This is a genomic window from Streptomyces sp. MS06 (assembly GCF_047200655.1).
In the GTDB taxonomy this organism is placed as follows: domain Bacteria; phylum Actinomycetota; class Actinomycetes; order Streptomycetales; family Streptomycetaceae; genus Streptomyces.
On the sequence record NZ_JBJZOJ010000005.1, the window covers coordinates 1 to 57671 of the forward strand.

Consider the following 57671-nt stretch of genomic DNA (forward strand, 5'->3'; position numbering starts at 1 on the left):
GGGCGGCGACCCGGCGGGAGCGCCCGTCCGCTTCCCGGTGCAGTACGTCATCCGGCACGGCGAGGACCGGCACTACGCGGGCCGGCTGGTCTCCGGGACGCTGGGGGTGGGGGACCGGGTGATCGTCCACCCGTCGGGGCAGACCTCGCGGGTGGCCGGTCTGACGGTGCTCGGCACCGAGGCGGCCTCGGTACGCGCGCCCCAGTCGATCGGGGTGCTCCTGGCCGACGAGCGGGACGTCTCCCGCGGCGACATGATCACGACCGGGGTCGACGCGCCCGTGCTGACGCAGGACGTGCGGGCGGACGTGTGCCACCTGGCGGACCGTCCGCTGCGGATCGGCGACCGGGTGCTGCTGAAGCACACCACCCGGACGGTCCGGGCGATCGTGCGGGACCTCGACGGCGGCTCCGAACTGACCGTGAACGGGCTGGGCCGGATCGTGCTGCGCACGGCCGAGCCGCTGGCCCTGGACGACTACGCGGTCTCCCGTGACACGGGCGCGTTCATCCTGCTCGACCCCGCGGACGGGACGACCCTCACGGCCGGCATGGTCCGGCTCGGCCACCGGGAGTGAGCCCGGCTCCGGGCGCACCGGCGCGCCCGGCCGCGCTCGCTCGCCGGGCACCGCCCTGTCCGGGCGGTGCCGGTGGGGCGCACCGCCGGTCAGGCCAGGGTGGCCACCAGTACCGCCTTGATGGTGTGCAGACGGTTCTCCGCCTGGTCGAACACGACCGAGTGGGCGGACTCGAAGACCTCGTCGGTGACCTCCAGGGACTCCAGGCCGTGGGTGGCGTGGACCTCCCGTCCGACCCTGGTGCCGAGGTCGTGGAAGGCCGGCAGGCAGTGCAGGAACCTCACGTCCGGCTTGCCGGTGGCGCGCAGTACGTCCATGGTCACGGCGTACGGGGCGAGGGCGGTGATCCGCTCGTCCCAGACCTCCTTGGGCTCGCCCATGGAGACCCACACGTCGGTGGCGACGAAGTCGGCGCCCCGGACCCCGTCGGACACGGATTCGGTGAGGGTGATGCGGGCGCCGCTGCGTTCGGCGAGCCGATGGGCACGGTCGACGACCTCCCGGGCCGGCCAGTAGGACTTCGGGGCGACGATCCGCACGTCCATGCCGAGCAGGGCGCCGGTGACCAGGTAGGAGTTGCCCATGTTGAAGCGGGCGTCGCCGAGGTAGGCGAAGGCGGTCCGCTCGGGCGGCTCGGCGCCGTGCTCCACCATGGTGAGCACGTCGGCGAGCATCTGGGTGGGGTGCCAGTCGTCGGTGAGACCGTTGTAGACGGGGACGCCGGCGTGAGCGGCCAGTTCCTCGACCTTCTCCTGGCTGTCGCCGCGGTACTGGATACCGTCGAACATCCGCCCGAGGACTCGTGCCGTGTCCTTCACGGACTCCTTGTGCCCGATCTGGGATCCGGCCGGGTCGAGGTAGGTGGTGTGGGCGCCCTGATCGGCGGCGGCGACCTCGAACGCGCAACGGGTGCGCGTCGAGGTCTTCTCGAAGATCAGCGCGATGTTCCTGCCCCGCAGGTACTGCTCCTCGGTCCCGGCCTTCTTGGCGGCCTTCAGCTCGGCGGCCAGTTCGACCAGGCCGCGGAACTCCCCCTCGGTGAGGTCCAGCTCCTTGAGGAAGTGGCGGCCGGCGAGGGCGGTCGGGACAGTCGCCATGGGGGCTCTCCAGAGAACGGTGGCGGAAGGACCGTGGAAGTCTATACGATGCTTAGCATTTATATACAGCTCCCCGGTCCCGCCGCACCGCCTCCCGCCGCACCGCCTCCCGCCGCACCACCACCTCCCACCGCACCACCGCGCACCGCACCACCGCGCACCGCACCGGTTCCCGCTACACCGGCTCCCGCTCCACGGGGCAGCTCATGCAGCGCGGACCGCCCCGCCCCCGGCCCAGCTCGCTGCCCGGGATCTCGATCACCTCGATGCCCTGCTTGCGCAGATGCGTGTTGGTGGTGGCGTTGCGCTCGTAGGCGACGACGACGCCGGGCTCCACGGCCAGCACGTTGCAGCCGTCGTCCCACTGCTCGCGCTCGGCGGCGTGCACGTCCTGGGTGGCGGTCAGCACGCGGATCTCGCTGAGGCCCAGCGCGGCGGCGATCGCCCGGTGCATGTGCTCCGGCGGATGGTCGGTGACCTTCAACTCGTTGTCCGCGGCCCCCGGCTCGATGGTGTAGGAGCGCAGCATGCCGAGCCCCGCGTACTGGGTGAAGACGTCCCGGTCCACCATGGTCATCACGGTGTCGAGGTGCATCAGCGCCCGGCGCTTGGGCATGTCGAGGGCCACGATGGTCCGCGCCGATCCGGCCGCGAACAGCTTGTGCGCGAGCATCTCCACGGCCTGGGGGGTGGTGCGCTCGCTCATGCCGATGAGCACCGCGCCGTTGCCGATCACCAGCACGTCGCCGCCCTCGATGGTGGAGGGGTAGTCCTCCTGCCCCTCCGACCAGAGATGGAACGACTCCGCCCGGAACAGCGGATGATGCCGGTAGATCGCCTCAAAGTGCACGGTCTCCCGCTGCCGCGCGGGCCACCGCATGGCGTTGATGGACACGCCGTCGTAGATCCAGGCGGAGGTGTCCCGGGTGAAGAGGTGGTTGGGCAGCGGACCCAGCAGGAAGTCGTCCAGCTCCATGACGTGGAAGCGGACCGAGACGGGCTCCGCGTGGGAGTCCAGGAACTCCCGTTTGGTCATCCCGCCGACCAGGGCCTCGGCGAGTTCCCCCGCGGGCAGGGTCTCGAAGGCGGCGCGCAGGTGGTCGGTGGCGAGCGGCCCGTACTCCTTCTCGTCGAACACCCGGTCCAGGACCAGCTCCCGCGCCGCCGGGTCGTCGAGCGTCTCGGCGAGCAGGTCGCCGAAGAGGTGCACGGCGACCCCGCGGTCGCGCAGCACGTCCGCGAAGCCGTCGTGCTCGGCGCGGGCCCGACGCACCCAGAGCACGTCGTCGAAGAGGAGGGTGTCCTTGTTGCTGGGGGTGAGCCTTTTGAGCTCGAGGTCGGGCCGGTGGAGGATCACCCGGCGCAGCCGCCCGGCCTCTGAGTCGACATGGAATCCCATGCCTCCATCCTGACCACAGGCGGGCCCCTTGACCCGCGACTCGCACGTTTCCCCGGCCCCGATTTTCGTCCCATCGACGACAGCAGGGGGCTGCGTGGACCCCGTCCGGCCCGCCCCGGGGGCAGGCCGGACGGGTCCGTCACAGCCGCGGGTCCACCGGCTCCGACTCCAGCGCCAGGACACCGAAGACGGCCTCGTGGACCCGCCACAGGGGCTCCCCCTCGGCGAGCCGGTCCAGCGCCTCCAGCCCCAGGGCGTACTCGCGGATCGCCAGCGACCGCTTGTGGTTCAGGAACCGCTGCCGCAGCCGGTCGAGGCGGTCCGGCCGGGTGTACTCCGGGCCGTAGACGATCCGCAGGTACTCGCGGCCCCGGCACTTCAGGCCCGGCTGCACCAGCCGGCCCCGGGCGTCCCGGACCAGCGCACCGATCGGCTTGACCACCATCCCCTCACCGCCCCGGCCGGTCATCTCCCGCCACCAGTCGACGCCGGCCCGCACCGACTCGGGGTCGCCGGTGTCGACGTACAGGCGGCGGGTCGTCCGCAGCAGCCCCGTGGCGTCGTGCTCGACGAGGCGGTCCAGCAGCGCCAGCTGCCGGTCGTGCGCCAGCCCGGCGAGGCTCCGCCCCTGGACGGCCAGCAACTGGAACGGGGCCAGCCGCACGCCGTCCAGGCCCTCGGTGGTCCAGCAGTAGCGCCGGTAGGCGGCGGTGAACGCGGCTGCGTCCGCGGCACGGTCCCGCTGCCGGTCCAGCAGCCCGGCCACGTCCACTCCGCGCTCCGCGGCCCCCCGCAGCGCGGCGAGCGCGCCGGGGAACACCGCCCCGGACGCGGCGCCCACGGCCGCGTACTGGGTGCGCAGCAGCCCGGAGGCCTTCAGCGACCAGGGCATCAGCTCCGCGTCCAGCAGCAGCCAGTCGGTGTCCAGTTCCTCCCACAGTCCGGCAGCGTCGGCCGCCGACCGCAGCCGTCCGAGGACGTCCTCGGTCACGGCGGGGTCGTCGAAGAACGGCCGTCCGGTGCGGGTGTACAGGGACCCGGTGGGCCCGTCGCCGCCGGCGTCCCCGCCGGTCCGGGGCGCGGCCCCGCCGCCGAACCGCCGGGCGGCGACCCCGGCGTCCCGGCACACCAGCGCCACCGCCCGGGACCCCATGTGCTTCTCCTGGCACACCACCCGCTCGACGCCGTCCTCCCGGTACTGGGCGAACGCGTCCACCGGGTGCTCCAGGTAGCCCTCCGTACGGCCGGCCGGGGTCGGCGCCATGGTCGGCGGCAGGTAGGGCAGCAGGCCCGGGGCGATCGCGAAGCGGCTCATCACCTCCAGGGCGGCGGCCGCGTTCTGCTCGCGGATCGCCACCCGGCCGGCGTGCCGGGTCTCCACGCCCCGGCGGCCCTGCACGTCCGCCAGGTCGAGCGGCCGCCCGTCGTGCCCACCGGGCGCCGCGGAGGCAAGCGGTCTGGCCGGCTCGTACCACACGCGGGCGGCGGGTACGTCGACCAGCTCCCGCTCCGGCCAGCGCAGGGCGGTCAGCCTGCCGCCGAAGACGGCACCGGTGTCCAGGCAGAGGGTGTTGTTGAGCCAGGCGGCCTCCGGGACCGGGGTGTGCCCGTAGACGACGGCCGCGCGACCGCGGTAGTCCTCCGCCCACGGGTAGCGGACCGGCAGCCCGAACTCGTCGGTCTCGCCGGTGGTGTCGCCGTAGAGCGCGTGGGAGCGGACCCGGCCGGAGGTGCGGCCGTGGTACTTCTCGGGCAGGCCGGCGTGGCAGACCACGAGCCGGCCGCCGTCCAGCACGTAGTGGCTGACCAGCCCGTCGATGAACTCCCGCACCTGCCGCCTGAACTCCTCGCTCTCCTGCCCCATCTGCGCGACCGTCTCGGCCAGTCCGTGGGTCTGCGTGACCTTGCGGCCCTTGAGGTACCGGCCGAACTTGTTCTCGTGGTTGCCGGGCACGCACAACGCGTCGCCCGCCGCGACCATCGCCATCACGCGCCGCAGCACCCCGGGGCTGTCCGGCCCGCGGTCGACCAGGTCGCCGACGAAGACGGCGGTCCGGCCGTCGGGGTGGACGCCGTCCACGTAGCCCAGCTTGCCTAGCAGCGACTCCAGTTCGGCGGAGCAGCCGTGCACGTCGCCGATGATGTCGAAGGGCCCGCTGAGGTGGGTCAGGTCGTTGTACCGCTTCTCGGTCGCGACGGTGGCGCGCGCGACCTCCTCGGCACCCCGCAGGACGTGCACCTTCCGGAACCCCTCGCGTTCCAGGTGGCGCAGGGAGCGCCGGAGTTCGCGGACATGGCGCCGGACGACCCGGTTCGGCATGCCGGCCCGGTCGGCCCGGCCCGCGTTCCGCTCCGCGCACACCTCCTCCGGCACGTCGAGCACGATCGCGATGGGCAGCACGTCGTGCTGCCTCGCCAGGTCGATCAGCGGGCGCCTGGCGTCCTGCTGCACGCTGGTGGCGTCGACGACGGTGCGGCGGCCGGCCGCAAGCCGCTTCCCGGCGATGTGGTGGAGCACGTCGAAGGCGTCGGCGCTCGCGCTCTGGTCGTTCTCGTCGTCGGCGACCAGGCCGCGGCAGAAGTCGGAGGAGATCACCTCGGTGGGCTTGAAGTGGCGCCGGGCGAAAGTGGACTTGCCCGAGCCGGTGGCGCCGATCAGGACGACCAGGCTGAGGTCGGTGACGGGCAGGACGCGCCCCTGCTCCGGTGTTCCAGTCATGCCGCCTCCGCCTCCTTCTTCTTCTCCGGTGTTGCGTCGAGCTTCTTCTCAGGTGTTGCGCCGAGGCCGAACACCGCCATCTGGGTCGGTGGGCCGACCTCCGGGTCGTCGGGCCCCACCGGCCGGAACTCGACCTCGTAGCCGTACCGTTCGGCGACGGCCGCGGCCCAGGCGCGGAACTCCGCGCGGTCGAACTCGAATCGGTGGTCACGGTGCCGGAATCGGCCGGCCGGGAGGGTCTCCCAGCGGACGTTGTACTCGGCGTTGGGGGTGGTCACCAGGACGGTGCGGGGTCGCGCCGCGCCGAACACCGCGTACTCCAGGGCGGGCAGCCGGGGCAGGTCGACGTGCTCGACGACCTCGCTGAGCACCGCGGCGTCGTAGTCCCGGAGCCGGCTGTCGGTGTACGCGAGCGAGCCCTGCACCAGCCGGACCCGCGCGGACTGCCGCTCCCCGAGCCGGTCCAGCCGCAGCCGCCGGGAGGCGACGGCCAGCGCCCGCTGCGACACGTCCACACCGACGATCTCGGTGAACCGCGGGTCCCCCAGCAGTTCCTGCACCAGCTGTCCCTGCCCGCAGCCGAGGTCCAGGACGCGCGCGGCCCCGGACTCGTGCAGGGCGGCGACGATCGCCGCACGGCGCTGCACGGCCAGCGAAACCGGCCGCTGCCCACCGCCGGTCCCGGCCTCTGCTTCGGTCCCGGTCTCCGCTTCGCTCCCGGTCCCGCCGGTGGTCCCGGTCCGTCCGGCGGTCCCGGCCTCACCAACGGCGGAGGTCTCGGCCTCGACCGCGGTCCCGGGACCCCCGCCCACGGGAGTCCCGGCCCCACCGGCGACGGCGTTCCCGTCCTCACCGCCGGTGTCCGCCTCGACGGCGTTGTCGATCTCCTCGACGGCGTTGTCGATCTCCTCGACGGCGCTGTCGTCGGTCTCCGCCAGCCGCACGAGTTCGAGCCGCTCCGTGGCCTCCCGCGTCAGCGACCAGCGCCGCGCCAGGTACCGGCTGGTGATGAGCTGCCGGTCCGGGTGCCCGGGCAGCCAGCCCTCCCCGGCGCGCAGCAGCTTGTCGACCTCCTCGGACGAGACCCAGTAGTGCTTGGCGTCGTCGAGTACGGGCAGCAGGACGTACAGGTGGCGCAGCGCCTCGGCGAGGACCAGCGCCTCCGACTCCAGGACCAGGTGCACGTAGCGGGACGCGCCCCACTGGGGGAACTCGGTGTCCAGCGGTACCGGTTCGGCGGTGACCTGCCAGCCGAGCGGCGCGAACAGCCGGCGCACGAGGTCCGGTCCGCCGCGTGCGGGCAGCGCGGGCACCTCGATGCGCAGCGGCAGCGGCCGGGCGGCACGCTCCGGACGGGAGGCGCAGTGGCCCTTCATGGCGGTCGCGAAGACCCGGCTGAGCGCGACGGCCAGCAGCGAGGAGGCCGCGTAGGGCCGGTCGTTGACGTACTGGGCGAGGGCCGCGTCGGGCGCACCTCCCCGCCCCTTCCCCTTTCCCCGCCGCACCAGCGCCTCCGGGTCGACCTCCAGCAGCAGCGCCGCCGTGCAGCGCTGCTCGTCCGCCTCGGGGTAGAGGACGTGCGCGGTGCCGTAGGAGGTCGAGAAGGCCTGGGCCTTGTCGGGGTGCTTGTGCAGCAGGAACCCGAGGTCGGTGGCCGGTTGCTGGGGTGTGCCGGTGGTGGTGACGGTCAGGAACACGGTGGAAACCCTCGGAACGAGTGCCGACCCGCGTGCACGCTCCGGACCCCGATACGGGGCGCGCGTCGGCGCACCGGCGCGGACTGCGCGACGGTCGGGCGGCTGCGGGAGCGCGCCGCTGCTTCGGCGCGCCCACTCAACGTATCGCGCGCCCCCCTGCCGGCACCCGGGGTTTTCGCCGCGGCCCTGCCCGCCGGGGCCCACTGACCTGCGGTGTGCCCATGCGGGGGCTGCCGCCGTGCCCCGGGCCGGCGAACGCCCGCAACGGAACGGCTCTGCGAGCATGGTCGTATGACGGCGAGAATGGACAACGCACGCGGCCTGTACCTTGAAGGCATCCGCGACGGCAGGGCACGCGAGGCCCTCGATCGATACACCGGGGACCGGTACACGCAGCACAGCACGGGAGTGGCCGACGGCAAGGAGGGATTCCTCGCCTTCTTCGAACCCTTCCTCGCCCGCAACCCTCGACGTGACATCGAGGTGGTGCGCGCGATCGAGGACGGCCGGTACGTCTTCCTCCATGTGCAACAGACGCTGGGGGGCACGACGCACTGGGTGACCGCAGACCTGTTCGACACCGACGACGACGCCCGCATCGTCGAACACTGGGACACGATCACCCCCGGCGGACTGACCAGCCCGTCGGGTCACACCCAGACCGACGGCGCGACCGAGGTCGCCGATCTCGACCGCACGGACGAGAACAAGCAGAAGGTCGCCGGCTTCGTCTCCGCGGTCCTCCAGGACGGACGGATCGAGCGTGCTGCCGAGTTCATCTCGCGGGAATCGTACGTACAGCACAGCCCCGAGGTCGCGGACGGCATCGACGGCTTCACCGCGTACGTCGGCCGGCTCACCGCCGAGGGCGAGCGACTGACGTACACGAAGGTGCACCGGCTGATCGGCCAGGGAAACTTCGTCGTCACCCTCAGCGAGGTCGACCAGGCCGGCACTCCCATGGCCGTGTTCGACATCTTCCGGCTCCGGGACGGTCTGATCGTCGAGCACTGGGACGTGGCGGACCCCGTCCCCTCCCCCGCCGAGGCGAACAACAGCGGCAAGTTCTGAGAGCCGCCCGCCGCCGGGCCGGCCTCCGTGGTTCGGAGTGACGCTCGACCGGAGAGAGCGGGCAGGTCGGGAGCTTCGCCACGCGGGCATCTCCGCGGCCGTCCGACTGGCGGCCCGGGGCCGCGCTCCGGGCACCGGCCGAGCAGGACTGCGCTCCGGCCCGCCGGGGCTCGCATGGACGGGCGGGCCCGGACCGGAGACAGCCGACCGCCGGCAGGTGGCACCGCTGCCGGCCGGAGTCGCGCAGGCGGTCTCCGGGAACCGGGTGGTGAACCCGGGGGGAATTCTCGGCGTACCGGCGGCCGGAGGGATGCCCGGGCCTCCGGCGCTGCCTAGCATGATCCCGGCGCGCCACTCGGGTTCCGGTTCCCGGGGGTCACGGCACGCCCGTCCCCACGCACCCTTCAGGAGGCCCCGCCATGCCGTTGTCCGGCCTCGGTTCGCGGTCGGCCCGTCTGCGGGCGGGCGGAGGCCTGCTGCTCGCCCTGGTCCTCGTGGGGGCCGCGCTTGCCGCCCTCGCGCTGCGCCACCGGGCGCCGGCCGCGGCCGGCGGGCTTCCGCACACCACGGTCGAGGTGTCGCCGAGCCGTTGCGGGCGCGGCTGGACCGACCCGGTACCGGGGATGCAGGTCTTCGAGTTGCACAACACCTCCGACGGGGCGGCCGAGGTGTATCTGGAGGATCCGGCCAGCCGGGCGGTGTTCGGCGAGGTGGAGGGGATCGGCCCCGGCACCACCCGCTCCCTCACCGTCCGCCTCGGCAGGGGCACCTACGCGTTCCTGTGCGTGCCCGACGACGCCGACGCCGTCACCGGGCCCTCGGTCCGGGTGGCGACGGGGCGGCGCGGCCCGGCCGCGGCGCCCGTCAGCCGGCACGATCTGATCCCGCCGACGCTCGCCTACCAGAAGTGGGTCGGGCAGGGCCTCGGCGAGGTGGTGCGGTTGACGGCGGTGTTGCGGGACGCCGTCGAGCGGGGCGATCTGCCGGCGGCGCGCACGGCCTGGCTTCCGGCGCACCTGGAGTACGAGCGGCTCGGTGCGGCCTACGACGCCTTCGGTGCGTCCGGCGACCGGATCGACGGTACGGACGCCGGGCTGCCGGGCGGTGTGCGGGACAAGGACTTCACCGGCTTCCACCGCGTCGAGTACGGGCTGTGGCACGGCGAGTCGGCGGCCGCGCTGCGCGCCCCGACGGCCGCACTGGCCTCGGCTGTGACCGCCCTGCGCGACGAGTGGGCGCAGGCCCGGATGGACCCGGCCCAGCTCGGGCTGCGGGCCCACGAGATCCTGGAGGACACCGTGCAGTTCGAGCTGACCGGGCGCACCGACTACGGCAGCGGGAGCAGCCTGGCGACCGCCCGCGCCAACCTGGACGGCACCCGCCGAGTGCTGTCCGTACTGCACCCGCTGCTGACCGGCCGGTACGCCGGGCTTTCGGAGCTGGAGCAGCGGATGGACCGCGCGCAGGGCGTGCTGGACGGGTTCCGGCACGGCGGGCGGTGGACCCCGCTGAGCGGGCTGACCCGGGCGCAGCGGCTGCGGACGGACGCGGTCGTGGGCGATCTGCTGGAGCGGCTGGCGTCGGTGGCCACGCTGTGCGACCCGCGGAGGACGGTGTGAGCGCGACCGAGCGCACGGGCGGGAACGGCGGCGGGGTGGGCCGGCGGGGTTTCCTGCGCGGAGCGGCCCTCGCGGGGGCCGGGCTGGCGGCGGGAGGCGCCTCTCCCCCGCCGTCTGCCGGGGCCGCCGCGGCGGCGTCGGCGATGCCGCCGTTCCACGGCGTCCACCAGGGGTGCGTGACCGCCGCTCCGCGGCGGGTCACCGCGTTCGCCGCGCTGGACGTGACCGCCGCGAACCGGGCCGAGCTGGCCGAGCTGCTGCGTACCGTCACCGAGCGGGCCCGCCTGCTCACGTCGGGCGGCACGCCGTCCCCGGTGGGTATCACCGGCCCGCCCGCCGACTCCGGTCTGCTGGGCGAGCGGCTTCCGCCGGGGGCGCTGGGGGTGACCCTCGGGGTCGGCGCGGCGCTGTTCGACGACCGGTTCGGTCTCGGCCCGCGGCGGCCGCGCCGGCTGACGGCGATGCCGGTCTTCCCGGACGACGACCTGCGGCCGGACTGGTGCCACGGCGACCTGAGCCTGCAGCTGCAGGCCGAGGACTCGGACACGGTCCTGCACGCGCTGCGCGACATCGCCCGGCACACCCGGGGCGGGATGCAGGTCCGCTGGCGGCTCGACGGTTTCGCCAGCCCGCCGCGGCCCTCCGGCACCCCGCGCAACCTGCTGGGGTTCAAGGACGGCATCGCCAATCCGGACGCCGCCAGCGACCGGGAGATGAATCGCCTGGTCTGGGTGGGTGCCGGGTCGGGTGAGCCGGACTGGGCCACCGGCGGGAGCTACCAGGTCGTCCGGCTCATCCGGATGCTGGTGGAGTTCTGGGACCGGGTCTCCCTGAGCGAGCAGGAACGGATCTTCGGCCGTGGGAAGGCCTCCGGGGCGCCGCTGGACGGTGCGCAGGAGTTCGACCCGCCGCACTACACCGACGATCCCAAGGGCGACGTCATCCCGCTGGACGCGCACATCCGGCTGGCCAACCCGCGCACCCCGGACACCGCGGACCAACGCATCCTGCGCCGCGCCCACAACTACGACCGGGGTGTGGACGAGAACGGCGACCTCGACATGGGGCTGCTGTTCTGCTGCTACCAGCAGGATCCGGTGCGTCAGTTCGAGACCGTGCAGCGGCGTCTGGCGGGCGAGCCGCTCACCGACTACGTCAAGCCGTTCGGCGGGGGCTACTTCTTCGTACTGCCCGGCGTCCGGGACGGCGGGGACTGGTACGGGCGCGCCCTGCTCGGCTGACCGGGTGCGGGGCGGTCGTTCACCCCATCGGTCAAGAGCCGGTCAAGTTTGGCCCTGGCTTCCCTGACCCGGTGTTCATTCCCGCGTCATCATGACTCCGCCGCGGGGCCGCCCGGCCTGCGGAGCATCCCGGACCGTATGGCGCAAACACGCTCGTGCCCGGAGAGGAACACCATGACCAGTAGAGGACGCCGGAAGGTACTGCGGAGGCTCGGCGCGCTCGCGGGAGCCGCGGCGCTCACGGCTCTCGGGACCGCCGCACCCGCGTGGGGGGCGGCACCGGCCGGACACCACCACTCGTCCGCGACCACCACGCCGATCCAGCACCTGGTCGTGATCTTCGACGAGAACATCTCCTTCGACCACTACTTCGCGACCTACCCGAAGGCCGCCAACACGGACGGCACGCCGTTCACCGCGTCGCGGAGGACCCCGAGGGGCGTCGACACCCTGGCGCACGCCGGGCTGCTGACGAGGAACCCCAACCAGTACGCGCCCAAGCGGCTGAGCCCGTCGCAGGCCATGACCTGCGACCAGAACCACGGCTACAGCGCCGAGCAGTACGCCGCCGACGGCGGCCGTGCGGACCGGTACGTGCAGAACACCGAGGTCGACAAGTGCAGCGGCGGGCTGTTCGGCGAGCCCGGTCTGGTGATGGACTACTACGACGGCAACACGGTCACCGCGCTGTGGAACTACGCCCAGCAGTACGCGATGAGCGACCGCTCGTACAGCTCGACCTACGGCCCCTCCACGCCGGGTGCGCTCAACCTGATCTCCGGTCAGACGCACGGTGTCGTGTCCATGGACCCGTCCACCGGCACCGAGAGCCCGCGGCGGACGTCCGACCCGGACCCGTACACGGTGGTCTCCCCGGACGCGCACGGCGTCGGCACGGTCGTCCACGACCCCGACCCGGCGTTCGACGACTGCGCCGGCAAGAACCACACCAGCAGCAACGCGCTGGCCGCCATGCAGGGCAGGAACATCGGTGACCTGCTCAACGAGAAGAACGTCAGCTGGGGCTGGTTCCAGGGCGGGTTCCGGCCGACCACCGCCTGGGACGGGCAGCAGGGCCACTACGCGGCGTGCGACTCGGCGCACACCAACGTCGGCGGCGCCCGGGTCACCGACTACAGCCCGCACCACGAGCCGTTCCAGTACTACAAGTCGACGTCCAACCCGCACCACCTGCCGCCGGCGAGCGTCGCGGAGATCGGGCACGACGGCCAGGCGAACCACAACTACGACCTGACCGACTTCGACGCGGTCCTGAAGGCGGGCAAGCTGCCGTCCGTCAGCTTCCTCAAGGCGCCCATGTACCAGGACGCCCACGCCGCGTACTCCGACCCGCTGGACGAGCAGGACTTCCTGGTCAAGCAGATCAACGCCCTGCAGAGCTCGCCGCAGTGGAAGTCCACCGCGGTGGTCATCGCCTACGACGACTCGGACGGCTGGTACGACCACGCCTACGTCGTGCCGCGCAACGGTTCCCGGGACACCGCGGTCGGTTCCGACGGCAAGGCCGTCGACGGCCCGGCCTGCCGGCGGGCCCGCAAGGCGTCCGGCGGCTACGCCGACCGCTGCGGTCCGGGTACCCGCCAGCCGCTGCTGGTCGTCTCCCCGTACAGCAAGGTCAACAAGGTCGACCACACGCTGACCGACCAGGCGTCGATCCTCCGCTTCATCGAGGACAACTGGCGTACCGGCCGCGTCGGTGACCACTCCTTCGACGCCACCGCCGGCTCGCTCTCGCACATGTTCGACTTCCGGCACCCGAACAACAAGCAGGTGCTGCTGAACTCGGACGGCTCCGTCAAGTCGGTCGGTCCGATCCGCCCGGTCGCCCCGGTCACCACCCACGTCACCCCGGGCCCGGCGATGCGCAGCACCGCCGCGACCGCCGACAGCTCCTCCTTCCCCGTCCTGCCGGTGGGTGCCGGCGCGGGCGCGCTGCTGGCAGCCGGTGCCACCGGCACGTACCTGACGCTGCGGCGCAGGCGGCGCGGCACCGTCTGAGGCCGACGGCCCCGGTGAGCGGCCGGCCCGGCGTGGTCGCGTGCGACCGCGCCGGGCCGGCCGGCGCCTACGGCAGTTGCGACTGCACCTGGGAGGAGATCAGCTCCAGGTGGTCCAGGTCCGCCAGGTCGAGCACCTGGAGGTAGATCCGCTGCGACCCGATCTCCGCGTACCGGCCGATCCTGTCGACGACCTCGGCCGGGGAACCGGCCAGGCCGTTGGCCCTCAGCTCGTCCACCTCCCGGCCGATGGCGGCGGCGCGGCGGGCGATCTCCCGCTCGTCCCGGCCGACGCACACCACCAGCGCGTTGGAGTACACCAGGTCGCCGGCGGGACGGCCGGCCTCCTCGGCGGCCGCCCGGACCCGCCCGAACTGGCGCGCGCTGTCCTCGACCGAGGCGAACGGGATGTTGAACTCGTCGGCGTGGCGGGCTGCCAGCCGCGGCGTGCGGACGGCGCCGTGGCCGCCGATCAGCACCGGGATCCTCGCCTGCGCCGGCTTGGGCAGCGCGGGCGAGTCGGTGAGCTGGTAGTACGTGCCCTGGTAGTCGAAGGTCTTGCCGGGTTCGGTCTCCCACAGGCCGGTGACGATCTCCAGCTGCTCCTGGAGGCGGCCGAACTTCTCCTTGGGGAAGGGGATGCCGTACGCCTTGTGCTCGTCCTCGAACCAGCCTGCGCCCAGGCCCAGTTCGATCCGGCCGCCGGACATCTGGTCCACCTGCGCCACCTGGATGGCGAGCACACCGGGGAGGCGGAAGGTGCCGGCGGTCATCAGGGTGCCGAGCCGGATGCGCCTGGTCTCCCGGGCGAGGCCGGCGAGGGTGATCCAGGCGTCGGTGGGGCCGGGCAGGCCGTCCGAGGAGCCCATCCGGAGGTAGTGGTCGGAGCGGAAGAACGCGTCGAAGCCCAGGTCCTCGGTGGCCTTCGCGACGGTGAGCAGCGTGTCGTAGGTGGCCCCCTGCTGGGGCTCGGTGAAGATACGCAGATCCATGCCTCCCATCCTGCACACCCCGCGGGCCTTCTTCCGCCTCGGGCTGCCCCACCTCGGCGTTCCTCCCCGGTCGGGTGAAATTCGTCAACTCGGCGCTCGGGTACGGTCCGGCCCGGTGACCGGCCCGCACGGTGATCGTTGGCCGGTGCGGAGCCGGAGCGGCCGGCTCCCGCGCCGGCCGGTGGCCGCCGGTGCGTCAGCCGTGTCGGCCCTCGCCGGGGCCAGGGGCCGAGGAGGCCGTCATGTCCGAGGAAACCGTGGCGCAGCGGGGCGGGGGCACCGGCCGGCCGAAGGGGCTGCTGCAGCAGATGGAGGAGCTGATGGCGGCGCTGAACGCGGACCTGTCGGCGCTGGACGCGGATCTGCAGTCGTCCGGGAGCGGTCAGCGGGCATGCGCCGACGGGGAGGAAGAGGCGGCGGCGGACTCACCGCTCCGGTAAGGACTCCTCCCGGGCGGCCAGCCTGCGCAGCATCTCCCGTACGCGGTCCCGGGATTCGTCCGCCGCGTCGATGGCCTCCATGCACTGCCAGTATCTCCCTTCGTCGCCCACCGCGCTGGCGGCACCGACCAGGACCATGCCCACCTCGCCGAGCAGTCCGCCGAGGGCGAGCAGGGTCCGCCGGGCGTCGTCCAGAGCGGTGAGCTGGGCGGCGCGCAGCGGCCCGGTGTCGAGGCCCGGCCCTTCCAGCACCCCGCATCCGCGGCCCGCCAGCTCGGTCAGCCCCAGCGCTTCGCCGCGCAGTTCGGGAGGGCCGGAGACCGCCAGCCGGCTGCCTATCGCCTGGGCCAGCGCCTGGGCCTGCCGCACCTCCACCAGGGTCACCGACAGCTCGCAGCTCGCGGCGAGTGCCCGCCTGTTCTTCACGATGAGCCGCTCCGCGTCCATGTGCCAGCCCCCGGCTGTCCCGACGTGCTCCTCGCACGTACACTCGAACTCCCTCGTCCACTACCCAGAGTGAGGGTAAGGGGGGCGAAAAGCCAGAGGTGGACCGAAATCTGTGGACAACAAATCGATAGCGGACGGCAAATCGAACACGGAGCGTCACGACGAAGTGATCGCCCACCCCGTGACGTGGGCGGCGAAGCCGCTAGGAGTCCGCGTCACCGGGCGCCGGGAAGCGCTGTTCGTTGCGGTCGATCTTCGCTTCCAGGGCCGCGAGCGGATCGATGTCCAGCACCTCGCAGAGCTGGAGCAGATAGGCGAGCACGTCGGCCACCTCGTCCCGCACCCGGTGCGCGGTGTCGGGGTCCCGCATCACCCGGGCCGACTCCCGGGGCGTCAGCCACTGGAAGATCTCGAGCAGTTCGGACGCCTCCACGCTCAGCGCGGACACGAGGTTCTTGGGGGTGTGGTACGGCTGCCAGTTCCGGGCCGCGGCGAACGCGGCCAGCCGGCGCTGCAGTGCCGCCAGGTCAGGGTGTTCGGTCACGGTCCAGGTGTACCACCGTCACCCCGTCCAGCCCGGCCGCCCAGTCCGCCTCGCTCACCGCGCCGACGCAGCGGATGTGGCCGCGCTCCCCCATCCGGGCCGCCAGCCCGGCCAGTTCGCTGCGCTGACGGGCGTCCAGGCCGCGGTCGAAGCCGTCGGTCAGCACGGTGAGCGTCTGCAGCGCGGCGGGAACCTCTCCGACCGGGTCCAGGTCGAGCACGCCCGCGCCGGTGAGGAGCACCAGCGCCAGTGCGGTGTACCGCAGTTCGCCGTCGCCGAGCCGGGCGAACTCGGTGGCGGTGGTGTCACCGCGGTCCAGCAGCCCGCGGACGGTGCCGTCGGGCAGCGGCTCGGCGAGCAGGTCGGCGACCGGTCCGGAGCAGCCCGCCCGGATCGCCTCGACGAGCAGCGCGTGCCGGCGTGCGCACTCCGCGCGGGTCCGCCACAGCACGTCGGCGATGTTGTCGCAGCCGCTCAGCAGCCGTCCGGACCCGCGCGGTGCGGGCCGGCGCATCCGGCCGGGCCGCGGATCGCAGGTGAACACCGAGCGCAGGGCGACCACCATCTGCTCGGCGGCGGCGAGCACGCGGCGCTGGCCGTCCGTCTTGCCGGCCACCCGCAGCGGCAGCAGCCCGGTGCCGAGCCGGTCGTCGGGAAGCGGGGCACGGGTCACCGGCGCCGAACCGGCGGTGTGCCAGGCGGCCTGCACGGTGCGCCGACCGGGGTCGCGCAGCGCGGTCTCCAGCAGGACCAGACCGCCGGACGTCAACCGCTCCCCCACGACGCGCAGTTCCGGCTCGGCCTGGACGGCGAGGTCCAGCCGGACCGGGCCGGCTGGACCGTCCGCGGTGCAGCCGATGCGGAAGCCGCGCCGCCGCTGGGCGTCGGGGCGGGCCTGCTGCGGGACCCGGGACAGCGGGTCCGGGAACACCTCGGCGAGTTCCGCGCCGCCGGCGAGCCGGGCCAGCGCCTCGTAGGCCCCGAGGGCCGTCGTCTTGCCGCAGCCGCTGTCCCCGGCGAACAGGGTGAACGCCCCGAGCGGGTACACCGCGCGCCGATGCCCTGCGAAGGCCGAGAGCCGCAGTTCGGTCACGCGGGGGCGGACGGGGCGCCCGGCGGGCGGTACCTCCGTCTCCGCCGCGGACGCGGGCGGCTCGGTCGGCGCGAAGGACGTGGATGGCGCGGTCATGGGTCGGACGGTACGGCCCGGCCCGGTCGGTGAACCGTTCCGCCCTCGGCACCTTCCTACGATCGGGCGACCCGCCCGGCGCGTCGGGCCGGCGCCCCGCTCAGGCCTGGGACAGCCCGGCTCCCTTCATCAGGCCGCTGACCTCGGTGCCGGGCGGGGTGAGCAGGAACACGTTTCTGTCGACCCGGTGCATGCCGCTGGCCAGCCCGAACACGACGCCCGTGGAGAAGTCCAGGACCCGCTTGGCGACCTCGGTCTCCGCCCCGGTCAGGTCGAGCAGGACCGGGATGCCCGCCATCAGTGTCTCGGCGACCTCGCGGGCGTCCGCGAACACGTTGACCCGCAGGACCACGAAGCGGCGGCGGGCCTCGGTCTCCGCGTCGGGGAGCGCGCGGTGGCCCACCGCCGACGGCCAGGCATCACCCCCGCGCAACGGTACGACCTGGGCGAGGCCCTCCCACTGTTCGTCGGTGACGTCGTGGCGGTTCACCGGCTGCCCCCGTCCTGACTGTCTGTCATCGCTTGCACCGGCCAATTCTTACGCCAAGTCACTCGATCGGCCCAACAGCGACACGGGGGCGGCCGGAGTCCGGACGGTTTCCGGCCGCACACGGCCCCGGGGGACGGCCGCGAACACATCGGAGGCCGCCCGGCCGGGGCGGCGGCTCCGGCGCCCCGCGTCGTGGTGGGCCGGTGCCGGCGGGTGCGGGCGGGTGCCGCCCGCAGGCCGGTTCCGAGGCGTGAGCTGCCCGCGGGCGGATCGGCGCGGACGGACGGACGGCCGTCCCCCGCGGCGCGTTCCGGACCGTCCTCGGCACGTGCTGCCGCGCGGGGGGCGGCCACCGGGCCGGGCCGGTGCCGCGGTCGCGGTTCCCGGCGGCGAAGGACGGGCCGAGTGCCGGGCGGCCCTCCGCCGGACTCCCGGCGCGCTCCCGGCGCGCTCCCTTCAAACTCCCGGCGCGCTCTCGGCGCCGTGATGGTGCCGCCCGGGGCGCTCCCGGTGCCGTCAGTGCCGCGGACCGCTCCGGGGGACGACGACGGGGGAGCCGTCCGAGGGCGCGCGGAGGATGTCCGCGTCCAGACCGTACAGCTCCTTGACGAGTGCTGAGTCGACGATGTCGCGGGGCGGCCCCTGCGCGAGCACCCGGCCGTCCCGCAGGGCGATCACCGTGTCGGCCCACCGGGCGGCGGAGGCCAGGTCGTGCAGCACCATGACCACGGTCCGGCCCGCCGCGGCCACCTGGCGGACGAGCTCCAGGACGTCGACGACGTGGCCGAGGTCGAGGGCGCTGGTGGGTTCGTCGAGCAGTACGACCGGGGTGTGCTGGGCGAGGACCATGGCGAGCCAGCAGCGCTGGCGCTGTCCCCCTGAGAGCCGGTCCAGCCGTTCGCCCGCCAGTTCGGCGGTGCCGGTGGCCTCCAGGGCGGCGGCGACCGCCCGCTCGTCCTCCCGCGACCACTGGCGCAGCAGCCCCTGGTGGGGGTGGCGGCCGTAGCGGACGAGTCCGGCGACGGTGACGGCCTCGGGTGCCCGCGGCGACTGGGGCAGCAGTGCGATCCGGCGGGCGGCCCGGCGCTGCGTCAGCCGCCAGATGTCGGCCCCGTCGGCCTGCACGCTGCCCGCTGCGGGCCGGTGCAGCCGGGCGAGGGTGCGCAGCAGGGTCGACTTGCCGCAACCGTTGGGGCCGACGATCGCGGCGACCCGGCCGGCGGGGACGGTCAGGTCGACGCCGTGCACGACGGGCCGGCCGGGGTATCCGGCGCGCAGTCCGCGGACGCGGAGGCCGGGAGGTGCGTCTGTCATGGTGGTCAGGCCTTTCCGGCGGTCCGGTCCGGGCGGAACAGGACCCACAGGAGGAACGGTCCGCCGAGGACGCTGGTGACGACGCCGACGGGGATCTCGACGGGGGCGGCGACCCGGCTGAGGGCGTCGGCCGCGGTGATCAGGGCGGCGCCGGTCAGGGCGGAGCCCAGGACGGGCACCCGGGTGGGCCCGCTGAGCCGGCCGGCGAGGATCGGGGCGGCCAGTGCGACGAACGCGATGGGCCCGCCCACTCCGACGGCCGCACCGGACAGCCCGACCGCCAGGGCCAGCGCGGCCGTGCGCAGCCTGCGCAGGTCGGCGCCGAGCCCGGCGGCGGTGTCGTCGTCGAAGCCGAGCAGTTGCAGGCGGTGCCCGGCGGCGAGGGTGAGCGGCAGCAGGAACAGCAGGACGAGCAGCAGCGGTGTGCCGACGGTCCAGTCTCGCCCGTTGAGGCTGCCGACGGCCCAGAGGAACACGCCGCCCGCGGTGTTGTCGTTCTCCCGGGACATCACGAGGTCGCCGACGGCTCCGATGACGGCGGAGGCCCCGATACCGACGACCAGGAGGCGGTATCCGGCGCTGCCGGCCCCGCCCGCGCAGAGGACGACGAGGACCGCGGCGGCCACGGCGCCGAGCGGGCCGAGCCACCAGTGGCCGATCATGCCGGTGGCGGAGCCGGCGGCGGACGCCACCACCGCCGCGGTCGCCCCCTCGTTGACGCCCAGCAGGTCGGGGGTGGCGAGCCGGTTGCCGGCCAGGGCCTGGGTGAGGCAGCCGGCGGCACCGAGGGCGCCGCCCACCATGAGGCCCACCCACACCCGCGGCAGCCGGAACTCGCGGACGATCAGGACGGTCCCGGGGTCTCCGGTGCCGAGCAGCCCGGAGAGGGTGTCGCGCGGGCTCATGCCGGTCGAGCTGGCCAGCACGGCCAGCGCCACCAGCAGGGCGAGGAGGGGGAGGAGGAGCGCGGCGGCCAGGGCGCTGCGCCGGGGGAACAGCCAGGAGAGGCCTCCCCGGCGGACCACGAGGCTGTCCGGCGGGACGGGTTCGTAGGCGCCGGACCGGGCAGAGTGCCCGGGGGCGTCGGGGTGCGCGCGGTGGCCGGGGTGGCCGGGGTGGCCGGGGAACTCCAACTGACCCGGGCACGAGGGAGGGTGCGGGGTCGGGGACCGCAGCGGGGACAGGCTCAGCGGCGGCCGAGGAGAGGGAAGCGGGGGTGGCTGCGGAGACGGAGACGGAGACGGAGACGGGGACGGGGAGGTGGACTCGGGCGGCCGGGGGGACTTGGCGGAACCGGGGCGCTCGGGCGGCGTGTCCGGGGAGCCGGTGGCGCCGGCGGGCTCGGCGGACGGGTCGGGCCCGGCGGTCCGGCCGCGTGCTCCGGGGGCGGGTGCGCTCATCAGGCCGCTCCCGCGGTGGACAGGCGGGACGAGCGGGCGATCCAGACGAGCAGGGGGCCGCCGACGAAGGCGAGCAGCACGCTGACCGGGGTCTCCCAGGGGCGGATGACGACCCGGGCGAGGATGTCCGCGAGGATCAGGACGTCGGCCGCGACCAGGGCGGAGAGGAGGAGTTGGGCGGTCATGCGCGCTCCGGCCAGGGCGCGCGCGGCGTAGGGGGCGAGCAGTCCGAGGAAGGCGATCGGGCCGGCGACCGCGACGGCGCAGCCGGCGAGCAGGGAGACCGCTCCCGCGACGAGGAGCCGCACCCTCCCGGGCTGGTGGCCCAGCGAGCGGGCGCTGTCGTCGCCGAGCGCGAGCGCGGACAGCGGTCGGGCGCAGCCGAACGCCACCAGCAGACCGGCGGCGGCGACCGGCAGCAGCGGCAGCAGGTCGGTGTCGCGGACGCCGGCGAGCGATCCGATCGTCCAGTACCGGTAGACGTCGAAGGTGGACTGGGTCCCGAGCAGGACGTAGGAGGTCAGTCCGTGGAAGGTGGCGCCGAGGGCGGACCCGGCGAGCACCAGCCGCAGCGGGGAGCCCGCGGTGCGTCCGCCGGCCGCCAGCAGCAGGACGACCGCGCTCGCGCCGATGCCTCCGGCCAGCGCCCAAACCAGCAGGGCGGGCGGGGAGTCGGCGTGGAAGAAGGTGAGTCCGGCGACGACGGCGAAGGCGGCCCCGGAGTTGACGCCGAGCAGTCCGGTCTCCGCGAGCGGGTTGCGGGTCGCGGCCTGGAGCAGGCAGCCCGCGGTGCCCAGGCAGACGCCGACCAGGACGGCGGCCAGGGTGCGGGGCAGGCGGATGTCCGCGACGGCCAGCCGGAGTCCGGCGTCGGCGCGGGCTGACGGATCGCCGAGCAGGTAGTCCCAGGCGCGGCCGGGGGAACTGGGTCCGGTGCCGACGAGCAGGGAGAGCAGGCCGAGTCCGAGCAGCAGCGCGAGGAGCAGGAGCGCCGGTGTGGCGACGGGGCGGCGGCCGCGGGGGCCTGGTTCCGGCTTCACGGGGGACTCGTTTGCGAAGTCAACATAAGGTTAGCCTAACCTAAGCTCAACGGGCGTTCCGCTACCGGTGCCCGGGGTCCTTCCCTGCCCCGGTACCGGGCGCCGTCGCGTCCCCACCAGCACCCCCGCACATCCGCGCCCGGCCGACCGCCGGGCCGACGCCCCCCGGACAAAGGAGAGTTCAGACCATGAAGCCGCGGTCCCCCATGCCCGCCCGTCCCGTCGCCACCCACCCGGTCGCCCGTCCCGTCGCCGCCCACCCTGTCGCCGGTCCCGTCGCCGCCCGCCCCGTCGCCGCCCGTCCCGCCCGCAGCTGCCGCCCTGCCCGGCGTACCGCCGCGGTCGTGCTGGCCGCCTGCGGTCTCCTCCTCACCGCCTGCGGATCCGGGGACGGCGGCACCGCGCACGAGGCCGACGCGAAGGACGGCGCGGCCGTCACGGTCACCGACGCGACCGGGGCGCGGGTGGAGGTGCCCGCCGCTCCCGAAAGAGTGGTCGCCCTCAGCGAGATGGACCTGGACTCCGCGCTGGCCCTCGGCGTCAGGCCGGTCGGACTGACCGCCGGACGCGGGCAGAAGGGCGCACCCGAGTACCTGGCCGCGCAGGCGAAGGGGATACCCGTGGTCGGCGCGGTGACCGGTCCCGACATCGAGAAGGTCGTCCGGGCGAGGCCGGACGTCATCCTCGCCGGGCAGACCGCCGACGAGCAGGTGCTGGCCCAGCTGAGGAGGATCGCGCCCACCGTCGTCACCGTCGGCGCCGACAAGAGCTGGAAGAAGTCCCTCGAACTGACCGCCGAGGTGCTGGGCAGGTCCGGCAGCGCGGAGGAGTTCCTCGCGGACTACGACGCGAAGGCCGCCGCGCTGAGGAAGGACCTGGGCGCCCGCGCCGGGATCAGCGTGTCCGTGGCCCGCTACTCCGCCAAGGGCACCGCCGTCATGCAGCAGGGCGTGTTCATCAGCGACGTGCTGAAGGACCTGGGCTTCCGGCGCCCCGGCATCCAGAACCGGCGGGGCGAGGGCCACTCCACCCCCATCAGCGACGAGAACCTGAAGGAGATCGACGGCGACTGGCTGTTCATCGGCACGCTGTCGTCGACCGGTTCGGACGCGGGACTGCTCGACGCGCTCGCGCGGAAGCCCGCCTACCGGCAACTCAAGGCCGTCGGCGCGGGCCACGCCACCGTGGTCGACGGCTCCAAGTGGACCAGCCTGGGCGGCGCCGAGGCCGCCGAGTCGGTACTCGCCGACATCCGCAAGGCGATGGTCGGATGAGCGCCGAACCGGAACTCGCCGGGCGGACCGCCCTGGTCACCGGTGCGGCCCGGGGCATCGGAGCGGCGGTGGTCGCGGCGCTCGCGGAGCGCGGCGCCCGCGTCCTCGCCACCGACGTCGCCTTCGACGAGGAGGACGCCTTCGACGAGGAGGACGCGGCAACCGCCCGGGCGGACCGCGTCGTCCGCCGCACGCTGGACGTCACGGACTCCGCGGCCGTGGAGCGGGTGGTCGCCGAGGCGGAGGACGTCCTCGGCCCGCTGGACATCGCCGTCAACGTCGCCGGGATCCTGCGCGGTGCGCCGGTGCTGGACCTCGACGACGCCGACTGGGCGGCCGTCCTCGCCGTCAACGCCGGCGGCGTCCTGCACGTGTCGCGCGCGGCGGCCCGCCGGATGACCCGGCGCGGCAGGGGCAGCATCGTCACCGTCGCCTCCAACGCGGCCGGCGTCCCGCGTGCCGGGATGGCCGCCTACGCGGCCTCCAAGGCGGCCGCGGTGATGTTCACCAAGTGCCTGGGGCTCGAGGTCGCGCCGCACGGGGTGCGCTGCAACACGGTCTCCCCGGGCTCCACCCTGACCGACATGCAGCGCGCGCTGTGGGCCGACTCCCCCGGCGGCGCCGAGACAGGGCGGCGGGCGGTCCTCGACGGCGACCCGGCCGCGTACCGCACCGGCATCCCGCTGCGGCGCATCGCCGAGCCGTCGGACGTCGCCGACGCCGTCGCGTTCCTCGTCTCCGACCGCGCCCGCCACATCACCCTGCACGACCTGTACGTCGACGGCGGCGCCACCCTGCGCGCCTGACCCGCGCCCGACACCACCGCCCCGCGCGCCGCTCCCCGCAGGCCACCACCCGCACCACCGCCCGGGCGCCAAGGACCGCAGGCCACGCCCGCAGGCCACCGCCCGTCCCGTTGCCGACCGGGTCGCCGCGCGCGACGCCGGCCGCCGACCCCGCCCGCCGATCACCGCCGCCCACCCCCGCTTCCCGCCTGGAGTCACCATGACAGCCTCCCTGCGCGCACCCGGCCCCGACGCCGCCGCGTCCGCGCCGCCCCGCAGCGCCCGGCCCGGCACCCCGCCCGGCACCGCGACCGCCCTGCTCGACGCCTACCGGGGTGGCGCCGACCGCTTCCTCGCGACCCCGCGGCAGACCCTGCTCGCCCACGGCACCGCCGCCGAAGTACCCCACGGGACGGCACCGTTGGCCGAGCGGGTGAGCACGCTGCTGGACGGTCTGCGCCGCCCGGGCCACGCCGTCCCGCTCGTCCTGGGCGCCCTCCCCTTCTCCTCCCGGGGGCCGTCCGCGCTGGCCGTCCCGCAGCAGGTGCGCCGGGCCGGCGCGCTGCGCGAGGACCCGCTGGTGGCGTTGCCCGCTCCCGCTCCCGCCGCCCGAGACGCCTGGCGGGTCCGCGAGCGGCCGGCACCCGAGGCCTACACGGCGGCGGTCGCCGCGGCGGTGGCCAGGATGCGGGCCGGGGAACTCGACAAGGTGGTCCTGGCGCGCACCCTGGAGCTGACCGGGCGGCACGCCCCCGACCTGCCGGCGCTGCTGAACCGGCTGGCCCGCCGCGACCCGGGCGGCTACACCTTCGCCGTGCCCACGGGCCGGGGGCGCACCCTCGTCGGGGCGAGCCCCGAACTGCTCGTCGCCCGGCAGGGCGGCCGGGTGACCGCCAACCCGCTGGCCGGTTCGGCGCCGCGCAGCGCCGACCTGGCGGAGGACGTCCGCCGGGCGGCGGCCCTGCTGGAGTCCGCGAAGGACCGGCACGAGCACGCCGTGGTGGTGGACGCGGTCCGCGCGGCGCTCGAGCCGCTTTGTGGACGCCTGGAGGTGCCCGAGCGGCCCACGCTGGTGCGCACCGCGACGATGTGGCACCTGTCGACCACCGTCTCCGGCGAGGTCGCCGACCCGTCCGTCGGCGCTCTGCACCTGGCCACGGCGCTGCACCCGACGCCGGCGGTGTGCGGTGCGCCGGAGGACGTCGCCCGCGCGGTGATCGCCGAGTCGGAGCCCTTCGACCGGGGCCCGTACACCGGCATGGTCGGCTGGCAGGACGCGTCGGGCGACGGGGAGTGGGTGGTGACGATCCGCTGCGCGGAGGCCGACGGCGGCACCCTGCGGCTGTTCGCCGGCGCGGGCGTGGTCGCCGGGTCGCGGCCGGAGGCCGAGACCGCCGAGACCGCGGCCAAGTTCCGCACCTTCCTGGACGCCGCTGGAGCCGCGCTGTGACCGCCGACGCCCTCACTCCCGGCGTGGACGCGCCGACCTGGCCGCCCGCCTTCGCGGAGCGCTACCGCGCGGCCGGTCACTGGCGCGGCGGCACGTTCGGCGGGATGCTGCGCGAGCGGGCCGCCGCGCATCCCGAGCGGACCGCCCTGGTCGATCCGGCTCCCGAGCGCCGCACCTGGACGTACCGGGAGCTGGACCTCGCCGCGGACCGGCTCGCGGCCGGGTTCGCGGCCCGCGGCATCGGCCGCGGTGACCGGGTGGTGGTCCAGCTTCCCAACGTCGGCGAGTTCGCCGAGGTGGTGTTCGCGCTGTTCCGGATCGGCGCGCTGCCGGTGTACGCGCTGCCCGCGCACCGGGACACCGAGATCGCCCACTTCTGCGCGTTCACCGAGGCGGTCGCCTACGTCATCCCGGACGTGCACGAGGGCTACGACCACCGGCGGCTGGCCGACCGGGTGCGGCGGCGGGCGCCGTCGCTGCGGCACGTGTTCGTGGCCGGGGAACCGGGCGGGCACACCCCCCTGTCCGGCGTGCCGTGCGCACCGTCCGGCCCGCTCGCCGGCCCGCTCCCGCACGAGTTGGCGTTCCTCCAGTTGTCCGGCGGCACCACGGGCGTGCCGAAGCTGATCCCGCGCACCCACGACGACTACCTGTACTCGCTGCGCGGCTCGAACGAGATCTGCGGGGTCGACGCGGACACCCGCTTCCTCGTCGTCCTGCCGGCCGCCCACAACTTCCCGATGAGTTCGCCCGGCTGGCTGGGCACCCTGCACGCCGGCGGCACGGTGGTGCTGTGCCCGAAGCCGGACCCGGCGACCGCGTTCCCGCTGATCGAGCGGGAGGGCGTCACCATGACCGGCCTGGTGCCGCCGCTCGCCCTGGTGTGGACCGAGGCCGCGGCGGGCACCGGTTGCGACCTGTCCGGCCTGGACCTGGTGCTGGTCGGCGGCGCCAAGTTCAGCGAGCGGGCGGCGCGCCGGCTGCCACCCGCGCTGGGCTGCCGGCTGATGCAGGTGTTCGGCATGGCCGAGGGCCTGGTCAACTACACGCGCCTGGACGACGATCCGGAGACGATCGCCACCACACAGGGCCGCCCGCTCTCCCCCGACGACGAGATCCGTCTCGTCGACGACACCGGACGGGACGTGCCGGACGGGGAGTTCGGGCACCTGCTGACCCGCGGCCCGTACACCGTGCGGGGCTACTGGCGGGCGCCCGAGCACAACCGGACCGCGTTCACCGAGGACGGCTTCTACCGCACCGGCGACATCGTCCGCCGCACCCCCACCGGCCACCTGGTGGTGGAGGGCAGGGCCAAGGACCAGATCAACCGCGGCGGCGAGAAGGTCGCCGCGGAGGAGATCGAGAACATCATCCTCGCCCACCCGTCCGTGCACGACGTGTCCCTGGTGGCCGTACCGGACGCGTACCTCGGGGAACGCACCCTCGCCTACGTCGTCCTGCGCGAGGGCGCCGAACCGCTGCGGCCGGTCCAGATCAGACGGTTCGTCCGCGAGCACGGGGTTGCCGCGTACAAGGTCCCCGACCTGGTCGAGTTCGTCGACGCGTTCCCGCAGACCGGCATCGGCAAGGTCAGCAAGAAGGGGTTGCGGTCCGCCGCGGCCACCACCGAGCAGCTCTGAAAGGCTCCCACCCGCATGGCTCTTCCCGCCATATCCGCCTACCCGCCGCCCACCGCGGCGCAGTTGCCCGCCGGCCGGGTCTCCTGGACCGTGGACCCGGCGCGCGCGGTGCTGCTCGTGCACGATCTCCAGCAGCACTTCCTGTCCCCGTTCCCGGCCGGCGCGCAGCCGCTGACCGGCATGCTCGGCAACACCGCCCGGCTGTGCGCGCGGGCCCGGCGGGTCGGCCTGCCGGTGGTCTACTCGGCCCAGCGCGGCGGCCAGACGCCCGCGGAGCGGGGTCTCCAGCTCGACTTCTGGGGGCCCGGGACGGCCGACGACCCGGAGGCGCTGGCGGTGCCCGCCGAGGTGGCGCCCGAGCCCGGCGACCTGGTGCTCACCAAGTGGAAGTACAGCGCCTTCGTGCGGACCGACCTGGAGGCGCGGATGCGCCGATGGGGCCGCGACCAACTGGTCGTCACGGGCGTGTACGCGCACATCGGCGTGCTGATGACGGCCTGTGACGCGTGGATGCGGGACATCCGGGCGTTCGTCGTCGCCGACGCCGTCGCCGACTTCTCCCGCGAGGACCACGACATGGCCCTGCGCTGGGCCGCCGGCCGCTGCGCGGCCGTCACCACCACCGATGCCGTCCTGAAGGAGGTCTGAGCGGCATGGCCCTCAGCCTGGAACAGATCCGCGCCGACGTCGCCGACTGCCTCGGCGAGGACCCGGCGGACGTCCCTCTCGACGAGGACCTCGTCGACCACGGCCTGGACTCGGTCCGGGTGATGACGCTGCTGGAGCGGTGGCGGCGCGAGCACGGCGTCACCGCGGACTTCGCCGACCTGGCCGAGCAGCCCGCCGTCCGGGCCTGGGCACTGCTGCTGGGGGTCTCATGACCGGCGCACCCGCCGGCGACCGGACCGGCCCCGACACGGACACCGGTCCCGAAACGGGCACGAGCACGGGCACCGGTCCCGGCAGCACCGGCACCGACACCGGCACCAGCACCGGCACCGGCACCGGCAAGGAGTCGCGCGGGGAATCCGGCAGGAGCCCCCGTCCGGCCCCGGACGGCCCGCTGCTGCCGCTGACCGCGGCCCAGTCGGGCATGTGGTACGCGCAGGCACTGGACCCGCTCAGTCCGGCGCAGAACACCGCGGAGTGCCTGGAGCTCGACGGCCCCCTCGACCCCGACCTGTTCGCCGCGGCGCTGCGGCGGGTCGTGGCGGAGGCGGACGCCCTGCGGGTCCGCGTGGAGGACGGCCCGGACGGGCCGCACCAGCGGCTGACGGCCGCGCCCGAGCTGCCGCTGACGGTGAGTGACCTGCGCGCCCACCGGCACCCCGAACGGGAGGCGGAGGCGTGGATGCGGGCCGATCTGGCCGAACCGTGCGATCCGGCGGCCGGACCGCTGTTCCGGCAGGCGCTCTTCCGGGTCGGCGAGGAGCGCTGGCTGTGGTACCAGCGCATCCACCACCTGGTCATGGACGGGTACGGCTACTCGCTGCTGGTGCGACGCACCGCCGAGGTGTACGGCGCCCTGGCGGGTGGCACCGCACCGCCCCCGAGCCGGTTCGGCGGCCTGGCCGACCTGGTCGCCGAGGACCGGGCGTACCGCTCCTCGGAAGCCTTCGCCGCCGACCGGGCCCACTGGCGGGACGCGTTCGCCGACCGTCCGGAGGTGCCGCGGCTCGCCGGCCGGGGCGCGCTGCCCGCCCGGACGTTCCGGCGCCGCAGCGCCCGGCTCTCGCCCGGCACGACGCGGGCGCTGCGCGAGCTGGCGCACCGGCTGCGCGCCACCTGGCCGGACGTGCTGATCGCCGCGCAGGCACTGTACGTGTCCCGCGCCACGGCGCGCACCGAGGTCGTACTGGGCCTGCCGCTGATGGGCCGCACCGGCTCGGTCGCGCTGCGCGTCCCCGGCATGGTGATGAACGTGCTGCCGCTGCGGCTGGCGGTCGCACCGGAGGACACCTTCGCCGCACTCGTGCGGCAGGTGGTCCTCGCGGTCCGCGCGGCCCGCCGCCACCAGCGCTACCGGTACGAGGACATCCGCCGCGACCTCGGGCTGCTGGGCGAGGACCGGGGCCTGGTGGGGCCGCTGGTCAACGTGATGCCGTTCGACTACGGCGCGGACTTCGCGGGGGTGCCCGCCAGGGCCCGCAACCTGTCGGCCGGGCCGGTCGAGGATCTGACGGTCAACGTCTACGACCGTGCCGACGGCCGCGGACTGGCCGTCGACCACGACGCCAACCCCGCGCTGTACGACGACGATGCGCTCGCCGCGCACCAGGAGCGGTTCCTGCATCTGGTGGACGGCCTCGCGCACGCCGACCCGCACCGTCCGACGGCCGCCACCGGCATCGCGACACCCGATGAACTGGTCCTGGTCACGCAGGAGTTCAACGACACCGATCGACAGGTGCCGCTCACCACCCTGGTCGGCCCGATCGAGGCCCGGGCCACCCGGCAGCCCGACGCCCCGGCCGTGGTGTTCGGGGGGACAACCCTCTCGTACGGCGCGCTCGACGTGCGCGCCAACCGGCTGGCGCACCACCTGCGGTCGCTGGGCGCCCGGCCGGGCGCCGTCGTGGCCGTCTCGGTGCCGCGCTCGGTGGAGCTGGTGGTCTGCCTGCTGGCGGTCGTCAAGACCGGCGCCGCGTACCTGCCGCTGGATCCGGACTACCCGGCCGCCCGGCTGGCGTACATGCTCGGCGACGCCGCGCCGGTCTGCGCGGTCACCGACCGGGCGGGCCGCCTCCCGGACGGCACCGGCACCCCCCTGGTCGTACTGGACGGCCTCGACCTGTCCGGCGCGCCCGCGGTGCGGCCGCCGCGCGCCCTGACCCCGCACCATCCCGCCTACGTCATCTACACCTCCGGCTCGACCGGCCTCCCCAAGGGCGTCGTGGTGCCGCACCGGGCGATCGACAACCGGCTGCGCTGGATGCAGCACGCGTACCCGCTGACCGCCGGGGACCGGGTGCTGCAGAAGACTCCGTCGTCGTTCGACGTGTCCGTGTGGGAGTTCTTCTGGCCGCTGCGGGTCGGCGCGACGCTGGTGGTCGCGCCGCCCGGGGCGCACCGGGACCCGCGGGAGCTGGCCCGCCTGATCCGGGAGCGGTCCGTCACCACCTGCCACTTCGTGCCGTCGATGCTGCGGGTCTTCCTGGCCGAACCGGAGTCGGCGGCCTGCGCCGGCAGTCTGCGTCGGGTGTTCTGCAGCGGTGAGGCGCTGCCCCGGGAGACCGCGCTCGCCTTCGCCCGCGCGCTGCCCGGAGTGGAGCTGCACAACCTGTACGGGCCGACCGAGGCCGCCGTGGACGTCACCCACCACGCCTGCGATCCCGCCGGCTCCGGCCCGGTCCCGATCGGCCGTCCGGTGTGGAACACCCGCGTGCACGTACTGGACGCCGCCCTCCAGCCCTGCCCGCCCGGAGTTCCCGGCGAACTGTATCTGGCGGGCGTCCAGTTGGCCGACGGCTATCTGAACCGACCGGAGCTGACGGCGTCCCGGTTCGTCGCCGACCCGTTCGGCCCGCCGGGCGGCCGCATGTACCGCACCGGGGACCTGGCCCGGTGGACGCCGGGCGGGGAGGTCGAGTACCTCGGCCGCACCGATCACCAGGTGAAGTTGCGCGGCCAGCGCGTCGAACTGGGTGAGGTCGAGGCGGTGCTGGCCGCCCAGCGGTCGGTGGACGGCGCCTGCGCGCTGGTCCGCGAGGACCGGCCCGGCGAGCAGTTGCTCGTCGGCTACGTGACGGGGGGCGCCGACCCGGTGGCGGTCCGCGCGGGAGCCGCCCGCGAACTCCCGGAGCACATGGTGCCGTCGGCGGTCGTCCCGCTGGAGGCGTTCCCGCTCGGCCCGAACGGCAAGCTGGACCGGCGGGCGCTGCCGGCGCCCGCGTTCGCCCCGGCCGGGCCGGGGCGGGAGCCGGCCGGGGAGCGGGAGGCCGCCCTGTGCCGGCTGTTCGCCGGGGTGCTCGGGGCGGCGCGGGTGGGTCCCGAGGAGGCGTTCTTCGATCTGGGCGGCACCTCGCTGCTGGCGGTCCGCCTGGCGGCGCGGGTGCGGGAGGAGTTCGGCGTCGAGCTGACGATCGGTTCGCTGTTCGCGGCGCCGACCCCGGCCGCGCTCGCGGACCGGCTGGCCGGGGCCGCGCCGGCCGCAGGGGACGCGCTCGGCGTGGTGCTGCCGCTGCGCGCCGGCGGCGACCGCGTCCCGCTGTTCGCCGTGCACCCGGCCGGCGGTCTCGCCTGGTGCTACGCGGGGCTGTCCGCCCGGCTCGGGCCGGACCAGCCGCTGTACGGCATCCAGGCCCGCGGTCTCGACGACCGTGAGCCGCTGCCGGCGACGCTGTGGGAGGAGGCGGCCGACTACGCCGCCCGGATCCGGGAGGTCCGCCCGCACGGGCCGTACCGGCTGGTGGGCTGGTCGGTGGGCGGGGTCCTCGCGCACAGCGTGGCCGTGCTGCTGCGGGAGGCCGGTGAGCGGGTGGACCTGCTGGCGCTGCTGGACGCCTTCCCGGCCGAGCAGTGGCGGGAGCGGCCCTCCCCGGAGGAGGGCGACGCGCTCACCGCCGTGCTGCGGATGGCCGGCTTCGACCGGGCGGGGGAACGCACCCGCGAGGACGTGCTGGCCACGCTGCGCCGGGCGGGCAGTCCGCTGGCCGGGCTCGGCGAGCGGACCCTGTCCCGGATCGTCGACATCGTGCCGAACCACGCCCGCATGATGCGCGCGCACCGACACCGCCGCTTCGACGGCGACATGCTGTTCTTCACGGCGGCCGCCCCGCGCGCGGAGGACTGGCTGACCCGGGAGGCGTGGCGCCCGCACGTGCGCGGTGCCGTCGACAACCACGACGTCGAGTGCACCCACCCCCGGCTGCTGGGCGGGGCCGCACTGGACACGATCGCCGCCGTACTGGCGGCCCGGCTGAAGGAGCTCGACTCATGACGGGCCCGCCCTCCCCGTTCGACCCGCCTTCCTCCGACCCGCCCGCCGAGGAGCAGGACCGCCGCCTCGTGCTGCGCGCCGACGGCGGGGAGCTGTCCCTGTGGCCGGCATGGCGGGCGGTACCCCCGGGCTGGCAGCCCGTGTTCGGTCCGGCGCCGCACGCGGATTGCCTCGCCCGGATCGGCGCGGACCGGAGGTGACCCGGGGGTGGCGGCCGGGGGGCCAGGGGGGTGGCTCCCGGCGCACGAGGGCTGCCCCCTCGTGTGGCCGCTGCCTTCGTGTGGCCGCCACCGCAGTGTGGCCGGGCCCCGCGCGTGCCGGGCCCTCCCTTCGCGCCCCCGGGACGGGCCCCGAGGACCGTGGCCCGCCCGTGCGGGGCCGCCCGCCCGTGCGGGGCCCGTGGGAGGGGCGGGTGTCGGGCCCGTGTTCCGGTGTCGCCGCTCAGGTGGCGGAGAGCAGCGCCACCAGCCCGTCGGCGAGTTCGGTGCGCCAGCACAGGTAGTCGTGGCCGCCGTTGAACTCGCGGTACACGGCGTCGTCGTAGCCGGCGGCGGCGAGGGTCTCGCGCAGCCGCCGGGCCGCGGGCAGCGCGACCCACTCCTGTTCGCCGAAGGAGAGCCAGAGGCGCACCGGTCTGCGGCCGGTTGCCGCGAGCCGGCCGGTGAGCCACTCCGCCTCCGGGCCGTCCGGCCACCAGAACGACCCGGACTGGACGAGTGCGTTGCCGAAGCGGTGCGGGCGGTGGAGTGCGGCGTAGGCGGCGGTGAGGCCGCCCAGGCTCTGCCCGGCCAGGACCGTGCGGGCGGGATCCCGGGTCAGCGGGAGGCGGGTGGCCGCCCAGGGCAGCAGCTCGTGCTCCAGAAAGGCGGCGAACTCGGGCCGGCAGGTCAGTTGGGCCCAGCGGGTGCGCAGGTCCAGCGACTCGGGCAGGACGGCGGCCAGCGGGGGGATGCGGCCGTCGGCGATGAGGTTGTCGAGCAGGTTCGCCACGCCGAGCCGGGGCTGCCAGTGCTCGCCGTCCAGCAGCACCAGCACCGGGAGCCCTCCCGGGGCGGTCGCCGGGCCGGGCCCGGGCGGGCCGGGAGGCGCGTACAGCCAGACACGGCGGCGGTCGCCGAGGTGGCCGCTGCCGATCTCGTGCTCGGTCACCGTGCCCCGGGGGACTCCCGCCCGGCGCTGCCAGTCCCGGGCGTCCGGGGCGTCGGGCAGTTCGGCGCAGGCGACCGGCGGGCCGCCCCAGCGCCGCGGCAGCGTGCGGGTGTTGAAGGGGTCCGGGCGGTGGTTGACGCGCAGCCACCGCCAGTAGCCGGGGTCGTCGGGGTCGGGCCCGCCGCCCTCGTCGACGAAGAGGTCGTAGGTGCCGCGCCAGTCCGACCGCAGCCGCACCGTCCAGTGCCATACGTCGGTGCCGGGCAGGCGGCGCATCAGGTTGCCGGCGGGCCGGTCGGGGTCCGCCAGCTTGTTCGGCAGGACCTGGACCGCCCGGGTGCGGGTCGAGCCCCGCCACAGGAAGGTGACCGCCCGCCGGTCCGGGTCGCCGAGCGGGTCGCCGCCGACCAGCGGGGTGCCGCGCCTTCGTACGTCGGCCCAGAAGTCCGCGAGGCCGTCGGGGCGGGGAGCGGTGAACGCGGGTTCGGCGAGCACCGGCAGCGGCTGCGGGCGTCCGCTGCGCGGCGGGCGGTGCGGTGCGCCCTCGGGCGGCGCGGTGAACGTCATGGCGGGCGACTCCGGTCGGTGGCGCCGCGGGTCACGGTGCGGCCTCCGTGCCGGTGCCGCGGCCGGAGGGCGGCGGGCACGCGGGGCCCGGCCCCGGGGTTCCGGTCGCGGCGCCGGTGAGGGCCGGTGCCCGTCGGCGTGAACAGCAAGGGCGGATTTATTAGGTGAGCCTAACCTAATACGAATGTGCTCCCGTTCGCGGCCGCGGGCCCGGGGCCGGGCGCCGGACTCACCCGGTGCCGGGCCCCCGACCGGCGGGGCTCACCGGGCCGTCAGCTTGCTCGGCCCCCCGTGCAGGGTGATCCGCACACCGTCCTGGGTGACGGCCAGCGAGGTGGCCCGCAGCCCGAGGGGGTACGGGCGGAACTCCCCGTCTCCGGTGCCCGCGCCGGAGGCGCCCTGCCCGAGCGAGTCCACCGGAAGTTCCCTGCCCAGTACGGTCAGCGAGGTGGCGGTGAAGGTCACCCGCCCGTCGGACAGCAGCGGTTCGAGGGTCAGCCGTCCGAGACCGCCGGCGCCGACCGCGGCGGTGAGGGTGCCCGCGGCGGGGTCGGCGGTCACCGAGTCCACCGTCACCGAGGGCGCCTTCGCCCGGACGGCGTCCGCGATCGCCGCCTCGGGCACGGTCACGGTGGCGTCCGTGCTCGCGACGGTCGGAGTGGCGTCGAGAGCGACGTCGTGGAGCCGCGCGCTGACACCGACCCCGGTGAGCGGGCCGAGGGCGGCGTCGCCGCTGCTCACCTCCACCTCCGGAATGTGCCGGTGCAGCAGGTCCCACAGGGCCGAGCTCCCGCTCTCGGCCACCGAGACGTCGCCGAGCCCCGGGGCCTTGCCGGCGATGCGTTCGCGGATCAGGTGCCGGGCGGCGAGCTCCCCCGTTCCGGCGGCGAGTACGGCGACCACCGCGGCCACCACCGCCCAGGTCACCGCAGGACGACGGCGCCGGGGCGCCGTCCGGCCGGCCTGCGACGTGCCTTTCCGCGGCCCTGCGGCCCGCGGCGTGCCGGTACGCCGGGCGGTTCGCCGCGCCGCCGTGATCGGCCCGCCGTCCGTCCGCCGGGTCACCGCGCGGCCCCCGCTCCGGCGCCCGCCGCCGTCGCCGCCGGCTCCGGGGCGGCCGGCCCTTCCGGGTCGAGGTGCGGCAGGATCCCGTCCAGCCGGCGCGGGATCCACCAGTTCGCCCTCCCCAGCAGGTACATGGCCGCCGGCACCAGCAGCAGGCGGACGACGGTGGCGTCGATGACGACGCTCACGCCGAGACCGAGGGCGAGCATCTTGACGACGACGTTCGTCGAGAGCAGGAACGCGAGGAAGACACTCGTCATGATCAGCGCCGCGCAGCTGATGACGCGGGCGGTGGCCGCCATCCCGCTCGCCACGGCCAGCCGGTTGTCCCCGCTGCGCAGCCAGCCCTCGCGGATGCGGGAGAGCAGGAACACCTCGTAGTCCATGGAGAGTCCGAAGACGATGGCGAACATCATCATCGGTACGTAGGACTCCACGGGCACCTTCTCCCCCACTCCGAGGAGGGAACCGCCCCACCCCCACTGGAAGACCGCGACGACCACCCCGTACGCGGCGGCGATCGAGCAGAGGTTGAGCACGGCGGCCTTGAGGGCCACCACCGGGCTGCGGAACACGACGAGCAGGAGCAGGAAGGCGGCGGCCACCACCACGCCGATGATCAGCGGCAGCTTCTCGGCGAGGGTGTCGGTGAAGGCCTGTGCGGAGGCGGTGACTCCGGTGACGTATCCGTTGGCGCCGGAGCCCGCCAGCGCCTGCGGGACGGTGGTGTCCTGCAGGCGGTGGATCAGGTCGGCGGTGGCCCGGTCCTGGGGGCCGGTGGCCGGGGTGACTGTACTGATCAGCAGCACGTGGTCGGGGCTGGTGACGGGTGCGGTCACGGAGGCCACGCCGGGCGTCGCGGCGAGGTCGTGCCGCAGGGTGCCCGCCAGGTCCCGGCGCTGCGCCGGGTCCGCGGTCTGCCGGCTGTCGAGCTGCACGACCACGGTGAGCGTGCCGTTCGCGCCCGGCCCGAAGCCCTCGGTGACGAGGTCGTAGGCGCGCCGGTCGGTACTGGAGACGGGCTGGCCGCCCGCGTCGACGTGGCCGAGGTGCAGGGAGGCGACCGGGGCGGCCAGCACGGCGAGGATGAGCAGCCCGCCGGCCAGGTGCAGCCACGGATGCCGGCCGACCCGGTCGGCCCACCGGTGCCAGAAGTCGGCCTCTCCGTCCGGTTCGGCGACCGGGGTGCGCACGTGCAGCCTGTCGATGCGCCGCCCCAGCAGTCCGAGCAGCGCCGGGGTGAGGGTGAGCGAGGCGGCCGCGGCGACGAGGACGGTCAGGCCCGCGGCCGCACCGAGGTTGCCGATGAAGGAGATACCCGAGACGTACAGCCCCGCCAGTGACATGGCCACCGTCGCGGCCGCGACCAGGACGGCCCGCCCGCTGGTCGCGACGGTCCGCCCCACCGCGTCCTCGGGCTCCGCACCGCGGTGCAGCAGGGCCCGGAAGCGGGTGGAGAGGAACAGCGCGTAGTCGATGCCGACGCCCAACCCCATCATCGCGGCCAGCGTCGGTGCCGCGGCCGCGAAGTCCACCGGCGCCGCGAGGACGCCCAGCCCGGCCAGCCCCACGACCAGCCCGAGGACGGCGGTCGCCAGCGGCAGGGCGGTGGCGGCGACGGAGCCGAAGCCGACCAGCAGCACCAGCACGGCCACGGCGAGCCCGATCCCCTCCGACACCCCGTCGGCCGACTTGGGAGCGGCCAGCTTGCCCAGCGGGTCGGCGTACTCGACGGTGAGGTGGTCGGCGCGCATCGGTGCGACCGCCGAGTCCACCCGTGCGACGTAGGAGCGGTCGAAGCCCGCGGGGTTGCGGTCGAACTCGACGCCGATCCTCGCGATCCCGCCGTCCGGTGAGATCGCCGCGGGCGCGGCGAGCGGGTCGGCCACCGACTGCACGTGCGGCAGCTTCCGCAGGTTCGCCACCGCCCGGTCGATCGAGGCGGCGTGGGCGTCGATCGGCCCCCGCCCGGAGTCGATCACGATCTGTGCGGCGGTGCCCGAGGTGGCTCCGTTCCCGTGCGCCCTGAGAAGGTCGGCGCCGGTCTGCGAGCCGGTGCCCGGCAGGGCGAAGTCGTCGGCGAAGGAGCCGCCCCAGCGATGGTTCGCCAGGGCGAGGCCCACCAGGAGTACCAGCCACAGGGCGAGCACCCGCCGGGCGCGCCGGGCGCACCAGCGGCCCGTGCGGTGGAGGGCTCCGGGCCGTTCGGTCGATGCGAAGGTCATGGGCGCAGCCTCACCCACCCGTGTCAGGGGATCCTTGGGCGTCTGTTCGGGGAATGTACGGGCTCCGGCGCGCCCGGCCCCGGGGGCGCCGGCACTGGTTAGCATCGGGAGGCATCAGCAGCGAGGAGGGTGCCGGTCCCCTGCCCGGCAGCGGGAGACCGTTGGCAGCGGGCGGTGGGAAGAGGTGCCGGTGACCGCAGCGGGAGGGCTCGGGTGACCGCGGCGAGAGGGCTCGTGCTGGTCGTCGAGGACGAACCGGCCATCGCGGACGTGCAGCGCCGCTATCTGGTCCGCGAGGGCTTCGGCGTGCACGTCGAAGCCGACGGAGCCGCCGGGCTGCAGGCCGCGCGGCGGATGCGGCCGGTGGCGATCGTGCTGGACATCGGCCTGCCGACGATGGACGGGATCGCCTTCTGCCGGGCCCTGCGCGACGCCGACGACTGGACGCCGGTCCTGCTGGTGACCGCGCGGGGCGAGGAGCCGGACCGGATCCTCGGCCTGGAGCTCGGCGCGGACGACTACCTCGCCAAGCCGTTCTCCCCGCGTGAGCTGGTCGCGCGGGTGAAGACCGTGCTGCGGCGCAGCGCCGGCCCGCCGGGAGCGGCGGTGGACACCCTCGGCCGGCTCAGCCTCGACCGGCGGACCCGCACCGTCCGGGTCGACGGCGCGCCGGTCGAGCTGACGGCCACCGAGTTCAACCTCCTCGCCCACCTGCTGCGCCACCCGGGCCGCGTCCACACGCGCGACCAGCTGCTCGCCCAGGTGTGGGGGTACCCCGGCTACCGCGACACCAGGATGGTCGACGTCTTCGTCTCCCAGCTCCGGGCCAAGCTCGGCGACGCCAGCCCGATCCGCACCGTGCGCGGTGTCGGCTACAGCGCCCGGGAACCCGGTACATGACCGGCGCCGGGGCCCGGAGCGGCTCCCGCCGCGGTTCCCTGGCCCGCACCCTGGTCCTGCTGACCACGGTCGTCGCCGCCCTCGCGGCGGCACTGACCGGGCTCATCGCCTGGCAGACCGCCGCGAGCGGCGCGGAGCAGCGCGAGCGGGACCAGCTGATGCGCCAGGCGACGGTCCTCAGCCGGCTGCCGGTCCTGTCGCCGCTGCTGTTCAGCGGCTCCCAGGCACTTGCCGGGCCCAACGGCGAACGACTCGCGGTCCTCGCACCCGACGGCACCGCGACGGGCACCGCGACCCCGGCGATCGGCACGGCGTCCAGGGCCGCCCTGCTCGCCGGCCGAACCGTCAGCACCACCGGCATCCTCGGTGGCCGGCGGGTCCTCCTCGTCGGCCACCCCGACGCGCGGGGCGGCGCGGTCGTGCTGACCGAGCCGTACACCGTCGTCGCCCGGGAGACCGACCGGGTGCGCCGCAACGTCGTCTGGCCGCTCGCGTTCGGCACGCTGGGCGCCGCCCTGGCCGGGGCGCTGCTGGCCCGCCGCACGGCCCGCCCGCTCGTCGCCGCGGCCCGCGCCGCGCACCGCCTCGCCGACGGCGAACGCGGCGTGCACGCGCCCGTCGGCGGTCCGCGCGAGGCGGCGGAGATCGGCGCGGCGCTCAACACGCTCGACCGGGCGCTCGCCCACAGTGAGAACCGGCAGCGCGAGTTCCTGCAGTCGGTGTCGCACGAGATGCGCACCCCGCTCACGGCGCTCCAGGGCTACGCGGAGGCGCTGGCCGACGGGCTGATCGAACCGGAGCAGTCGGCGGAGGTCGGCGGAACGCTGGCCGCGGAGACCGCGCGGCTGGACCGCTTCCTCAGCGATCTGCTGGCCCTGGCCCGGCTGGACGCGGACGACTTCCGGCTCGACATCGCACCGACCGACCTGGTCGACCTGGTCGAGCGGGCCGCCGCGTTCTGGTCCGCCCCCTGCGCCAGGCACGGCGTCGACCTGCGGATCGAGACACCGGACGCCGCACCGGGCGCCGTGGTCGTCGACACCGACGCGTTCCGGGTGCGCCAACTGCTCGACGGGCTGGTGCAGAACGCGCTGCGCGTGACGCCTCCCGACCGGCCGCTGGTCATCGCCGTCGGGACGGACCCCCGGCTGCACGCGGCCACCCTCCAGGTGCGCGACTCGGGCCCCGGCCTCACCGAGGACGACGTCCGCGTCGCCTTCGTCAGCGGAGCGCTCAACGCACGCTACCGCGAGGTCCGTCCGGTCGGCAGCGGACTCGGCCTCGCCATCGCCCACCGCCTGGCCGGGCTGCTGCACGGGAGCATCGCCGTGCAGGGCCACGGCCCCGAGGGCGGCGCCTGCTTCACCGTCACGCTCCCCGCCGGGCGGCGGCCGGACTGACGACTCCCTCGGGACCCGCCGGTGGGCCGACCAGCCGGGGCACGGGCGGGGGCACGGGCGGGGGCACGGGCGGGGGCACGGGCGAGGGCGGGGGCGGCGCAGACGTACGGCGAACCGGGCACCCCTTGAGTGCGGCCGCAGCGGGTAAGCGGATTCAGGGAGGCACAGACGATCAGTTGCCGGAAAGCCGATCTCACCGCACAGGACGAACCATGGTCATCCCGCTGAGGAACGAGGCGACGGATGGGAACGACCCTGCAGGAATGCTGCGCCGGGCCGCCGTCTGGGGCAGCGAGGGGACATCCCTCGCCGACGCCAGGGGCGCCGTACGCGACCTGCTCCTCAGGGCGGGCCACCCGCCCGACCGACGACCGAGCCAGGACGCCCAGTTGGTCGTCAGCGAACTCGTCACCAACGCGCTGCGGCACGCCCCCGGACCCGGCCGGCTCCTGCTGGAGGTCGTCCCCGGGAGCGGGTTGCTGCGGATCAGCGTCCGCGACGGCTCGCCCCGGCAGCCGCACCTGCTGGTTCCCGATCCGCACCGCATCGGGGGACACGGCCTGCACCTGATCGCCCGGATCTGCGAGCGGTTCCACACCGTCCCGCTGGACGACGGCAAGCAGGTCACCGCCGAACTGCGCCTGCCCGTGGCCTGGTAGACCTGCCGTGCGGGCGTCGTCCGCCGGCCGGCACCCGCACGGCACTCGTTCACGGTGTGGTGTGCCAGGCCGTGGCGGCGGACGCCGGCACCTCCGAGTTCCAGTCCAGCCGGAGGACGGCGAGGTCGTCGGTGTGGCGGTCCGCGTTGAGTGCGCGGGTGCGCGCGATGAGCTGGTCGAGGTGGGTTCCGGGGTCGGGCGTGCGCAGGGTGCCGATGATGTGCAGCAGGCCCTCCACGCCGAGCCGGGCGCCCGTGCCGTCCGCGAAGCCCTCTATCAGGCCGTCGGTGTAGGCGAGGAGCGCGCCGGTGGCGGGCAGGGCGAGCGTGGTGGCGGGCCACTTGCCGTGTCCCGGTGCGATACCCAGCGCGATGCCGTGCGCGGCGCTGACCTGCTCGGTGCCCTCCGGGGTGACGATGAGGGGCTCGTGGTGCCCGGCGAGGTGCAGCGTGAGGGTTGCCGCCTGCGGGTCCAGGGTGATGAGGGTGCAGGTGGTGAAGAGGTCGCTGCCCTCGCGTTCGGCTATGTGGATCTGCTCCAGCAGGTGCAGCAGGTGCTGGTCGCGGTGGCCGCCGAGCGTGAGGGCGCGCCAGGCGATGCGCAGGCACACACCGAGCGCGGCGGCATCCGGTCCGTGGCCGCTGACGTCGCCGATGACGGCGTGGACCCGGCCGTCGTCGGTCTGGACGACGTCGAGGAAGTCGCCGCCCAGCAGGGCCTGGGAGCGCCCGGGGTAGTAGCGGCTGGAGGCGGTCACGGAGGTGGAGGAGAGCAACGGCTCGGGCAGCAGGCCTCGTTCCAGGCGCGCGTTCTCCTCCGCGCGCAGGCGCCCGATCTGGAGGGCGGCGTTGGCGCGCTCGGCCTGCTTGCGCTGGACCGCGTAGCGGACCGCGCGCTGCATCAGCTCCGGTTCCACCTTGCCCTTCACCAGGTAGTCCTGGGCACCGGCGGCCAGCGCGTCCACCCCGGCCCGGGGTTCGTCCAGGCCGGTCAGGACGATGATGGCGGCGTGCGTGGTCGCCTGCATGGCCTGGACCGTCTCCACCCCGGACGCGTCGGGCAGGTGCAGGTCGAGCAGGACGCAGCCGACGGGTCCGGCGGCCAGTGCGCGGCGGGCGTCGGCGGCCGTGCGGCACCGGGTCAGGGCGTACGGCAGGTCTGTGTCGCGGAGGAGTTCCTCGACCAGCAGGGCGTCCCCGTCGTCGTCCTCCACCAGCAGCACGTCGATCCGCTCGGCGCGGCCTGCGGGGGGAGGGGTCACGTCAGTGCCTCTCTGTCCGGGGCCGCAGGCGCGGCCGCGAGGACGGGAAGGGTGAAGACCACCCGGGTGCCCGGCTGCTGCTCGGGGTCGATCGTGATGGTGCCGCCGTGGAACTCCACGACCTTCTTGCACATCGCCAGGCCGATGCCGGTACCCGGGTAGGCGTCCTTGGTGTGCAGTCGCTGGAACAGGATGAAGACCTTCTCCCGGAACTCCTCGGCGATGCCGATGCCGTTGTCGGTGACGGTGAACTCCCAGGTGCCGCCGTCGGACTCGGCGCCGATGTGGATCCGGGGCGGCCGGTCGGGGCTGCGGAACTTGACCGCGTTGGACAGCAGGTTCTGCCACAGCATGCCCAGCTGGGTCCGGTCCCCCAGGACGGTGGGGAGTTCGTCGTGCGTGATCTCGGCGCCGGACTCCTCGATGCCGATGCCGAGGTCGTCCAGGGTTGCGCGCAGCACCTCCGCCAGGTCCACGGTCCGCTGCTCGTTGTGGACGCGGCCGACGCGGGAGAAGGCCAGCAGGTCGTTGATCAGGCTCTGCATGCGGTTGGCGCCGTCGACGGCGAAGGCGATGTACTGGTCGGCCCGGTCGTCCAGTTGCCCGCCGTAGCGGCGCTGCAGGAGCTGGGTGAAACTGGACACCTTGCGCAGCGGCTCCTGCAGGTCGTGCGAGGCGACGTAGGCGAACTGCTCCAGTTCGGCGTTCGAGCGCTTCAGGTCCTCGGCCTGCTCGTCCACGAGGCTGCGCGCCGCCTCGCTGAAGCGCAGTTCCTCCACCAGCCGCAGCCGCATGGAGTCCACGTCGCCGGCCAGTTGGCGCAGGTCCGCCGGACCGGTACCGGTGAGGGAACGGTCGAAGCCGCCCTGCGCGACCTCGCGGGCGGCCGAGCCGAGCCGGTTGAGCGGACCGGTGACACCGCGCCGCAGACCCTCGAAGACGAGCATCGCGACCAGGACGATCACGGCCGCGATGACGGCGAACATCCAGTTGCGCAGGGTCACGGCGCGGTGCAGGTCGCGGGTGGCCAGGGCCCGTTCGTCGGTCAGACGGGCCTGCTGGCGGGTCAGTGAGGCGCGCAGCGCGTCGAAGGCGGCCTTGGCCTCGGCGGCCCGCGCCGTGGCGATCCTCCCGGCCTGCTCGGGGGAGGCCGCCGAGACGGGGCGCGCGAGACGGTCCTGCCAGGTGTCGGCTCGCTTCTCGACCTCGGCGAGGTCGGCGAGGGCCCGGCGGTCGCCGTCGAGGTCGGGCCGCAGCCGCGCGAGCGCCGCCTTCTCGTCGGCCAGGCCCTGCGTATAGGGCCGGAGGAAGTCCTGCCGGCCGGTCAGGATGTAACCGCGGATGCCGGTCTCCTGGTTGACCAGCGCCTCCTGCACCCGGATCGACTCGATCAGGGCCGGAGAACGCTGCTCCACGAGCAGGTCGGTGATCTGCGAGGCACGCCACATGGCCCAGCCGCCCAGCGATCCGAGGACGGCCAGGACGACCAGCGTGCCGGCCACTCCGGCCCGTAGCCAGCGACGAGTGGTCCAGCCCGCGAACGCGCCCACGGTGTCTGACGCTCTGCTAGTCATCGGGTCGGACTTCTCTCCTCTGCCGGTCGCCGGACCGCGCCGGGGCGCGCGGCAAGCACACTGTACCCACGGCCCGACAACGTATGTTGTCCCGTCACCGATCAACGCTCTAGGGTGGTGCCATGCCTGGTTCGCCACCTCCTTCCCGACCGACCGGCGGAGAGACGACCGCTCTGGTGATCCAGGTGGTGGACGAACTCGCCCGGCGGTTGACGCAGGACGGCACCCGACCGCCGGCGGAACCGGACGACACGGGCGACGAGTCCCGGCGGCGTGCTCTGCTGCGCCTTCGGGTCCTGGTCCATGTCAAGCAGGCGGTCCGCAGTCTGGAGGACCAGGCCGCCCGCAGTGCCGCCGCGAGCGGAGCCGGCTACCCCGAGATCGGCCGGGCCGTCGGCATGAGCCGCCAAGGAGCCCGGCGCCGCTGGCCCGGGCTGATCACCAACGGCGCACACCCCCACACTCATCGCCCTACACACCGGAGCCCGTGACTCATGGCCGCCGCCGCAACCCGCCCCTACGACGTGCTTCTGGTCGAGGACGATGTCGCTGACGCGATGCTCATCCAGGACGCCCTCGCCGAGCGGGGTGCCCGCAACCTCACCCAGGTCTCCGACGGCATGGAGGCCCTGGACCACCTGCGCGACCCGGGCAACGACCGGCCCGACCTGATCGTGCTGGACCTCAACATGCCGCGCATGAACGGACGGGAGTTCCTCGCGGTGGTGAAGGAGGACCCGGACCTGCGGACCATCCCGGTCGTCGTGCTGACCACCTCCGCGGCTCCGGACGACGTGACCGGCGCCTACCAGCACCACGCCAACGCCTACGTGACCAAGCCCGTCAACCTGGAGGAGTTCGAGGCGGCGGTCCGCAGCATCGATTCCTTCTACCTCGACATCGCCGTCAAGCTCCCCAGGGAGTAGGGACTTCCCCGGCCATCGACCGGGAGCGGGAGCCGGGAGCGGGAGCCGGGAGCAGGAGCCGGGAGCAGGAGCCGGGAGCAGGAGCCGGGAGCAGGAGCCGGGAGCAGGAGCCGGGAGCAGGAGCCGGGAGCAGGAGCCGGTGGCCCCGGCTCGGAACCGACTACGGTCGCCCGGCTGGCCGGGCACCGGCTCCGGCTCCGGCTCAGCGCACGGTCAGCCCGTGCCGAGCATGCCTTCACGCAGCCGGGACAGCAGGCGGGACAGCAGCCGGGAGACGTGCATCTGGGAGACGCCCAGACGTTCACCGATCTGGGCCTGGGTCAGTTCCTCCACGAACCGCCAGTGGATGATCCTGCGGTCGCGCTCGCCCAACTCCGCGATCATGGGGGCGAGGGCCTGGAAGTCCTCGACCCTGCCGAGGGCCGTGTCGTCGTCGCCGATGAAGTCGGCCAGCGCGGCCTCGCCCTCCTCGCTGCCGTTGATCGTGGCGTCCAGCGAGGCCGACGTGTAGCCGTTGGCGGCCAGTTGCGCCTCGACGACCTCGTTCTCCGCGAGGCTCATCAGCTCGGAGAGCTCCGCGGTCGTCGGCGCCCGGCCCAGCCGGCTGCGCAGTTCCTCGTTGGCACGGGCGAGTTGGACGCGGGCTTCCTGGAGGCGGCGCGGCACGTGCACGGCCCAGGAGGTGTCGCGGAAGAACCGTTTGATCTCGCCGACGATGTACGGAACGGCGAACGAGGTGAACTCGACCTCACGGGTCAGCTCGAACCGGTCGATCGCCTTGATCAGCCCGATCATGCCGACCTGGACGATGTCCTCCATCTCCTGGGGTCCCCGGGAGCGGAACCGGCCGGCCGCGTAGCGCACGAGGGACATGTTCATCTCGATCAGCGTGTTCCGCGCGTACTGGTACTCGGGGGTGCCCTCCTCCAGCACCGCCAGCTGGTCGAAGAAGGCCCTGGACAACTCCCGCGCGTCCCTCGGGGCGACCTTGGAGGGGTCGGCGATCTCCGGAACGTCCACCGTCTGCTCGGCGGTCTGCACGGTCGTCGTCGGCATCATGCACCTTTCCCGTCAGTGGGTCTCGTCCTCGCCGGCGCGTCGCCCCGGCAGACACCCGGATACCCCGGTAGGCGACCGCCATTCATCGGATGGCCCCTTCGCGACACCCCCCGCCTTCAGGTGCCTTCAGGCCGGGACGCGGGCACCTCCCGCTCGCGGAGGCGAAACGAGGCTCTCGCAGCAGGGAGGGGAAGCCGGAGCGGAGAGGAAGCCGGTTCGCCGGGGGTGGCCGCCACCGCGGCCGCTTCGGCCGCGGTGGCGGCCACCGGAATGACGAAGACGATCACAGAGCGCATCACACCCCGCGCCCTGCCAGGACGGCGCCCGCCGTGCCGGCCGCCGGGACGCGCGGCGCCCTCAGCCGCCGGGTTCGTCCGGGACTCCCCGGCCGCCGGAGGAGCGCACCTGGCCCAGGGCCGACGGCGCCTGCCCCGTCGCCTCCTGGGGTGAGCTGTAGAAGTCGTAGACGTCGCGCAGGCCGCCGTACTGGAAGACCTTGAGCATCCGGGGCGAGCGGCAGGCGATGCACAGGGAGCCCCCGTGTTCCCTGATCCTCTTGGTGATCGCCACCACGGCGCCGAGTGCGGTCGAGTCGAGGAACGGGACGAAGCACAGGTCCAGGACGAAATGCCGGTGCCCGGCGCCGATCAGCCCGGTCACCGCCTCGCGGATCCGGGGCTGGGTCGCCGCGTCGACCTCGCCGTCGACCTCGACCACGGTCCAGCCGTTCATCACGTCGTAACTGACGGCGATACGCTCGTTACGGAAGACGTTCGTGCGCATGACCACCCCTCTCTCCACAGTCGCAGGGGCCGCCTCCTTCCATTCAAGGCCTCCCTGGGGCCACCGCAAGCCCGCGGCGGCGCCGGGCGGGGGCCGGCAGCGCGCCCGCGGCGGCGCCCCGACCGCAGCCCGGGACTGATCGTCTCCCGCGGTGCATGTCTGACCTGTGCGAACCGGGGCAACCGGGGCGCTGCAGCCAGGCACCCGCCCCTGCACACCGAGGTGGGGCATGACGCAGGACCTGACCCCGCAGTACACGGTGCCCGGCCTCGGGCGCGGGGCCACCGGGCGGCTCACCGGCATGCTCCGGCTGCGTCTGCACGCGGCCGGCGATCTGCACCCGGCCCTCGAGCACGTGCGCCGGAACGTCGTCGGTCCGCACTTCATCGGATGGCCGTCCACCGGGTGATCGTCCCGCAGGTGGACCGGGTCCGGGAGACGGCCGGTGTCAGGGCGCCGTGTGGTGGGTGGTGTGTCCGGGTGTCGTGCGTTCGGTGATCCAGCGGGCGGCGAGCAGGCCGGAACCCGCGGTGAGGACGGCGGCGGCCAGGACGGTGGCGTTCAGGCCGAGGGTGTCCGCCAGGACGCCCGCGACGAGTGCGCCCACCGCGTAGCCGATGTCTCGCCAGAAGCGGTAGGTGCCGAGGGCGTTGGCCCGCCAGGCGGGGTGCGCGTGGTCGGAGACGGAGGCCATCAGGGCCGGGTACACCATGGCGGTGCCGACTCCGAGCGTGACGGCGGACAGCGTTCCGGCGAGCATCGGGCGGTCCAGCAGGGCGAGGGCGAGGACGAGTCCGGCGGCCTGCACGAGCATGCCGGCGACGATGAGGGGTTTGCGGCCGACGCGGTCGGCGAGGTGCCCGGTGGGGATCTGGCCGATGCCCCACAGGACGGGGTAGAGGCCCTTGATGAGGCCGACGGCGGCCAGGCCCAGACCGTGTTCGGTGAAGAGGAGTGGGAAGACGCCCCAGGTGAGGCCGTCGTTGAGGTTGTTGACCAGGCCTGCCTGGCTGGCGCCGCGCAGGGAGCGGTGGCGCCAGGAGGTACGGGCGAAGACGGCCCCCGGGGCGCTGCTCTCGCCGGTGGGCAGGGGCTGGGGGTGGCGGGCGAGTTCCAGGGCGACGTGGGCCGCGGTGTCGCGCACGACCAGGGCGAGGGCGAGACCGGCGGCGAGGAAGACGACACCGACGAGTTCGGGGACCGGACGCAGCCCGTGGCTGGTGGCCAGAAAGCCGGTGAGCAGGGCGGTGGCGCCGACGGCGGTGTAGCCGGCCGCCTCGTTGAGCCCGGTCGCCAGTCCGCGCCGGGCGGGCCCGACCAGGTCGATCTTCATGTTCACGGTCATCGACCAGGTCAGGCCCTGGTTGAGGCCGAGCAGGACGTTGGCCGCGACGATCCAGCCCCAGGAGGGCGCCCAGGCGAGCGCGAAGGGGACGGGCACGCCGATCAGCCAGCCCGCCACCAGGAGTTGTCTGCGGCGGAAGCGGGCGGTGAGCGCCCCGGCGGCGAGGTTGGTGAAGGCCTTGGTGAGGCCGAACACGATGATGAAGGAGAAGACCGCCAGATCGCTCGTCAGGCCGAACGTCTCGGAGCCGATGAGCGGGACGGTGGTGCGTTCCAGGCCGACGAGGCCGCCGACGCAGACGTTGACGACGAGCAGCAGGGTGAACTGCAGCCGGTTCTCCCGCAGGCCGAGGCGAACGGGGCTGCCGCCGGCACGTGCGGGCCTGCCGGGCCCGTCGGTCGGCCGGTCGGCGGCGCCGGTCCTCACGAGCGGTGGCACTGCGCGCCCTCGCCGGAGCAGGCGCCCCGCAGGTGCCGGATGTGCCGGACCGGCCGACCGCGGCGTGCGGAGTCCACGGTGCCTGCGGAGTCCACGGTGCGTGCGGAGTCCACGGTGCCTGCGGAGTCCACGGTGCCTGCGGAGTCCACGGTGCCTGCGGAGTCCACGGTGCCTGCGGAGTCCACGGTGCCTGCGGCCGCCGGCGGCCGCACGCCGGCCGGCGCCGTCCGGTGATCGTGGGAACCCGTCATGTCGTCCTTCCGGCGGCGCGGTCCTACTGCGAGCTGGGCGGGCGCCGGACGGGGAGGCCGCGGGCCGCACGCCCCCGCGCCCGGCGCCACCGGCCGGCACACCGCCGACCCACTCGGCTACAGTACTCCATGGATTATTGGAGGAACCTGTGCGGGACATCACCCGGAACGCCGCCGAGAGCGGCGCCAAGGCGGCCCTCTACGACGCGTTCGCCGCCAGCGGGAAGGCGCTGGCCAGCGGGAAGCGTCTGGAACTGCTCGACCTGCTGTCCCAGGGCGAGCGCACCGTGGACGCGCTGGCGAGGGCGGCCGGACTGAACCTGACGACCGCGTCGGCGCATCTGCAGACGCTGAAGCAGGCCGGGTTCGTCGCCACCCGCCGCGAGGGGGTGCGGATCCACTACCGGCTCGCGGGGGACGACGTCGCCCGGCTCTTCGTTCTGCTGCGCCGGGTCGCGGACCGCCACCAGGCGGCGGTCTCCTCCGCGCGGGACGCCTACCTGGGCACGGACACCGCCTCGGAGGTCTCCCAGGAGGAGCTGCGGGCCCGGGTCGAGGCGGGCCGTGTGACGGTCCTCGACGTCCGGCCCGCCGAGGAGTACCGCGCCGGGCACATCCCCGGCGCGGTCGGCATCCCTCTGGAGGAACTGGCCCAGCGCCTCGGTGAGCTGCCGGAGGACGCCGAGGTCGTGGTCTACTGCCGCGGCGCGTACTGCGCCCTCGCCCACCGGGCGGTCCGGCTGCTGGCGGCAGCGGGCCGGCGGGCGGTCCGGCTCAGCGACGGCATGCTGGAGTGGCGTCTGGCCGAGCGGCCGGTGCGCGCAGGGGACACGGCGTGAGCGGCGGCCTCCCCCGGGATCCGCGCGCCCGCCCCGTCCGCCCGCGGGTCCGGGACTCCGGAGCCGCGGCCCCGGCCCCGCCGCGGCCGGCCGTCCCGCTCCGGGCCGGTCCACGTCCGCCCCGTTCCTGACGCAGCCCCGCCCCCGACCGCACCTCGTCCGTCCGCGCCGTCCCACCAGCCCCCGGAGCACCATGACCAGCGCCGCAGCCACCCGTGCGAAGGCATCCATACCGGTACCCGACCCGGCGCAACGCCACATCCTGCGCGTACTGGTCGCCTCCCAACTGCTCAGCGGTGCGGGCCTGGCCGCCGGCGTCGTCGTGGGCGCCCTGCTCGCCCAGGACATGCTCGGCACCACGGGCCTGGCCGGACTGCCCAGCGCCCTGCTCACGGCCGGTTCGGCGTTCACCGCCGTCGTCGTCGGCCGGGTCTCCCAGTCCCGGGGCCGCCGCACCGGTCTGGCCGCCGGATACCTCACCGGCGCCGTCGGATCGGCAGGCGTCCTCACCGCCGCCGTCCTCGGCAGCCCGGTGCTGCTGTTCGTCGCCCTGTTCGTCTACGGGGCGGGCTCGGCGACCAACCTCCAGGCCCGCTACGCCGGGGCCGATCTCGCCCGACCCGGCCACCGGGCGCGAGCCGTCTCCACCGTGCTCGTCGCCACCACGCTCGGCGGCGTCGCCGGCCCGAACCTCGCCGCACCGACCGGCGTCCTCGCCGAACACCTGGGCATCCCGGCTCTCGCCGGGCCCTTCCTCCTGTCCGGGGCGGCCTACGGCCTCGCCGCACTCGTCCTCGCCCTCCGGCTGCGTCCCGATCCGCTGCTCACGGCACGCGCACGCGCGCAGGCCGCGCCGCCCCCGGCCGCCGGCCCGGCGGCGGACGCCACCGGCGCCCGGCGCGCTCCGGGCGGTGTGGTCCTCGGCGCGCTGGTCATGGTCCTCAGCCAGCTCGTCATGGTCGCGGTCATGACGATGACGCCGGTGCAGATGCACGACCACGGCCACTCCACCGCCGCCTCCGGTGCCGTCATCGCCTGCCACATCGGCGCCATGTACCTGCCCTCGCCGTTGACCGGCTGGCTCGTCGACCGGTACGGCGGCCTCAGGATCGCGGCCGCTTCCGGGACCACCCTGCTCGCCTCCGGCATCCTCGGCGCGGCAGCCCCCGGCGACTCGGTGGGACTGCTCGCCCTGGCGCTCGCGCTCCTCGGCCTCGGCTGGAACCTCGGCCTGGTGTCCGGCACCGCGATCATCACCGACCGCGTCCCGCTCGCCACCCGCGCCCGGACCCAGGGCGTGGTCGACGTCTCCGTCGCCGTCGCCGGTGCCACCGGCGGGATGGCCTCCGGCATCGTGGTCGCCGCCGCCGGCTACCCCGCCCTCGCCCTCGCCTGCGGCGCCCTCGCCCTGGCCCTGCTGCCCGCGATCGCCGCCACCGCGTACCGGCAGCGGGCCCGGGGCGCGTCGCGGAGTTAGCGTCGCCCGTCCGCCCGGGCGGGTCCACCATCCGGCGGCCGTGAAAGGGCCCCGGGGGGCGGTCCCGGACCGGGGCGCGTCCGGGTACGGGGTCGTCGCGGACTCCGCGTGCCGCGGTCCTCGTCAGGCCTTGTGCTGCATGTCGCGGCGCGCGGGGTTGCCCTGTTCGGCCGCCTTGGGGTCCTTCTCGTCGGACTTGGCCCGCACGCCCTCCTCGATGCGCTTGCCGATGCCCTCGTCGATGTGGGTCCAGTAGGCGAAGGCGCGTGCGAGGACGGGCTCGGTGACACCGTTGAGGAGGTGCCCGACGACGTTGTCGACCAGGCGGTCGCGTGCGGCGTCGTCGAGGACCTCGCGCACCATGGTGCCCGCCTGCCCCCAGTCGTCGTCCTCGGCGTGGTCGACGTAGGCCGCGCGGGTGATCTCGCCGTCGGCCTCCCAGCCGGGCGTCCTTCCCCAGCGGTCGGCGTCGGCCGCGGGGCCGCCCTTGGAGTTGGGCGCGTACACCGGGTCGGTCGTCCTGCGGTAGGCCATCGCGCCGTCCTTGGAGTACGTGTGGACGTCGACGACGGGCGCGTTCACCGGGAGCTGCTGGTAGTTGCCGCCGATGCGGTGGCGGTGGGCGTCCGCGTAGGAGAACAGCCTGGCCAGCAGCATGCGGTCCGGGCTGGGCCCGATACCGGGCACCAGGTTGTTGGGCTGGAAGGCCGCCTGCTCGATCTCGGCGTGGTTGTCGGTCGGGTTGCGGTCGAGCGTCATCCGTCCGACCGGGATGAGCGGGTAGTCGCCGTGCGGCCACACCTTGGTCAGGTCGAACGGGTTGAAGCGGTAGCCCGCCGCGTCCTCGTACGGCATGACCTGCACGTGGAGAGTCCAGCTGGGGAACTCCCCGTCGCGGATGTGCTCGAAGAGGTCGCGGGTGTGGTAGTCGGTGTCGGCCGCGGCCATCTGGTCGGCCTCGTGCTGGGTGAAGCACTCGATGCCCTGGTCGGTCTTGAAGTGGTACTTCACCCAGAACCGCTCGCCCTGCGCGTTGATCCACATGTAGGTGTGGGAGGAGTAGCCGTTCATGTGGCGCCAGGTGCGGGGGATGCCGCGGTCGCCCATCAGCCAGGTGACCTGGTGGGCGGATTCCGGGGACAGGGTCCAGAAGTCCCACTGCATGTCGTGGTCGCGCAGGTTGTTGTCCGCGCGGCGCTTCTGCGACCGGATGAAGTGCTGGAACTTCATCGGGTCCTTCATGAAGAACACCGGCGTGTTGTTGCCGACCATGTCGTAGTTGCCTTCGCTGGTGTAGAACTTCACCGCGAAGCCACGCGGGTCGCGCCAGGTGTCCGGGCTGCCGCGCTCGCCGGCCACCGTGGAGAAGCGGATCACCAGGTCTGTCCGGGTGCCCGGCTGGAAGACGGCCGCCCTGGTGTACGCGCTGACGTCCTCGGTCACCTCGAAGCGGCCGAAGGCCCCGCTGCCCTTGGCATGCGGCTGGCGTTCCGGGATGCGTTCCCGGTTGAACTGCGCCATCTGCTCGATGAGGTAGGCGTCCTGCAGCAGGACGGGCCCACCGGGGCCGACGGTGAGCGAATGCTCGTCGCTCTCCGCCGGGGCGCCCGAGTCGGTGGTGGTGGCGGGTCGGATCTCGGTCATGCCTCTGCCTTTCGTCACGCGGCCGCGACGGACGGGCCGCCTCCGCCACCGGGCCGGAAGGCCGACCCGGGCCGGAGCCGTCCGCCCGGACCCCTGTGCCGCACGGACGCGCCGGAGCGGCCCGCTGCCGGTCCTCCGGCACCGTGCGGCCGTGCCCTGGCCGCGTGACCCCGGACGGCCGCACCAAACACCGGTTGCGGCGCGAAAAGCCCGTATCGCGGAAATCCTCCTCACCACACCGGTACACCTGCGGCGGGCTTCCCGCCCCTCCCGGGGACCGTTGGTGTGAATCGACGGCGCCGCCGCCGCGGTCCGGCATGCGCGAGCAGCCGGATCGCACTTCACTGAGGTGACGGCCGAGCGGGCCCGGTACCGGCGGGGAGGTGGCGCGGACCGCCCACGCCCCCGCGGAACCGGTGCACACCGGCCGGACCTGACCGGCCGGCAGGCCGGACCGGCCCGCGATCCGACGATCCGCTACGGAGCGACCTTGACCAGCGCCGAGCCCTCCCCGGGGGCCGAGGACCCGACGCCCGACGGCGCGCCCGCGGCGCGCGAGGTCCTGCACAGGCCCGGCTACCGGCGCCTGCTGCTGCTCTGCCTCCTGCTCGGCGTGCTGATCGCGCTGGCCAGCTTCTTCTTCGTCAGTCTGCAGCACGGCGTGCAGCGCGGAGTGTGGGAGGCGCTGCCGGAGGCCGTCGGCTACGACCGGGCGCCCTGGTGGTGGCCGATGCCCGCGCTGCTCCTCGCCGGGTTGATCGCCGCGCCGATCATCACCCGGCTTCCGGGCGGCGGCGGGCATCTTCCGGTGAACGGCCTGGGCGGCCCGTCCCTGGGCCCCGAGGCGCTGCCCGGCGTGGTCGTGTCCGCGCTGACCACCCTCCCGCTCGGAGTCGTCCTCGGCCCGGAGGCGCCGCTGATGGCGTTGGGCAGCGGCCTGGCGCTGCTCGCCGCCCGGGCGATGCGGCAGGCACCGGACTCGCAGGCCGGCAAGCTGCTCGGCGCCGCCGGATCGACCGCGGCCATCTCCACCATTCTGGGCGGTCCGGTGACGGCCGCCGTGCTGGTCGTCGAGGGCGCCGGGTTCGGCGGCAGCCGGCTCGTCATGCTGCTGCTGCCCTGCCTGCTGACCAGCGCCGCCGGAGCGGTGGTGTTCACCGGGTTCGGTCACTGGACCGGCCTGTCGATCGGCGCGCTGACGCTGCCCGAGCTGCCGCCGAACGTCCTGCCCGACGCGGGTGACTTCCTGTGGGGGGTTCCCGCCTCCGCACTCATCGCGGTTCTCGTCGCCGGGGCCCGGTCGCTGGGCCGGCGCACCGCCCGCGCCACGCGTGAGCACACGGCCGTGCGCACCGTCGGTGTCGCCCTGGCCGTCGGGGGCTGCCTCACCGCGTACGCCCTGCTGACCGGCCGCAACCCCGAGGAGGCCGCACTGTCCGGGCAGAAGACGCTCGCCCAGCTTGCCGGGCACCCGGGCACCTGGTCGATCGCCGCGCTCGTCGCGCTGGTGGCGTGCAAGGGACTCGCCTGGTCGCTGTGTCTGGGCGCACTGCGCGGCGGACCCATCTTTCCCGCGACTCTGCTCGGCGCGGCGGTCGGCATCGCCTGCTCGGGGCTGCCCGGGCTGGGGACGACGCCGGGCCTCGCCCTCGGGATCGCCGCGGGCGCAACGGTGATCACCGGGCTGCCGCTGAGCAGCTCGGTCCTGACCGTGCTGCTGCTCGGGTCCGACGCGCACGAGCAGATGCCGCTGATCGTCACGGCGTCCGTGGTCGCCTTCGTCACCGCCCAGCTTCTGCCGCAGCGCGACACCGGCGACCGGACCGGCGCCGCACGCCCCTGACGGGAAGGCGGAAGCGGGGCGGGGCGAGAGGAGCGGCCGGCCCGGGGGCGGGAGGAAGGACGGAGGAGCCGGACGCAGGGCAGGCGGTAACCGAAGGCCGGACGCAGGGCAGGCGGTAACCGAAGGCCGGACGCAAGGTGGGCGCTGGTCGGGGGGATCAGGCGGAGGCGGTGCTGTCCGGGGGGTGGTCCGCCGGCGGGGACGCGACGCCGGCCTCGGGTTGCACCGCCAGGAACTCGGCCACGGCCAGCAGGAAGAGCAGGCACAGCGTGATGCCGACGACCACCCAGCCGGTCGGGTGCGACCAGAACAGGTAGACGAGCAGTGACCCGGCGACCAGCACCCAGGCGATCCAGGTGTGGTAGCGGCGGACGAAGGGGCCGACCGGCCCGGTGCGCAGGCCCGCCCGGTCCGCGGTGCCCCGGACCGCCACGATTCCGGAGTCCCACAGCCCGCGGACCAGCCCCGCGTGCCGACCGGTCCCGGTGAGCCAGGCTCCCAGGGCCACGACGACGCCGAGCGCGACGACCACCCGCACCGAGGTGTGCAGGAAGCGCGTCAGGGTGTCGTAGACGGCGCCGGCCGCGTCCTGGGAGACGTCGGCCGGAAGGCGGTCGAGGTAGACGATGCGGAAGACGCGCAGGCCGATACCGAGCGCCAGTACGGCGACGGCGACGCCGAGGCTCCCGGCGACCAGGGCACGCCGCCGGCGCACCGCGAGCATTACTCCGGCGGCGATCAGCAGCACGGCGATCACCGGCAGCCAGTCGCCCGCGAACTGCAGCAGCCGGACGTAGGTCCTGACCTTGGCCACGTTCTCGGATCTGACCAGGGTGAACTGGGTGTGCACCTCCGGGATGCGGTCCGCGACGGTCAGTCCGGCGTCGACCAGGCGCTGCTTCACGTTCTCGATGACGGGCGCCAGGTCGAGGGTGACGGTGTCGTCCTCGAGGACGACCGCGCCGCCGCCGCTTCCGGTGAGTGCCTTGTCCACGGCGCTGTGCACTCTGCGGTTGGCTTCGATCCACACGGTCCGGAAGGCGTCGGAGGCGACCACCGCGCGGGTCCGCTCGCGGACGAAGCTGCGGAGCGCCCCTTCGAGGGAGTCGCCGAGCGGGCCGAGCGCCTTCTCCAGGAGGGGCCGGTCCGCCGGTGCCACACCGGAGAGCAGGGTGGACAGGTCGATCCGTGCCATCAGCGCGTCGGTCACCCGCGCCGCCACCGCGTCCTGGACGTCGGGGTTCGAGGCCAGCGGGGCGACCGTGTCCACGTAGCGGTCGGTGTCGCCGACCACGTCGGAAGCCCAGGAGGCGACCACCGCGAGCGGGGCGAGCAGACAGCCGATCGTGATCAGCACCGCGGCGAGGAAGGACCTCCCGCGGTGCCGGGGCGGCCGCGCCCGGGCACTCTCCAGTGCCGCGACCCGGGCGCGGAGTTCACGGAGTTCGACTTCCGCGGACGACTCGGTCCCGTCGTGCCGTCCCGCCCCGTCGTCTCCGAGCGCGCCGCCGTCCGCCACGCCTGCCTCCCGATTGATCCGGTCGCTGGATGACAGCCGACCGCGTCCGGCGCGAGGTGGCGACCAGGGACGGTCCGTTCGGGTCACCGGTCCCCCGGACCTCGTCCCCCGTCGCCCGGATCACCCCCTTCCCGGCCGGTGTTCCCTCTCCCGGCGCGCCCTCGGTGCGGCGGGGAGTGTTCACACGGGCGACCCGCACCGGGTCTCCCGGGCAGCCGGCCCGTCCGACGCTCGAATCCCCCGGTCCAGTGCCGGGCGACGAGCGAGGAGAGCGATGGGCCTGCCGGGCGGGACGGGGCGGGCGGAGGCAGGCCGGACGGGTGCTGCCGGTGCGGGGCGAGCGGGTGCCGGCGCCGGGGCGGAGCCGCGCCGGGCGCGGGTGGCGGGTTGCGCCGTCCGGGTGCCGGGTGCCGGTCGTGTCAGTCGCGCCCGCTGCTGCTGAGTACCACGGCGGCCAGCGCGGTGCGCGAGGTCACCCCGAGTTTGCGGTACGACTTGGCGAGGTGGGCCTCGACCGTGCGCGGGCTCAGATGGAGTTGCTCCGCGACGTCCCGGGTACGGGCGCCGGTGGCGACCAGGTCGCAGATCTGCCGTTCCCGGGCGGTGAGCGCGTGCAGGGAGCGTCCGGCCCCCTCGGCGGGGAAGCCGGCGAGCCGGGCGGCCGCCTCCTCCTGCAGCCTCAGGGACCCGGTCTGAACGCCGAGGGCGGCCGCGGAGCGCAGCCAGGACTCCCCCTGGGCGGTGCCGGCGAAGGAGCTCTGCACCGGTGCGCCGAGGATCAGCGTCCACGCCTGCTGCACGGGTCGCCCCGCGGTCTGGAACAGTTCGGCCGAGGAGCGCAGCAGCGCGGTGCCCTGCCTGGTGCGTCCGTCCGCCGCCCGCACCAGGCCCAGGGCGCGCTGGGCGAAGGCGCGTTGCGCGGGCTGCGCCAGCCGTTCCGCCTGCTCGACGGCGCGTGCGGCCCACTCGCGGGCCGCGTCGGTGTCGCGGGTGACCATGGCCGCCCCGGACAGCAGCGAGAACAGCATCGGCCGCAGGGCGGCCTGCATGGCGGGCAGTTCCGGTCCACCGCCGGCGGTGAGCAGCGTGGTGATGCACTCCTGGGCCCGGCCGTCCATCAACTGCGCCTGTCCGAGCAGGCCCGCGGCGCTGCGGTGCCACCAGCTTCCGGGTTCGGTGTCCGGGGCCGTCATCGATTGCTCGACCAGCGCGACGACGGGGGCCGCGCCGCGTCGGCCGCCCTGCCACACGGCGATGACGGCCTGCTGGGCGAGGGCCATGCGCAGCATGTCGCCGCTGCCGAGCCGCCGCGCGCACTGCACGGACTCCTCGGTGGCCCGTCGGGCGTCCGCGAGCGCGCCGGACCACAGGTGGAGGCAGCCGAGCCCGAGCAGCAGGTGGAACAGTACGGGCAGGTGCCCGGCCCGGCGGGTCAGGTCGACTCCGCGGCGCAGGTGCCGGGCGGCGTCGGCGGACCGGCCGGTCAGCAGCTCGCCCCAGGCGAGCTGGGCCAGGCACTCCGGGTCCCGGAGGATTCCGGTGTCCGGGAGGGCGTCCAGGAGCAGCCGGGCCCGGGACAGGGCGTCGCCGGCCGCTTGGGTCCGCCCCAGGTACACGTTGCCGAAACCGGTGAGGGCCCGTGCTCCGGCCTCGATCAGCCGGTCCCCGTCCCGCACCGCCGCCCGGGTCACCGCTTCCACGGCCGGCAGCGCGTCCTGGAAGGCCCCGCGCATCAGGGCGACGGTGCCGAGCTCCAGGTGCAGGGGGGCGGTGCGCGGGGTCACGGTGCCGCCGTTCTCGGCCAGGGCCTGCCGCAGCATGGCGTCGGCCTCCGCGTACCGGCCGAGCATGCGTTCGGTGCGGGCGCACAGGGCGATGGTGGCGGGGTCCGGGGCGCGGTCCGCGCCGGTCTCGCAGAGCACGTCGTGCAGCAGGGCGCGGCTCTCGGCGGACCGGCCGGAGACGGCCAGCGCGCGGGTCAGTTCCAGGCGGAGCCGGTGACGGTACGTCGAGGTCGACGGCGTGTCGGGCAGGGCCCGCAGAGCGGCCCGCAGCCAGCGGACGGCGGTGGCCGGGGCGCTGTCCCGGGCCTGGAAGGCGGCCGACTCCAGCACACCGAGGACGGCCGGGTCGTCGTCGCCCAGGCAGTGTTCGGCGTGCGGGGCGCGGTCGGCGGCGGGGGCGCCGCGGCGGGTGAGTTCCGTGTACGCCCGGCGGTGGGCCGCCCGTCGCGTCACCGGGTCGGTGTCGGTGTGGACGAGCCGGCGCAGGACCGGGTGGCGGAACTCGAAGAGCGTGTCGTCGTCCAGGGGCCGCACCAGGTCCCGGGCGGCGAGCACGGCCACCGCGCGGAGCGTGGTGTCGGCCGGGAGGTCGGCGACCGCGGCCAGGGGTTCCAGCGCGAAGCGGTCGCCGAGCACCGCCGCCGCCGAGGCCACCCGGCGGGCCGCGGGCTCCAGCACGGCCACCTCGCCCAGCAGCAGCGCGGCGAGCCGGTCCAAGATCCCGTGGCCTGCGGTGTCGGCGGCCGGGATCGGCGCTTCGTCGGCGGAGGCGGCCTCGGAGAGAGTTCCGGAGAACGCGCCGGAGAACGCGCCGGAGAATGCGCCGGGAAAGGCTCCTGGGGGGACTTCGGAGACGGCCTCGGGCGACGCTTCCGGTAAGGCCTCGGCGATCGGGTGGGGCGCGACGGTACCCGGTACGCCCTCGGGGGTTCCGGAGGCTCCGGTCGCGCGGCGGACGAGGGGCCGGCCCGGTGCCTCGGCGAACCGCCGGGCATGGGTGGAGCCGGGCAGGGCCAGAGCGATGAGGAACAGTGGATTGCCGCCGCTGTCGCGGTGCAGCAGGTCCCCGTCCGCCGGGCGCCCGAGCCGTGCGGCCAGATCGGTGCTGTCCTGGCGGGACAGCGGGCCGATCGGCAGGGATTCCACGGCGCCGGTCTCCTCGCCGTGCGCGAGGGCCGCGAGCAGGCGCGGCGAGGTCTGGCGCGGGCGGTGCACCACCACCAGCAGGACCGGGCCTCCGGGCTGGTGCCGGATCAGGTGGCAGGCCTGCTCGACCGCCTCGGGATCCGCCCAGTGCATGTCGTCGAGGAGCAGCACCAGCGGCCGCTCCCGGGACCAGCGGGTCAGCACCTCGCGCAGCCCGGCGTGCAGCCGCAGGTGCTGGGGACCGCTCGGGGCGGCGGGAACCGAGGTGTCCGCGGCACCGGGAGCGGACGCGGCACGGGTGCCCGGGGCAGGGCCGGTTCCCGCTACGGGAGCGGTTCCCGGGGCGGGAGCGGTTCCCGGGGCGGGGCCGGCGGGTTCGGATGCGGTACCAGTACCGGCACCCGAAGTGGAAGCGGTACCGGAACCGGGTGC

47 protein-coding genes (1 of these 47 running past the window's edge) are annotated in these 57671 nt (G+C 74.7%); 23 read left to right on the plus strand and 24 right to left on the minus strand.

From position 1 onward, the window contains the following. Nucleotides 1–577 (plus strand): elongation factor 1-alpha C-terminal domain-related protein (locus ACL02U_RS03860; protein ID WP_412789174.1); only part of this gene is annotated, 577 nt, incomplete at its 5' end. An 89-nt stretch (nt 578–666) separates the two neighbouring features. Here the strand turns inward: ACL02U_RS03860 and argF are convergent. The 4 genes from argF to ACL02U_RS03880 form a co-directional block, all read right to left on the minus strand. Continuing rightward, a complete protein-coding gene (gene argF / locus ACL02U_RS03865; protein ID WP_412789175.1) occupies nt 667–1674 on the minus strand; it encodes an ornithine carbamoyltransferase in 1008 nt (335 codons plus the stop codon). Between the two features lie 175 nt (nt 1675–1849). Next, nucleotides 1850–3073, minus strand: a complete 1224-nt coding sequence (locus ACL02U_RS03870) for an arginine deiminase (protein WP_412789176.1) — start codon at nt 3071–3073, stop codon at nt 1850–1852. A gap of 139 nt (nt 3074–3212) precedes the next feature. Further along, a complete protein-coding gene (locus ACL02U_RS03875) occupies nt 3213–5792 on the minus strand; it encodes a polynucleotide kinase-phosphatase (RefSeq protein ID WP_412789177.1) in 2580 nt (859 codons plus the stop codon). Continuing rightward, nucleotides 5789–7489: a 3' terminal RNA ribose 2'-O-methyltransferase Hen1 gene (locus ACL02U_RS03880; protein ID WP_412789178.1), complete on the minus strand. Its 1701-nt coding sequence runs from the start codon at nt 7487–7489 to the stop codon at nt 5789–5791. Before ACL02U_RS03880 ends, ACL02U_RS03875 begins: the two co-directional genes overlap by 4 nt. Before the next feature lie 303 nt (nt 7490–7792). On the opposite strand from ACL02U_RS03880, the gene ACL02U_RS03885 reads away from it, so the two are divergent. The 4 genes from ACL02U_RS03885 to ACL02U_RS03900 all read left to right on the plus strand — a co-directional run bounded on the left by ACL02U_RS03885 (nt 7793) and on the right by ACL02U_RS03900 (nt 13439). Continuing rightward, the gene (locus tag ACL02U_RS03885; RefSeq protein WP_412789179.1) at nt 7793–8560 is read left to right on the plus strand and encodes a nuclear transport factor 2 family protein; all 768 of its coding nucleotides are present in this window, start codon (nt 7793–7795) and stop codon (nt 8558–8560) included. A 419-nt stretch (nt 8561–8979) separates the two neighbouring features. Continuing rightward, complete coding sequence (locus tag ACL02U_RS03890; RefSeq protein WP_412789180.1) at nt 8980–10179, plus strand: EfeM/EfeO family lipoprotein; 1200 nt, start codon at nt 8980–8982, stop codon at nt 10177–10179. Then, nucleotides 10176–11420, plus strand: a complete 1245-nt coding sequence (gene efeB, locus ACL02U_RS03895; RefSeq protein ID WP_412789181.1) for an iron uptake transporter deferrochelatase/peroxidase subunit — start codon at nt 10176–10178, stop codon at nt 11418–11420. The genes ACL02U_RS03890 and efeB overlap by 4 nt, the downstream gene beginning before the upstream one ends. A gap of 174 nt (nt 11421–11594) precedes the next feature. Next, nucleotides 11595–13439, plus strand: a complete 1845-nt coding sequence (locus ACL02U_RS03900; RefSeq protein WP_412789182.1) for a phospholipase C — start codon at nt 11595–11597, stop codon at nt 13437–13439. Between the two features lie 67 nt (nt 13440–13506). Here ACL02U_RS03900 and ACL02U_RS03905 read toward each other — a convergent pair whose 3' ends face one another. After that, nucleotides 13507–14430 (minus strand): LLM class F420-dependent oxidoreductase, encoded by a 924-nt coding sequence (locus tag ACL02U_RS03905; RefSeq protein WP_412789183.1) that lies wholly within the window; start codon nt 14428–14430, stop codon nt 13507–13509. 242 nt (nt 14431–14672) lie between these two features. On the opposite strand from ACL02U_RS03905, the gene ACL02U_RS03910 reads away from it, so the two are divergent. Further along, nucleotides 14673–14870: a hypothetical protein gene (locus ACL02U_RS03910; RefSeq protein ID WP_412789184.1), complete on the plus strand. Its 198-nt coding sequence runs from the start codon at nt 14673–14675 to the stop codon at nt 14868–14870. On the opposite strand, the gene ACL02U_RS03915 is transcribed toward ACL02U_RS03910, so the two are convergent. The 7 genes from ACL02U_RS03915 to ACL02U_RS03945 form a co-directional block, all read right to left on the minus strand. Further along, nucleotides 14856–15317 carry a DUF6099 family protein gene (locus ACL02U_RS03915; protein ID WP_412789185.1) on the minus strand — a complete coding sequence of 154 codons (462 nt, stop codon included), beginning with the start codon at nt 15315–15317 and terminating at the stop codon, nt 14856–14858. The two genes, ACL02U_RS03910 and ACL02U_RS03915, sit on opposite strands and share 15 nt — an antisense overlap. Nucleotides 15318–15519: 202 nt before the next feature. Continuing rightward, on the minus strand, nt 15520–15861 hold the full coding sequence (locus ACL02U_RS03920) for a nucleotide pyrophosphohydrolase (protein ID WP_412789186.1): 342 nt from the start codon (nt 15859–15861) through the stop codon (nt 15520–15522). After that, nucleotides 15845–17050: an ATP-binding protein gene (locus tag ACL02U_RS03925; protein WP_412789187.1), complete on the minus strand. Its 1206-nt coding sequence runs from the start codon at nt 17048–17050 to the stop codon at nt 15845–15847. Before ACL02U_RS03925 ends, ACL02U_RS03920 begins: the two co-directional genes overlap by 17 nt. 100 nt (nt 17051–17150) lie before the next feature. Beyond that, nucleotides 17151–17540, minus strand: a complete 390-nt coding sequence (locus tag ACL02U_RS03930; protein WP_412789188.1) for a cell division protein SepF — start codon at nt 17538–17540, stop codon at nt 17151–17153. A gap of 516 nt (nt 17541–18056) precedes the next feature. Next, nucleotides 18057–18854 carry an ABC transporter ATP-binding protein gene (locus ACL02U_RS03935; RefSeq protein ID WP_412789189.1) on the minus strand — a complete coding sequence of 266 codons (798 nt, stop codon included), beginning with the start codon at nt 18852–18854 and terminating at the stop codon, nt 18057–18059. Between the two features lie 5 nt (nt 18855–18859). Next, a complete protein-coding gene (locus ACL02U_RS03940; protein WP_412789287.1) occupies nt 18860–19879 on the minus strand; it encodes a FecCD family ABC transporter permease in 1020 nt (339 codons plus the stop codon). Nucleotides 19880–20253: 374 nt separating this feature from the next. Continuing rightward, nucleotides 20254–21294 carry a FecCD family ABC transporter permease gene (locus ACL02U_RS03945; protein WP_412789190.1) on the minus strand — a complete coding sequence of 347 codons (1041 nt, stop codon included), beginning with the start codon at nt 21292–21294 and terminating at the stop codon, nt 20254–20256. A 188-nt stretch (nt 21295–21482) separates the two neighbouring features. On the opposite strand from ACL02U_RS03945, the gene ACL02U_RS03950 reads away from it, so the two are divergent. The 8 genes from ACL02U_RS03950 (at nt 21483) to ACL02U_RS03985 (ending at nt 31585) form a co-directional block, all read left to right on the plus strand. Next, nucleotides 21483–22568 carry an ABC transporter substrate-binding protein gene (locus ACL02U_RS03950; protein WP_412789191.1) on the plus strand — a complete coding sequence of 362 codons (1086 nt, stop codon included), beginning with the start codon at nt 21483–21485 and terminating at the stop codon, nt 22566–22568. Further along, nucleotides 22565–23374, plus strand: a complete 810-nt coding sequence (locus tag ACL02U_RS03955) for a 2,3-dihydro-2,3-dihydroxybenzoate dehydrogenase (RefSeq protein ID WP_412789192.1) — start codon at nt 22565–22567, stop codon at nt 23372–23374. Before ACL02U_RS03950 ends, ACL02U_RS03955 begins: the two co-directional genes overlap by 4 nt. 199 nt (nt 23375–23573) lie before the next feature. Further along, on the plus strand, nt 23574–24803 hold the full coding sequence (locus tag ACL02U_RS03960; protein ID WP_412789193.1) for an isochorismate synthase: 1230 nt from the start codon (nt 23574–23576) through the stop codon (nt 24801–24803). After that, nucleotides 24800–26446 (plus strand): (2,3-dihydroxybenzoyl)adenylate synthase, encoded by a 1647-nt coding sequence (locus tag ACL02U_RS03965; protein ID WP_412789194.1) that lies wholly within the window; start codon nt 24800–24802, stop codon nt 26444–26446. The genes ACL02U_RS03960 and ACL02U_RS03965 overlap by 4 nt, the downstream gene beginning before the upstream one ends. A gap of 15 nt (nt 26447–26461) precedes the next feature. Then, nucleotides 26462–27094, plus strand: coding sequence for an isochorismatase family protein (locus tag ACL02U_RS03970; RefSeq protein WP_412789195.1), 633 nt, complete (start codon nt 26462–26464; stop codon nt 27092–27094). A 5-nt stretch (nt 27095–27099) separates the two neighbouring features. Then, complete coding sequence (locus ACL02U_RS03975) at nt 27100–27327, plus strand: phosphopantetheine-binding protein (RefSeq protein ID WP_412789196.1); 228 nt, start codon at nt 27100–27102, stop codon at nt 27325–27327. Beyond that, nucleotides 27324–31385 carry an amino acid adenylation domain-containing protein gene (locus ACL02U_RS03980; RefSeq protein ID WP_412789197.1) on the plus strand — a complete coding sequence of 1354 codons (4062 nt, stop codon included), beginning with the start codon at nt 27324–27326 and terminating at the stop codon, nt 31383–31385. Before ACL02U_RS03975 ends, ACL02U_RS03980 begins: the two co-directional genes overlap by 4 nt. Continuing rightward, entirely contained in the window at nt 31382–31585 is a 204-nt protein-coding gene (locus tag ACL02U_RS03985; protein WP_412789198.1) for an MbtH family NRPS accessory protein, read from the plus strand. The genes ACL02U_RS03980 and ACL02U_RS03985 overlap by 4 nt, the downstream gene beginning before the upstream one ends. Before the next feature lie 241 nt (nt 31586–31826). On the opposite strand, the gene fes is transcribed toward ACL02U_RS03985, so the two are convergent. The 3 genes from fes to ACL02U_RS04000 form a co-directional block, all read right to left on the minus strand. Continuing rightward, nucleotides 31827–33101, minus strand: coding sequence for an enterochelin esterase (gene fes / locus ACL02U_RS03990; protein WP_412789199.1), 1275 nt, complete (start codon nt 33099–33101; stop codon nt 31827–31829). Between the two features lie 261 nt (nt 33102–33362). Then, nucleotides 33363–34028: a DUF2993 domain-containing protein gene (locus ACL02U_RS03995; protein WP_412789200.1), complete on the minus strand. Its 666-nt coding sequence runs from the start codon at nt 34026–34028 to the stop codon at nt 33363–33365. Nucleotides 34029–34162: 134 nt separating this feature from the next. Next, nucleotides 34163–36391 (minus strand): MMPL family transporter, encoded by a 2229-nt coding sequence (locus tag ACL02U_RS04000; RefSeq protein WP_412789201.1) that lies wholly within the window; start codon nt 36389–36391, stop codon nt 34163–34165. Between the two features lie 213 nt (nt 36392–36604). On the opposite strand from ACL02U_RS04000, the gene ACL02U_RS04005 reads away from it, so the two are divergent. The 3 genes from ACL02U_RS04005 (at nt 36605) to ACL02U_RS04015 (ending at nt 39350) form a co-directional block, all read left to right on the plus strand. After that, on the plus strand, nt 36605–37291 hold the full coding sequence (locus ACL02U_RS04005) for a response regulator transcription factor (RefSeq protein ID WP_412789202.1): 687 nt from the start codon (nt 36605–36607) through the stop codon (nt 37289–37291). Further along, nucleotides 37288–38691: a sensor histidine kinase gene (locus ACL02U_RS04010; RefSeq protein ID WP_412789203.1), complete on the plus strand. Its 1404-nt coding sequence runs from the start codon at nt 37288–37290 to the stop codon at nt 38689–38691. The genes ACL02U_RS04005 and ACL02U_RS04010 overlap by 4 nt, the downstream gene beginning before the upstream one ends. Before the next feature lie 212 nt (nt 38692–38903). Continuing rightward, nucleotides 38904–39350 carry an ATP-binding protein gene (locus tag ACL02U_RS04015; protein ID WP_412789204.1) on the plus strand — a complete coding sequence of 149 codons (447 nt, stop codon included), beginning with the start codon at nt 38904–38906 and terminating at the stop codon, nt 39348–39350. A gap of 49 nt (nt 39351–39399) precedes the next feature. Here ACL02U_RS04015 and ACL02U_RS04020 read toward each other — a convergent pair whose 3' ends face one another. Further along, nucleotides 39400–40611, minus strand: coding sequence for a PP2C family protein-serine/threonine phosphatase (locus ACL02U_RS04020; RefSeq protein ID WP_412789205.1), 1212 nt, complete (start codon nt 40609–40611; stop codon nt 39400–39402). Continuing rightward, a complete protein-coding gene (locus ACL02U_RS04025) occupies nt 40608–42185 on the minus strand; it encodes a sensor histidine kinase (RefSeq protein ID WP_412789206.1) in 1578 nt (525 codons plus the stop codon). Before ACL02U_RS04025 ends, ACL02U_RS04020 begins: the two co-directional genes overlap by 4 nt. Before the next feature lie 122 nt (nt 42186–42307). On the opposite strand from ACL02U_RS04025, the gene ACL02U_RS04030 reads away from it, so the two are divergent. Then, on the plus strand, nt 42308–42676 hold the full coding sequence (locus ACL02U_RS04030) for a hypothetical protein (protein WP_412789207.1): 369 nt from the start codon (nt 42308–42310) through the stop codon (nt 42674–42676). Nucleotides 42677–42679: 3 nt separating this feature from the next. Continuing rightward, nucleotides 42680–43111 carry a response regulator gene (locus tag ACL02U_RS04035; protein ID WP_412789208.1) on the plus strand — a complete coding sequence of 144 codons (432 nt, stop codon included), beginning with the start codon at nt 42680–42682 and terminating at the stop codon, nt 43109–43111. Between the two features lie 213 nt (nt 43112–43324). On the opposite strand, the gene ACL02U_RS04040 is transcribed toward ACL02U_RS04035, so the two are convergent. Beyond that, nucleotides 43325–44170 carry a SigB/SigF/SigG family RNA polymerase sigma factor gene (locus tag ACL02U_RS04040; protein ID WP_412789209.1) on the minus strand — a complete coding sequence of 282 codons (846 nt, stop codon included), beginning with the start codon at nt 44168–44170 and terminating at the stop codon, nt 43325–43327. Between the two features lie 357 nt (nt 44171–44527). Beyond that, nucleotides 44528–44953, minus strand: a complete 426-nt coding sequence (locus ACL02U_RS04045; protein ID WP_412789210.1) for an STAS domain-containing protein — start codon at nt 44951–44953, stop codon at nt 44528–44530. A 229-nt stretch (nt 44954–45182) separates the two neighbouring features. Here ACL02U_RS04045 and ACL02U_RS04050 point away from each other — a divergent pair, with 229 nt between their 5' ends. Next, nucleotides 45183–45362, plus strand: a complete 180-nt coding sequence (locus ACL02U_RS04050; RefSeq protein WP_412789211.1) for a hypothetical protein — start codon at nt 45183–45185, stop codon at nt 45360–45362. Nucleotides 45363–45401: 39 nt separating this feature from the next. Here the strand turns inward: ACL02U_RS04050 and ACL02U_RS04055 are convergent, their stop codons facing one another. Both ACL02U_RS04055 and ACL02U_RS04060 read right to left on the minus strand, forming a co-directional pair. Beyond that, a complete protein-coding gene (locus tag ACL02U_RS04055; protein WP_412789212.1) occupies nt 45402–46736 on the minus strand; it encodes an MFS transporter in 1335 nt (444 codons plus the stop codon). Next, a complete protein-coding gene (locus ACL02U_RS04060; RefSeq protein WP_412789213.1) occupies nt 46721–46987 on the minus strand; it encodes a hypothetical protein in 267 nt (88 codons plus the stop codon). The genes ACL02U_RS04055 and ACL02U_RS04060 overlap by 16 nt, the downstream gene beginning before the upstream one ends. Before the next feature lie 137 nt (nt 46988–47124). Between ACL02U_RS04060 and ACL02U_RS04065 the strand changes: the two genes are divergently transcribed. Both ACL02U_RS04065 and ACL02U_RS04070 read left to right on the plus strand, forming a co-directional pair. Next, nucleotides 47125–47826 carry an ArsR/SmtB family transcription factor gene (locus tag ACL02U_RS04065; RefSeq protein ID WP_412789214.1) on the plus strand — a complete coding sequence of 234 codons (702 nt, stop codon included), beginning with the start codon at nt 47125–47127 and terminating at the stop codon, nt 47824–47826. Between the two features lie 193 nt (nt 47827–48019). Further along, nucleotides 48020–49303, plus strand: coding sequence for an MFS transporter (locus ACL02U_RS04070; RefSeq protein ID WP_412789215.1), 1284 nt, complete (start codon nt 48020–48022; stop codon nt 49301–49303). A 123-nt stretch (nt 49304–49426) separates the two neighbouring features. Here the strand turns inward: ACL02U_RS04070 and ACL02U_RS04075 are convergent, their stop codons facing one another. Continuing rightward, nucleotides 49427–50947, minus strand: a complete 1521-nt coding sequence (locus ACL02U_RS04075) for a catalase (protein WP_412789216.1) — start codon at nt 50945–50947, stop codon at nt 49427–49429. A gap of 490 nt (nt 50948–51437) precedes the next feature. Between ACL02U_RS04075 and ACL02U_RS04080 the strand changes: the two genes are divergently transcribed. Continuing rightward, the gene (locus ACL02U_RS04080) at nt 51438–52790 is read left to right on the plus strand and encodes a chloride channel protein (protein ID WP_412789217.1); all 1353 of its coding nucleotides are present in this window, start codon (nt 51438–51440) and stop codon (nt 52788–52790) included. A 157-nt stretch (nt 52791–52947) separates the two neighbouring features. Here ACL02U_RS04080 and ACL02U_RS04085 read toward each other — a convergent pair whose 3' ends face one another. Together ACL02U_RS04085 and ACL02U_RS04090 are read right to left on the minus strand one after the other, a co-directional pair. Continuing rightward, nucleotides 52948–54309 carry a hypothetical protein gene (locus ACL02U_RS04085; protein ID WP_412789218.1) on the minus strand — a complete coding sequence of 454 codons (1362 nt, stop codon included), beginning with the start codon at nt 54307–54309 and terminating at the stop codon, nt 52948–52950. Between the two features lie 419 nt (nt 54310–54728). Further along, nucleotides 54729–57671, minus strand: the 3' portion of a protein-coding gene (locus tag ACL02U_RS04090) for an AAA family ATPase (protein ID WP_412789219.1). Its footprint extends 396 nt past the window's final position; 2943 of the gene's 3339 nt are visible here — the last part of the coding sequence; the start codon falls outside the window, past its right edge; the stop codon is at nt 54729–54731.

Bases quoted from the DNA above. Each gene is read 5' to 3' on its own strand.
- ACL02U_RS03955 (WP_412789192.1), top strand. From the start codon at position 22,565: ATGAGCGCCGAACCGGAACTCGCCGGGCGGACCGCCCTGGTCACCGGT.
- ACL02U_RS03915 (WP_412789185.1), bottom strand. From the start codon at position 15,317: ATGGACGCGGAGCGGCTCATCGTGAAGAACAGGCGGGCACTCGCCGCG.
- ACL02U_RS03885 (WP_412789179.1), top strand. From the start codon at position 7,793: ATGGACAACGCACGCGGCCTGTACCTTGAAGGCATCCGCGACGGCAGG.
- ACL02U_RS03905 (WP_412789183.1), bottom strand. From the start codon at position 14,430: ATGGATCTGCGTATCTTCACCGAGCCCCAGCAGGGGGCCACCTACGAC.
- ACL02U_RS03985 (WP_412789198.1), top strand. From the start codon at position 31,382: ATGACGGGCCCGCCCTCCCCGTTCGACCCGCCTTCCTCCGACCCGCCC.
- ACL02U_RS03935 (WP_412789189.1), bottom strand. From the start codon at position 18,854: ATGACAGACGCACCTCCCGGCCTCCGCGTCCGCGGACTGCGCGCCGGA.
- ACL02U_RS04060 (WP_412789213.1), bottom strand. From the start codon at position 46,987: ATGACGGGTTCCCACGATCACCGGACGGCGCCGGCCGGCGTGCGGCCG.
- ACL02U_RS03970 (WP_412789195.1), top strand. From the start codon at position 26,462: ATGGCTCTTCCCGCCATATCCGCCTACCCGCCGCCCACCGCGGCGCAG.
- fes (WP_412789199.1), bottom strand. From the start codon at position 33,101: ATGACGTTCACCGCGCCGCCCGAGGGCGCACCGCACCGCCCGCCGCGC.
- ACL02U_RS03975 (WP_412789196.1), top strand. From the start codon at position 27,100: ATGGCCCTCAGCCTGGAACAGATCCGCGCCGACGTCGCCGACTGCCTC.
- ACL02U_RS04040 (WP_412789209.1), bottom strand. From the start codon at position 44,170: ATGATGCCGACGACGACCGTGCAGACCGCCGAGCAGACGGTGGACGTT.
- ACL02U_RS04000 (WP_412789201.1), bottom strand. From the start codon at position 36,391: ATGACCTTCGCATCGACCGAACGGCCCGGAGCCCTCCACCGCACGGGC.
- ACL02U_RS04025 (WP_412789206.1), bottom strand. From the start codon at position 42,185: ATGACTAGCAGAGCGTCAGACACCGTGGGCGCGTTCGCGGGCTGGACC.
- ACL02U_RS03890 (WP_412789180.1), top strand. From the start codon at position 8,980: ATGCCGTTGTCCGGCCTCGGTTCGCGGTCGGCCCGTCTGCGGGCGGGC.
- ACL02U_RS04035 (WP_412789208.1), top strand. From the start codon at position 42,680: ATGGCCGCCGCCGCAACCCGCCCCTACGACGTGCTTCTGGTCGAGGAC.
- ACL02U_RS04050 (WP_412789211.1), top strand. From the start codon at position 45,183: ATGACGCAGGACCTGACCCCGCAGTACACGGTGCCCGGCCTCGGGCGC.
- ACL02U_RS04010 (WP_412789203.1), top strand. From the start codon at position 37,288: ATGACCGGCGCCGGGGCCCGGAGCGGCTCCCGCCGCGGTTCCCTGGCC.
- ACL02U_RS04045 (WP_412789210.1), bottom strand. From the start codon at position 44,953: ATGCGCACGAACGTCTTCCGTAACGAGCGTATCGCCGTCAGTTACGAC.
- ACL02U_RS04030 (WP_412789207.1), top strand. From the start codon at position 42,308: ATGCCTGGTTCGCCACCTCCTTCCCGACCGACCGGCGGAGAGACGACC.
- argF (WP_412789175.1), bottom strand. From the start codon at position 1,674: ATGGCGACTGTCCCGACCGCCCTCGCCGGCCGCCACTTCCTCAAGGAG.
- ACL02U_RS03875 (WP_412789177.1), bottom strand. From the start codon at position 5,792: ATGACTGGAACACCGGAGCAGGGGCGCGTCCTGCCCGTCACCGACCTC.
- ACL02U_RS03980 (WP_412789197.1), top strand. From the start codon at position 27,324: ATGACCGGCGCACCCGCCGGCGACCGGACCGGCCCCGACACGGACACC.
- ACL02U_RS04075 (WP_412789216.1), bottom strand. From the start codon at position 50,947: ATGACCGAGATCCGACCCGCCACCACCACCGACTCGGGCGCCCCGGCG.
- ACL02U_RS03960 (WP_412789193.1), top strand. From the start codon at position 23,574: ATGACAGCCTCCCTGCGCGCACCCGGCCCCGACGCCGCCGCGTCCGCG.
- ACL02U_RS04070 (WP_412789215.1), top strand. From the start codon at position 48,020: ATGACCAGCGCCGCAGCCACCCGTGCGAAGGCATCCATACCGGTACCC.
- ACL02U_RS03870 (WP_412789176.1), bottom strand. From the start codon at position 3,073: ATGGGATTCCATGTCGACTCAGAGGCCGGGCGGCTGCGCCGGGTGATC.
- ACL02U_RS03900 (WP_412789182.1), top strand. From the start codon at position 11,595: ATGACCAGTAGAGGACGCCGGAAGGTACTGCGGAGGCTCGGCGCGCTC.
- ACL02U_RS03925 (WP_412789187.1), bottom strand. From the start codon at position 17,050: ATGACCGCGCCATCCACGTCCTTCGCGCCGACCGAGCCGCCCGCGTCC.
- ACL02U_RS03950 (WP_412789191.1), top strand. From the start codon at position 21,483: ATGAAGCCGCGGTCCCCCATGCCCGCCCGTCCCGTCGCCACCCACCCG.
- ACL02U_RS03910 (WP_412789184.1), top strand. From the start codon at position 14,673: ATGTCCGAGGAAACCGTGGCGCAGCGGGGCGGGGGCACCGGCCGGCCG.
- ACL02U_RS04015 (WP_412789204.1), top strand. From the start codon at position 38,904: ATGGTCATCCCGCTGAGGAACGAGGCGACGGATGGGAACGACCCTGCA.